This window comes from Serratia marcescens, from assembly GCF_001902635.1.
Lineage (GTDB): Bacteria > Pseudomonadota > Gammaproteobacteria > Enterobacterales > Enterobacteriaceae > Serratia > Serratia marcescens_F.
In genome coordinates, this window is record NZ_MJAO01000004.1 from 1 (window position 1) to 55,572 (window position 55,572).

The 55,572-nt window shown below is 62.4% G+C and carries 54 protein-coding genes, 1 other RNA gene and 1 riboswitch (1 of these 56 only partly in view); of the genes, 33 read left to right on the forward strand and 22 right to left on the reverse strand.

Going from position 1 to position 55,572, the window contains the following annotated elements; genetic code table 11:
- Positions 1–26: 26 nt before the first annotated feature.
- The 3 genes from BHU62_RS04485 (at position 27) to pnuC (ending at position 2,280) form a co-directional block, all read left to right on the forward strand.
- Positions 27–151, forward strand: a non-coding RNA gene (locus BHU62_RS04485) — RtT sRNA.
- A 321-nt stretch (positions 152–472) separates the two neighbouring features.
- Positions 473–1,534 carry a quinolinate synthase NadA gene (gene nadA / locus BHU62_RS04490; protein WP_073529346.1) on the forward strand — a complete coding sequence of 354 codons (1,062 nt, stop codon included), beginning with the start codon at positions 473–475 and terminating at the stop codon, positions 1,532–1,534.
- Between the two features lie 20 nt (positions 1,535–1,554).
- A complete protein-coding gene (pnuC, locus tag BHU62_RS04495) occupies positions 1,555–2,280 on the forward strand; it encodes a nicotinamide riboside transporter PnuC (protein ID WP_073529347.1) in 726 nt (241 codons plus the stop codon).
- A gap of 35 nt (positions 2,281–2,315) precedes the next feature.
- Here the strand turns inward: pnuC and zitB are convergent, their stop codons facing one another.
- Genes zitB through BHU62_RS04510 form a run of 3 tightly spaced genes read right to left on the reverse strand, consistent with a single transcriptional unit; the run spans position 2,316 to position 7,080 of the window.
- A complete protein-coding gene (gene zitB, locus BHU62_RS04500; protein WP_073529348.1) occupies positions 2,316–3,278 on the reverse strand; it encodes a CDF family zinc transporter ZitB in 963 nt (320 codons plus the stop codon).
- Positions 3,278–6,478 (reverse strand): ATP-binding protein, encoded by a 3,201-nt coding sequence (locus BHU62_RS04505; RefSeq protein WP_073529349.1) that lies wholly within the window; start codon positions 6,476–6,478, stop codon positions 3,278–3,280. The genes zitB and BHU62_RS04505 overlap by 1 nt, the downstream gene beginning before the upstream one ends.
- Positions 6,475–7,080 carry a response regulator transcription factor gene (locus BHU62_RS04510; RefSeq protein WP_073529350.1) on the reverse strand — a complete coding sequence of 202 codons (606 nt, stop codon included), beginning with the start codon at positions 7,078–7,080 and terminating at the stop codon, positions 6,475–6,477. The genes BHU62_RS04505 and BHU62_RS04510 overlap by 4 nt, the downstream gene beginning before the upstream one ends.
- Before the next feature lie 212 nt (positions 7,081–7,292).
- On the opposite strand from BHU62_RS04510, the gene aroG reads away from it, so the two are divergent.
- From aroG to BHU62_RS04525, 3 genes are all read left to right on the forward strand, one after another.
- Positions 7,293–8,345, forward strand: a complete 1,053-nt coding sequence (aroG, locus tag BHU62_RS04515; RefSeq protein ID WP_073529351.1) for a 3-deoxy-7-phosphoheptulonate synthase AroG — start codon at positions 7,293–7,295, stop codon at positions 8,343–8,345.
- 271 nt (positions 8,346–8,616) lie between these two features.
- Positions 8,617–9,813 carry a YjgN family protein gene (locus BHU62_RS04520; RefSeq protein ID WP_073529649.1) on the forward strand — a complete coding sequence of 399 codons (1,197 nt, stop codon included), beginning with the start codon at positions 8,617–8,619 and terminating at the stop codon, positions 9,811–9,813.
- A gap of 7 nt (positions 9,814–9,820) precedes the next feature.
- On the forward strand, positions 9,821–10,864 hold the full coding sequence (locus tag BHU62_RS04525) for a M48 family metallopeptidase (protein WP_073529352.1): 1,044 nt from the start codon (positions 9,821–9,823) through the stop codon (positions 10,862–10,864).
- A gap of 49 nt (positions 10,865–10,913) precedes the next feature.
- On the opposite strand, the gene gpmA is transcribed toward BHU62_RS04525, so the two are convergent.
- The 9 genes from gpmA to modE all read right to left on the reverse strand — a co-directional run bounded on the left by gpmA (position 10,914) and on the right by modE (position 19,971).
- Positions 10,914–11,666 carry a 2,3-diphosphoglycerate-dependent phosphoglycerate mutase gene (gene gpmA, locus BHU62_RS04530; protein WP_073529353.1) on the reverse strand — a complete coding sequence of 251 codons (753 nt, stop codon included), beginning with the start codon at positions 11,664–11,666 and terminating at the stop codon, positions 10,914–10,916.
- 216 nt (positions 11,667–11,882) lie between these two features.
- Complete coding sequence (locus BHU62_RS04535; protein ID WP_073529354.1) at positions 11,883–12,230, reverse strand: PsiF family protein; 348 nt, start codon at positions 12,228–12,230, stop codon at positions 11,883–11,885.
- A gap of 197 nt (positions 12,231–12,427) precedes the next feature.
- Positions 12,428–13,471 carry a galactose-1-epimerase gene (galM, locus tag BHU62_RS04540; RefSeq protein ID WP_073529355.1) on the reverse strand — a complete coding sequence of 348 codons (1,044 nt, stop codon included), beginning with the start codon at positions 13,469–13,471 and terminating at the stop codon, positions 12,428–12,430.
- Complete coding sequence (galK, locus tag BHU62_RS04545) at positions 13,465–14,616, reverse strand: galactokinase (RefSeq protein ID WP_073529357.1); 1,152 nt, start codon at positions 14,614–14,616, stop codon at positions 13,465–13,467. Before galK ends, galM begins: the two co-directional genes overlap by 7 nt.
- Entirely contained in the window at positions 14,613–15,665 is a 1,053-nt protein-coding gene (galT, locus tag BHU62_RS04550) for a galactose-1-phosphate uridylyltransferase (protein ID WP_073529358.1), read from the reverse strand. The genes galK and galT overlap by 4 nt, the downstream gene beginning before the upstream one ends.
- Positions 15,666–15,947: 282 nt before the next feature.
- Complete coding sequence (locus BHU62_RS04555) at positions 15,948–16,766, reverse strand: CPBP family intramembrane glutamic endopeptidase (RefSeq protein ID WP_073529364.1); 819 nt, start codon at positions 16,764–16,766, stop codon at positions 15,948–15,950.
- A gap of 166 nt (positions 16,767–16,932) precedes the next feature.
- Positions 16,933–17,505, reverse strand: coding sequence for a cysteine hydrolase family protein (locus tag BHU62_RS04560; RefSeq protein WP_073529387.1), 573 nt, complete (start codon positions 17,503–17,505; stop codon positions 16,933–16,935).
- Positions 17,506–17,601: 96 nt separating this feature from the next.
- A complete protein-coding gene (gene modF / locus BHU62_RS04565; RefSeq protein WP_073529650.1) occupies positions 17,602–19,089 on the reverse strand; it encodes a molybdate ABC transporter ATP-binding protein ModF in 1,488 nt (495 codons plus the stop codon).
- A 90-nt stretch (positions 19,090–19,179) separates the two neighbouring features.
- Positions 19,180–19,971: a molybdenum-dependent transcriptional regulator gene (gene modE, locus BHU62_RS04570; protein WP_073529390.1), complete on the reverse strand. Its 792-nt coding sequence runs from the start codon at positions 19,969–19,971 to the stop codon at positions 19,180–19,182.
- 188 nt (positions 19,972–20,159) lie between these two features.
- On the opposite strand from modE, the gene BHU62_RS04575 reads away from it, so the two are divergent.
- The 9 genes from BHU62_RS04575 to modC all read left to right on the forward strand — a co-directional run bounded on the left by BHU62_RS04575 (position 20,160) and on the right by modC (position 28,880).
- The gene (locus tag BHU62_RS04575) at positions 20,160–22,319 is read left to right on the forward strand and encodes a TonB-dependent receptor (RefSeq protein ID WP_073529391.1); all 2,160 of its coding nucleotides are present in this window, start codon (positions 20,160–20,162) and stop codon (positions 22,317–22,319) included.
- A gap of 4 nt (positions 22,320–22,323) precedes the next feature.
- Positions 22,324–23,319, forward strand: coding sequence for an ABC transporter substrate-binding protein (locus tag BHU62_RS04580; RefSeq protein ID WP_236720635.1), 996 nt, complete (start codon positions 22,324–22,326; stop codon positions 23,317–23,319).
- 1 nt (position 23,320) lies between these two features.
- Positions 23,321–24,076, forward strand: a complete 756-nt coding sequence (locus BHU62_RS04585) for a class I SAM-dependent methyltransferase (RefSeq protein ID WP_073529393.1) — start codon at positions 23,321–23,323, stop codon at positions 24,074–24,076.
- A gap of 1 nt (position 24,077) precedes the next feature.
- A complete protein-coding gene (locus BHU62_RS04590; protein WP_073529395.1) occupies positions 24,078–25,103 on the forward strand; it encodes a FecCD family ABC transporter permease in 1,026 nt (341 codons plus the stop codon).
- On the forward strand, positions 25,100–25,888 hold the full coding sequence (locus BHU62_RS04595) for an ABC transporter ATP-binding protein (protein WP_073529397.1): 789 nt from the start codon (positions 25,100–25,102) through the stop codon (positions 25,886–25,888). Before BHU62_RS04590 ends, BHU62_RS04595 begins: the two co-directional genes overlap by 4 nt.
- 156 nt (positions 25,889–26,044) lie before the next feature.
- Entirely contained in the window at positions 26,045–26,194 is a 150-nt protein-coding gene (locus BHU62_RS04600) for an AcrZ family multidrug efflux pump-associated protein (protein WP_073529399.1), read from the forward strand.
- 158 nt (positions 26,195–26,352) lie between these two features.
- On the forward strand, positions 26,353–27,126 hold the full coding sequence (modA, locus tag BHU62_RS04605) for a molybdate ABC transporter substrate-binding protein (RefSeq protein WP_073529401.1): 774 nt from the start codon (positions 26,353–26,355) through the stop codon (positions 27,124–27,126).
- Positions 27,123–27,812: a molybdate ABC transporter permease subunit gene (gene modB, locus BHU62_RS04610; RefSeq protein WP_073529404.1), complete on the forward strand. Its 690-nt coding sequence runs from the start codon at positions 27,123–27,125 to the stop codon at positions 27,810–27,812. The genes modA and modB overlap by 4 nt, the downstream gene beginning before the upstream one ends.
- Positions 27,813–28,880: a molybdenum ABC transporter ATP-binding protein ModC gene (modC, locus tag BHU62_RS04615; RefSeq protein ID WP_073529407.1), complete on the forward strand. Its 1,068-nt coding sequence runs from the start codon at positions 27,813–27,815 to the stop codon at positions 28,878–28,880.
- Positions 28,881–28,911: 31 nt separating this feature from the next.
- Here modC and BHU62_RS04620 read toward each other — a convergent pair whose 3' ends face one another.
- Entirely contained in the window at positions 28,912–29,730 is an 819-nt protein-coding gene (locus BHU62_RS04620; RefSeq protein ID WP_073529408.1) for a pyridoxal phosphatase, read from the reverse strand.
- Positions 29,731–29,908: 178 nt separating this feature from the next.
- Here BHU62_RS04620 and pgl point away from each other — a divergent pair, with 178 nt between their 5' ends.
- On the forward strand, positions 29,909–30,904 hold the full coding sequence (gene pgl, locus BHU62_RS04625) for a 6-phosphogluconolactonase (protein WP_073529409.1): 996 nt from the start codon (positions 29,909–29,911) through the stop codon (positions 30,902–30,904).
- A gap of 65 nt (positions 30,905–30,969) precedes the next feature.
- Here pgl and BHU62_RS04630 read toward each other — a convergent pair whose 3' ends face one another.
- Complete coding sequence (locus BHU62_RS04630; RefSeq protein WP_073529410.1) at positions 30,970–31,452, reverse strand: kinase inhibitor; 483 nt, start codon at positions 31,450–31,452, stop codon at positions 30,970–30,972.
- 157 nt (positions 31,453–31,609) lie between these two features.
- On the opposite strand from BHU62_RS04630, the gene BHU62_RS04635 reads away from it, so the two are divergent.
- Complete coding sequence (locus tag BHU62_RS04635) at positions 31,610–32,011, forward strand: YkvA family protein (protein WP_073529411.1); 402 nt, start codon at positions 31,610–31,612, stop codon at positions 32,009–32,011.
- Between the two features lie 3 nt (positions 32,012–32,014).
- Here the strand turns inward: BHU62_RS04635 and bioA are convergent, their stop codons facing one another.
- Positions 32,015–33,289 carry an adenosylmethionine--8-amino-7-oxononanoate transaminase gene (gene bioA / locus BHU62_RS04640; RefSeq protein WP_073529412.1) on the reverse strand — a complete coding sequence of 425 codons (1,275 nt, stop codon included), beginning with the start codon at positions 33,287–33,289 and terminating at the stop codon, positions 32,015–32,017.
- An 88-nt stretch (positions 33,290–33,377) separates the two neighbouring features.
- On the opposite strand from bioA, the gene bioB reads away from it, so the two are divergent.
- From bioB to bioD, 4 genes are read left to right on the forward strand one after another with little or no spacing between them, the layout of a single operon-like run.
- Positions 33,378–34,415 (forward strand): biotin synthase BioB, encoded by a 1,038-nt coding sequence (gene bioB, locus BHU62_RS04645; RefSeq protein WP_073529651.1) that lies wholly within the window; start codon positions 33,378–33,380, stop codon positions 34,413–34,415.
- Positions 34,415–35,566 carry an 8-amino-7-oxononanoate synthase gene (bioF, locus tag BHU62_RS04650; protein ID WP_073529413.1) on the forward strand — a complete coding sequence of 384 codons (1,152 nt, stop codon included), beginning with the start codon at positions 34,415–34,417 and terminating at the stop codon, positions 35,564–35,566. Before bioB ends, bioF begins: the two co-directional genes overlap by 1 nt.
- Positions 35,550–36,317, forward strand: a complete 768-nt coding sequence (gene bioC / locus BHU62_RS04655; protein ID WP_073529414.1) for a malonyl-ACP O-methyltransferase BioC — start codon at positions 35,550–35,552, stop codon at positions 36,315–36,317. The genes bioF and bioC overlap by 17 nt, the downstream gene beginning before the upstream one ends.
- The gene (gene bioD, locus BHU62_RS04660) at positions 36,310–36,984 is read left to right on the forward strand and encodes a dethiobiotin synthase (RefSeq protein WP_073529415.1); all 675 of its coding nucleotides are present in this window, start codon (positions 36,310–36,312) and stop codon (positions 36,982–36,984) included. The genes bioC and bioD overlap by 8 nt, the downstream gene beginning before the upstream one ends.
- 17 nt (positions 36,985–37,001) lie before the next feature.
- Here the strand turns inward: bioD and BHU62_RS04665 are convergent, their stop codons facing one another.
- Positions 37,002–37,730: an ATP-binding cassette domain-containing protein gene (locus BHU62_RS04665; RefSeq protein ID WP_073529416.1), complete on the reverse strand. Its 729-nt coding sequence runs from the start codon at positions 37,728–37,730 to the stop codon at positions 37,002–37,004.
- A gap of 439 nt (positions 37,731–38,169) precedes the next feature.
- On the opposite strand from BHU62_RS04665, the gene BHU62_RS25505 reads away from it, so the two are divergent.
- The 3 genes from BHU62_RS25505 to BHU62_RS04675 all read left to right on the forward strand — a co-directional run bounded on the left by BHU62_RS25505 (position 38,170) and on the right by BHU62_RS04675 (position 41,214).
- A complete protein-coding gene (locus tag BHU62_RS25505; protein WP_265341096.1) occupies positions 38,170–38,304 on the forward strand; it encodes a hypothetical protein in 135 nt (44 codons plus the stop codon).
- A 530-nt stretch (positions 38,305–38,834) separates the two neighbouring features.
- Positions 38,835–40,847 (forward strand): excinuclease ABC subunit UvrB, encoded by a 2,013-nt coding sequence (gene uvrB / locus BHU62_RS04670; RefSeq protein ID WP_073529417.1) that lies wholly within the window; start codon positions 38,835–38,837, stop codon positions 40,845–40,847.
- A gap of 100 nt (positions 40,848–40,947) precedes the next feature.
- Positions 40,948–41,214 carry a VF530 family DNA-binding protein gene (locus BHU62_RS04675; RefSeq protein ID WP_004939783.1) on the forward strand — a complete coding sequence of 89 codons (267 nt, stop codon included), beginning with the start codon at positions 40,948–40,950 and terminating at the stop codon, positions 41,212–41,214.
- A 6-nt stretch (positions 41,215–41,220) separates the two neighbouring features.
- On the opposite strand, the gene BHU62_RS04680 is transcribed toward BHU62_RS04675, so the two are convergent.
- A complete protein-coding gene (locus BHU62_RS04680; protein WP_073529418.1) occupies positions 41,221–42,138 on the reverse strand; it encodes a gluconeogenesis factor YvcK family protein in 918 nt (305 codons plus the stop codon).
- A 407-nt stretch (positions 42,139–42,545) separates the two neighbouring features.
- Positions 42,546–42,690, forward strand: a riboswitch (molybdenum cofactor riboswitch).
- Between BHU62_RS04680 and moaA the strand changes: the two genes are divergently transcribed.
- From moaA to BHU62_RS04715, 6 genes are all read left to right on the forward strand, one after another.
- Positions 42,677–43,663: a GTP 3',8-cyclase MoaA gene (gene moaA, locus BHU62_RS04690; RefSeq protein WP_004939778.1), complete on the forward strand. Its 987-nt coding sequence runs from the start codon at positions 42,677–42,679 to the stop codon at positions 43,661–43,663. Its footprint overlaps the riboswitch before it by 14 nt.
- Positions 43,664–43,743: 80 nt before the next feature.
- Positions 43,744–44,262: a molybdenum cofactor biosynthesis protein B gene (moaB, locus tag BHU62_RS04695; protein WP_073529435.1), complete on the forward strand. Its 519-nt coding sequence runs from the start codon at positions 43,744–43,746 to the stop codon at positions 44,260–44,262.
- A complete protein-coding gene (moaC, locus tag BHU62_RS04700; RefSeq protein ID WP_073529437.1) occupies positions 44,262–44,741 on the forward strand; it encodes a cyclic pyranopterin monophosphate synthase MoaC in 480 nt (159 codons plus the stop codon). The genes moaB and moaC overlap by 1 nt, the downstream gene beginning before the upstream one ends.
- Positions 44,738–44,983, forward strand: a complete 246-nt coding sequence (gene moaD, locus BHU62_RS04705) for a molybdopterin synthase sulfur carrier subunit (RefSeq protein ID WP_019453985.1) — start codon at positions 44,738–44,740, stop codon at positions 44,981–44,983. The genes moaC and moaD overlap by 4 nt, the downstream gene beginning before the upstream one ends.
- A 2-nt stretch (positions 44,984–44,985) precedes the next feature.
- Positions 44,986–45,453: a molybdopterin synthase catalytic subunit MoaE gene (gene moaE / locus BHU62_RS04710; protein WP_073529439.1), complete on the forward strand. Its 468-nt coding sequence runs from the start codon at positions 44,986–44,988 to the stop codon at positions 45,451–45,453.
- 130 nt (positions 45,454–45,583) lie between these two features.
- Positions 45,584–46,294: a Bax inhibitor-1 family protein gene (locus tag BHU62_RS04715; protein WP_073529440.1), complete on the forward strand. Its 711-nt coding sequence runs from the start codon at positions 45,584–45,586 to the stop codon at positions 46,292–46,294.
- Positions 46,295–46,340: 46 nt separating this feature from the next.
- On the opposite strand, the gene BHU62_RS04720 is transcribed toward BHU62_RS04715, so the two are convergent.
- The 5 genes from BHU62_RS04720 to cecR form a co-directional block, all read right to left on the reverse strand.
- A complete protein-coding gene (locus BHU62_RS04720; RefSeq protein ID WP_073529443.1) occupies positions 46,341–47,447 on the reverse strand; it encodes an ABC transporter permease in 1,107 nt (368 codons plus the stop codon).
- A gap of 12 nt (positions 47,448–47,459) precedes the next feature.
- The gene (locus BHU62_RS04725; RefSeq protein ID WP_073529444.1) at positions 47,460–48,614 is read right to left on the reverse strand and encodes an ABC transporter permease; all 1,155 of its coding nucleotides are present in this window, start codon (positions 48,612–48,614) and stop codon (positions 47,460–47,462) included.
- Positions 48,611–50,347: an ATP-binding cassette domain-containing protein gene (locus BHU62_RS04730; RefSeq protein ID WP_073529445.1), complete on the reverse strand. Its 1,737-nt coding sequence runs from the start codon at positions 50,345–50,347 to the stop codon at positions 48,611–48,613. Before BHU62_RS04730 ends, BHU62_RS04725 begins: the two co-directional genes overlap by 4 nt.
- 8 nt (positions 50,348–50,355) lie before the next feature.
- The gene (gene hlyD / locus BHU62_RS04735) at positions 50,356–51,342 is read right to left on the reverse strand and encodes a secretion protein HlyD (protein ID WP_073529446.1); all 987 of its coding nucleotides are present in this window, start codon (positions 51,340–51,342) and stop codon (positions 50,356–50,358) included.
- Between the two features lie 101 nt (positions 51,343–51,443).
- The gene (gene cecR, locus BHU62_RS04740; protein WP_073529447.1) at positions 51,444–52,142 is read right to left on the reverse strand and encodes a transcriptional regulator CecR; all 699 of its coding nucleotides are present in this window, start codon (positions 52,140–52,142) and stop codon (positions 51,444–51,446) included.
- Positions 52,143–52,439: 297 nt separating this feature from the next.
- On the opposite strand from cecR, the gene rhlE reads away from it, so the two are divergent.
- The 3 genes from rhlE to dusC form a co-directional block, all read left to right on the forward strand.
- A complete protein-coding gene (gene rhlE / locus BHU62_RS04745) occupies positions 52,440–53,831 on the forward strand; it encodes an ATP-dependent RNA helicase RhlE (RefSeq protein ID WP_073529448.1) in 1,392 nt (463 codons plus the stop codon).
- 114 nt (positions 53,832–53,945) lie between these two features.
- The gene (locus BHU62_RS04750; RefSeq protein WP_073529449.1) at positions 53,946–54,905 is read left to right on the forward strand and encodes a D-2-hydroxyacid dehydrogenase family protein; all 960 of its coding nucleotides are present in this window, start codon (positions 53,946–53,948) and stop codon (positions 54,903–54,905) included.
- A gap of 84 nt (positions 54,906–54,989) precedes the next feature.
- Positions 54,990–55,572, forward strand: partial view of a tRNA dihydrouridine(16) synthase DusC gene (dusC, locus tag BHU62_RS04755; protein WP_073529450.1) — the 5' portion only. The gene runs 350 nt beyond the window's last position; 583 of the gene's 933 nt are visible here — the first part of the coding sequence; its start codon is at positions 54,990–54,992; its stop codon lies beyond the right edge, outside the window.

Here is a 55,572-nt window from a genome sequence, read left to right on the forward strand (position 1 = left end):
GGCCCTGCTTTATTCTCTTGCTAGCAGAGTTCACCGAGTCGTGCGGGTGAGATCCTGCGCTCAGGTTCGAGCATCGCGCAGCGATACGACAACGCGCAGCGTTGCCCGTAGGGTGAGGCCAAAGGCCGAATCAATCCTGCACGACCCACCAATTCAGAAAAAAGCGCCTTTGGGCGCTTTTTTCGTTTCTGAGTCACCGCAACCTAAACCACCGCTTTCTCGTTTCAACACCGCATCGACCAGCATCCCACTCTTCTCTGAACGCGATAGGCTTTCGCCAGGCCATTATCCGCTGCGATCTGCGCGGTCATTTTCTGTGTTTTTAATCCATTAAACACCAAGTGCGCAAATGTGAAAATATCAGCGGACTTTTCGCGCAATTTTAGGTATTTTGTTTAGTATATAAAACGAGGGGCGTTAAGGCAGGCGATATTCACGCGGCAGGCGCCCAGCCTAGCATGAGATTGCAGCGATGAGTGAAATGTTTGATGTCAACGCGGCGGTGTATCCCTTCCCGCCCAAACCGGTGCCGCTGGACGTAGCGGAAAAAGCCTTTTATCGCGAGAAGATCAAAGCCCTGCTCAAGCAGCGTAATGCGGTGATGGTTGCCCATTATTATACCGATCCGGAAATCCAGGCGCTGGCGGAAGAAACCGGCGGCTGCGTGGCGGACTCGCTGGAAATGGCGCGTTTCGGCAGCGCCCATCCAGCCTCCACGCTGTTGGTGGCCGGCGTGCGTTTCATGGGGGAAACCGCCAAGATCCTCAGCCCGGAAAAGCAGGTGCTGATGCCGACGCTGTTTGCCGAATGTTCGCTGGATCTGGGTTGCCCGGAAGAAGAGTTCCATGCGTTTTGCGACAGCCACCCCAATCGCACCGTGGTGGTCTATGCGAACACCTCGGCGGCGGTTAAAGCGCGCGCCGACTGGGTGGTCACTTCCAGCATCGCCGTCGAACTGATCGAACACCTGGATAGCCTGGGCGAGAAGATCATCTGGGCACCGGATCGCCATCTCGGTAGCTACGTGCAGAAGCAGACCGGTGCCGACGTGCTGTGCTGGCAAGGCGCTTGCATTGTCCATGACGAGTTCAAGACTCAGGCGCTGCGGCGCATGAAGGCGCTTTATCCGCAGGCGGCCATTTTGGTGCACCCCGAATCGCCTCAGGCGGTGGTCGAGCTGGCGGATGCGGTGGGCTCGACCAGCCAACTGATTCAGGCGGCGAAAACATTGCCGCATCAACAGCTGATTGTCGCCACCGATCGCGGTATCTTTTACAAGATGCAGCAGGCCTGTCCGGACAAGGCGCTGTTCGAGGCGCCGACCGCCGGAGAAGGGGCGACCTGCCGCAGCTGCGCGCATTGCCCGTGGATGGCGATGAACGGCCTGAAAGCGATTGCAGAAGGGCTGGAGCAGGGGGGCGCACAGCATGAGATCCACGTGGACGCCGCGCTGCGTGAAAAGGCGCTGGTGCCGCTGAACCGCATGCTGGATTTTGCCGCTCAGCTTAAGATGCAGGTTAAAGGCAACGCTTAACCGTTTAAAAGGATGACTTCATGAGCTTCTTCAGTACCAGCAATATTCTGGTGCATATTCCGCTTGGCGCGGGCGGTTACGATCTGTCGTGGATCGAAGCCATCGGCACGCTGTTCGGGTTGCTGTGCATCTGGTACGCCAGCAAGGAAAAAATCATCAACTACCTGTTCGGCCTGATCAACGTCACGCTGTTCGCGGTGATTTTCTTCCAGATCCAGCTGTATGCCAGCCTGCTGCTGCAGCTGTTCTTCTTCGGCGCCAACATTTACGGTTGGTACGCCTGGAGCCGCCAGACGCAGGATAATCAGGCTGAGCTGCAGATCCGCTGGCTATCGCTGCCGAAAGCGCTGGCCTGGGCGGCGGTCTGCGTTATCGGCATCGGTCTGATGACCTTCAATATCGATCGCGTGTTCGCCTGGCTGACGCAGATCGCGGTGGCGGTGATGCAAGGGCTGGGGCTGAACGTACAGATGCCGGCGCTGCAGCCGGATGCTTTCCCGTTCTGGGATTCGGCGATGATGGTGCTGTCCATCGTGGCGATGATCCTGATGACGCGCAAATATGTGGAAAACTGGCTGCTGTGGGTGGTGATCGATGTCATCAGCGTGGCGATTTTCGCCTATCAGGGCGTGTACGCGATGGCGTTGGAGTATGTCATCCTGACGCTGATCGCCCTGAACGGTTCCTGGCTGTGGATCAAAAGCGCCGGGCGCAATCACTCCAACCCGCTCTCTTCCGCACCATAACAACGCAGAGGGCGCCGTAATGGCGCCCTCTTGGCTTAGTGGCGATGTCCCAGATGGGAGTGCGCTTCGGCATGTGAGTGTTCACTCGGTTCCGGTGCCCGGTTGATGCCGCAGTCCGGCGTCTCGCAGTGCTGGTATTCCATCTGAATGGTCACGTGGCCAATCTTGTAGTGTTCCAACAGATAAGCCTGGATGCGTTGCAACAGCCCGTCATGGTCATGCGGCGGGACCACCTGCGCATGCAGCGTCATCAGCTTCTGTTCGCCGATCTGCCAGACGTGTACATGGTGGATGTTGCGCACTTCCGGGATGTTCAGGCACAGGTCTTTTTGCAGCTTGGCGATATCCACCTCCTGCGGCGTGCCTTCCAGCAGTTCGTGGAAGCTCTCCTTCAATAACCGCCAGGCGCTGCGCAGCACCAGACAGGAGACCAGCACCGAGAGAATCGGGTCAATCGGCGTCCAGCCGGTGACCAGAATGACGATGGCGGCGCCGATGGCGCCCACCGAGCCGAGCAGGTCACCCAGCACATGCAGCGCGGCGGCGCGTACGTTGATATTCTTCTCTTCGCTGCCGCGATGCAGCAGCCAGAAGGCGAACAGGTTCGCCAGCAGCCCCGCCACGGCGATAATCAGCATCGGGGTACCCATCACCGGCTGCGGTTCGAAGAAACGCCGTATCGCCTCCCACAGGATGAATACTACGATCACCAGCAGCGCCGCGGCGTTGAGGAAGGCCGCCAGGGTGGTCAGGCGCAGATAGCCGAAGGTGTGGCGCGCGTTGGGTTTGCGCTGGGAGAAGTGTACCGCCATCAGCGCTACCAGCAGCGCGGCGGCATCGGTCAGCATATGGCCGGCGTCGGCCAACAGCGCCAGCGAGCCGGACAACAGGCCGCCGACCACTTCAGCCACCATGAAGACGGCGGTGACTAAAAAAGCGGTCAGTAGGCGTTTACTATTACTGTCTTTCGGCAGGTGTACGTGTGGCGTGTTCGACATTATTCATCCTTATGCGTAGCGAAAGAGGGGGCGGCGGCGAGCAGAGCGTCCAGCTCCGGCAATATCTGCGCCACTAACGCGTTTAATTTAGTATAAGCCGCGGCGGCAAGCTCGCCCCGATGTGCGGTTTCCACCAGCTGTTGGCACAGCTGCGCGGCTTCCGGCCGCTGCAGCATCAGCAGGCTGCCCTTGATGCGATGGGCCGCTTGCTCCAGGCGCGGCCAGTCGTTCACGGCGGCGGCGTCTGCGAGCCGCTGCCGGTCTTGCCGCAGCGTTTCGCTGAGCGTCTGCGCCAGCCGCTGTATCATGGGGCTATCGCCGCCCGCCATCTCAGCCAGCGTTTGCCGCAGGTCAGTAAGGACTGACTTTTCTTCCTGCGCCTGCGGTTGCTGAGCCAATACCTGGCCGATCGCCGCCAGTGCGATCGGTTTGGTCAGGAAATGGTCGATCGCCACCAGCCCCGGCGGGATGCGGGTAAACTCTTGTACGTCTGCCGAACAGAGCACGATGCGGCAAGGCGGGCGCTGCAGCCGTTGTTCGTCGCGCCGGATCAGCCTGGCCAGCGTCAGGCCGTCCGGGCGTGGCATGTTATAGTCGATAAACAGCAGATCGAACGGCTGCCGGCGCTGGGCCTTCAACAGCGCATAGCCTTGTTCAAAGCGGGCGGGCTGCAGCCCGAAGTGGCGCAGCTGGCGTTCCATCAACAACAGATTGGTGGGGTGATCGTCGATCAGCGCGGTACGCAAGGCGGAAGGCGGCAAGGCGAGGGTATGTTCCTCCAGGGCGACCGCTGGCGCTGCGCCGCTCAGCACGACCGGTATCGCCACCTCGACGCGGGTGCCGACGCCCGGCTGCGATTGCAGCTCGATGCGGCCACCCATCTGTTCGACGATCTCTTTGCAGATCGACAACCCCAGACCGGTGCCCTGCACCGAGACGCGTTGCGCGCCGCGCGCACGGTAAAACGGTTGGAACAGCTTGCTTATCTCATCGGCGGCGATGCCACAGCCGCTGTCGTCCACCGTCAGATGCAATTCACCCTGCCGCTCATCCTGTGCGCGCCAGCCGACGTCGACTTGAATAGCGCCGCGCGCCGTGAATTTTATCGCGTTGTTTATCAAGTTGTTAGCCACCTGAAGTAAACGCTCACCATCAATGATCACCGTCTCCGGCAGCGCCGGGTCCGCTACGATGCTCAGCGTCAGCGGCCGCGCGCCGATCAGCGGTCGGTAGAGCGCATCGATGCGCGCCACCCAGGGGCGCAGCGCCACCGGTTTCGGCGCCAGCGTCAGCGAACCGGTTTCCAACCGGGCGTGATCCTGCAGGTCGTTGAGCAGGTTGAGCAGCGAAGAGGCCGAGCTGTAAATCACCGGCAGGCCTTCCGGCGCAGGCTGGCGTTTGAGCTCCAGCTCCAGCAGGCCGAGGATGGCGTGCATCGGCGTGCGCAGTTCGTGGCTGACGGTGGCGAGGAATTTGCTCTTCATGCGGTTTTCCGCTTCGGCGCGGCGGCGCGCGTGCTCGAGCTCTTCGCGTTCGCGTTTTTCACGGCGCTGCAGCATGAAACGGCGCAGCGTCAGCGCCAACAGCAGCACGGTGGCGGCGGCCAGCAGCGCCAGCAGCCAGGTGGTCTGCGGCGGCATGCGGTTATCGTTCACCGCGTCGATCAGGTTGCTGCGATCGACGATCCACTCGTCGCGCAGCGATTGCAGGGTGTCCGCCGGGATCTGCATCAGGTTCTTATCGAGGATCGCCAACAGAAGAGGTTGATCGCGGCGCACGCCGAAGGCCACCGGATAGGGAATGTTATTGGCGGCGAAGGCCAGCTTGATGGCGCCGGAATAGCGCGACAGCGCCAAAAAGTTGGCGGAGATGACGTTATCCACCAACGCATCCAGTTGGCCGTTGGCCAGCGCGTCATACAGGGATTTGCTGTCGGCGAAGCTGACGGTCTGTTCTTGCTCCGGCACCAGTCCCTGGGCCAAATCGCCCTGTAGCACGCCGATGCGCTTACCGGCCAGATCGCTCCAGGTTGAGATGCCGTTGGCGTACTGGCCGACGTAAACGCCCCACAGCGAACGGTGGATCGGCATGCTGGCGCCATAGCGCGCCTTGACGCCGCGCGCCAGCGGCAGGGCGGCGCGGAAGCTGGCCTGGCCGGATTGCACCAGCTGATCCGCCTGCTCGGCGTTGCGTGCCCACAGCGGCGCGAAGCGCAGCCCGGTGTTTTGCGCGATGATGTTGAGAATGTCGATGGCGTAGCCGCGCGGCTGGCCGTCGGAACCGCGATAGGCGAACGGGAAGTTGTTCTCGATGGCGGCGTAGTAAACCACGCGGTGGCTCGCCACCCAGTTCTTCTCCATCGTCGTCAGATCGGCATTGCCGGTGTCGAGGTAGCTGGGGATCTTCTTGCTCCAACGGCTCTGCAGGGCGTTCATCAGCTCCATCGGCGTGTCGGCGATGGCGGTGTCCAGCGTGTCGATCAGCCGTGAGTCGGCGGCGGCGAACACGAAGGACAGGTTACCCAGATTTTCGTTGCTCTCGATCTGATAGAGCTGGCCGAGCTGCAGCTGGTCGATGATAAAGCTGGCGCTGGCCTCGTCGGCGATAAAGTAGTCGCTGCTGCCGTTGAGCAGCGAGTAGACCGCCTGCAGGTTGTTGTCGTAGCGCTGAACCTGCGACGCGACCGCCTGCAGAGCACCGCCGGATTGCATGTCGGTCAGGGCGCCGATCGCGACGCGGGCGTTGGGGGAATTGATCATCACCGGCCGATCGTTGCTGCGATCGCGCAACACGCGCAGGTTGCTGACATAGTAAGGCTGCGAGACCTTTAGCCCATGCAGCGCTTCACTCTGCGGGATGCCGTACAGCAGATCGATCTTGCCGTCGTGTAGCGCCTGCTCCAGCTGCGCCAGGTCGGCGAAGCCGTAAATGGCGAAGCGGATGCCGGTCACCTGCTGGATATAGCCGAGGTAGTCGGCGTTCAGTCCGTACAGATCGTCATCCACGATGATGTTGTACGGGCTGGTGTTTTCACTGATGATGCCGACGCGCAGCGTGTGGTCGCGCCAGGGATTTTTCTCGCCGACGATCAGCATGTTTTCTGGGGTATTCAGGTTGCTGACCAACTGATAACGCACCGGCTCCGCCGCCTGCGCCAGACCGCACCACAGGATGAGCAGCAGCAGGGCGCGTCGCATCATGGCGCCAGCTCTTTAAACACCGCCACCAGCTCCAGCAGGTTGCCGGCGCCGGTTTTGCGCTGGATGTTTTTCTTGTGGGTGCTGACGGTCTTGTTGCTGATATGCAGCAGGTCGGCGATCTGCAGGTTGGACAGCCCCTGGCTCAGCAAGCCCAGCACCTCGAGCTCTTTGGCGGTGAGCAGCGCACCGTCCGCCGACGGCACCTCTTCGGCCAGCGCGGCGGCGGGGAAGCTCACTTCGCCGTCGAGCACCCGTTCGATCGCCTGCACCAGTTGTTCCAGCGAACTGCCTTTATGAACGAAGCCGTTGGCACCGGCGGCATGCGCCATGCGTGCATAGACATCGGCCTCCTGCGCGGTATAGATCAGGATCGGCTGTTGCGGGTAGCGGCGGCGGATTTTTTTCAGCAGCTGCAACCCGTCGACCTGCGGCAGGCCGATATCCAGGATCACCAGGCCGAAAGCGGCCTCGGCCAACAGGGCCAGTGCCTGAAGGTCGTCCTGCGCCGCCTGCAGGCGGTAGGAACGGGAAGACTTCATTAGCGCCGCTTCCAGTGCGACATGAACCACCGGGTGGTCATCAACTAATAACAGAGAGGGCATGTTCAACTCGGGTCACTTTATATTCTGAACGCTAGCATAGCGAAAAAGGAGGCTCTGCGCTCCCCTGATGAAACAGCACAATCTGCTGTTAATTTGGCGGTTCCAGCGGTGGGGGGCAAAGGTGATTTACAGCGCCATTCCCACAGGCTAGATTGTTTGGATCTACACCGTTACGCACTGCGAAATACCCCACGATACCGAATGGAAAAGCTATGAATTACCAAAACGACGATTTACGCATTAATGATATTAAGGAACTCCTGCCGCCGGTGGCTTTGCTGGAGAAATTCCCGGCCACTGAACGCGCAGCAAAGACGGTGTCCCAGGCCCGCAGCGCAATTCACAATATCCTTCGCGGCAGCGACGATCGCCTGCTGGTGGTGATTGGCCCTTGTTCTATCCACGATACCAAAGCCGCCAAAGAGTACGCGGGGCGCCTGCTGGCGCTGCGTGATGAACTGAGCGGCGAGCTGGAAGTGGTGATGCGCGTTTACTTCGAAAAACCGCGCACCACCGTGGGCTGGAAAGGCCTGATCAACGATCCGCAGATGGACAACAGCTTCAACATCAACGACGGCCTGCGCCTGGCGCGCAAGCTGCTGGTGGAGATCAACGACAGCGGTTTGCCGGCCGCCGGCGAATTCCTCGACATGATTACGCCGCAGTATCTGGCGGATCTGATGAGCTGGGGCGCTATCGGCGCGCGCACCACGGAATCGCAAGTGCACCGCGAGCTGGCCTCCGGCCTCTCTTGTCCGGTCGGTTTCAAGAACGGCACCGACGGCACCATCAAGGTGGCGATCGACGCCATTAACGCCGCCGGCGCGCCGCACTGCTTCCTGTCGGTGACCAAGTGGGGCCACTCGGCGATCGTCAACACCAGCGGCAACGGCGACTGCCACATTATTCTGCGTGGCGGCAAAGAGCCGAACTACAGCGCGGCGCACGTGAAGGAAGTGAAAGCCGGCCTGAGCAAAGCCGGGTTGCCGGCCCAGGTGATGATCGACTTCAGCCATGCCAACAGCAGCAAGCAGTTCAAGAAACAGATGGACGTGAGCGCTGACGTCTGCGGGCAGATTGGCGGCGGTGAAAAAGCGATTATCGGTGTGATGATCGAAAGCCACCTGGTGGAAGGTAACCAAAACCTCGAAAGCGGCGAACCGCTGGTTTACGGCAAGAGCGTGACCGACGGCTGCATCGGCTGGCAGGACACCGAAACCGTGCTGCGCGATCTGGCGGCGGCGGTGAAAGCGCGCCGTGGCTAATCGCGACGATACTGATAAGGGGCCCGGTAGCGGGCCCTTGTTTTTATACTCGACATTCCCATTCTATATCTCTTGTTAATTTAAGGCTTACAACTAATAGGTTTATTAAATCATTAAACGACCGTCGCCACATTATTTCCCATTTTAAAAAAGAATAATTGTCACTGCTCGCGGCATTGTGCTTATATAAGACGCTTTTTTATTCCACAAACCCCGCATGACTAAATAAGTGGGGGGTGGTATGACCTATTACTTTCAGGACGAAAGAATTATGACAAGCAATACCGATACCTCGCAGTCGCTGGGGCTGCATAGAATTAAATTCCATGGGAAAGGTGGCGAATACTTCGCTATTTGGTTAGTCAATGCACTATTGACCATTGTGACTTTAGGCATCTATTCCGCCTGGGCGACGGTGCGTCGTCGTCGCTATTTTTACGGCAACACGGAGTTGGACGGCGATCGTTTCGATTACCATGCGCAACCGTTGCAAATTTTGAAGGGACGGCTGCTGGTGATCGGCGGCATCATCGTGTTTTATATTCTGCTGGCGGTGGCGCCGCTGCTGGGGCTGCTGGCCTTATTGGCGTTGCTGGCCCTGCTGCCGTGGGTCGTTATCCGCAGCTGGCGCTACAATGCGATTATGTCGAGCTACCGCGGCGTGCGCTTTAATTATGTCTGCCGCACCGGTCGCGCCTATTGGGCGTTACTGTTCTGCCCGCTATTACTGATTATCGGACTGTATGTCGCCTTAATCATTTTGCTCAGTATTGGCAGCGGCTTTGGCAGCATCAGCGCCATCAGCCTTATGCTGGTGCTGACGATGATGTTGGCCGTGCCGGCATTCGCCGCCGTCAACGGTATTATTAGCGCACTGCAGCACGATCTGTACGTCAATAATCTGTTCTTCGGCCGTACGCCGTTTATTGCCGAGCTGAAAAAGTCAGCCTTTATCAAATTTTCCTTGATCGGCCTGCTCATTTTCCTGCCGTTCATGTTGGCTGCGCTGGTGTGTATGGGGTCGTTTATCCTGTCACTGTACCAAATGGTATTGATGGGCATGCTGACGGATGAAACCGCGGATTTGCTGGTGCTGGAGAATATCGGCAGTTTACTGCTGATGATGGTGATATTGCTGATTGGTGCCTTGATTGCCGGCAGCTATCAGATCGTTGCCCAACGCAACTATCTGTTTAACCAAGCGACGCTGAACGGCAACATCAAACTGCGCTCTTCGATGCAAACGCTGCCGTATATGGGGCTGTTGATCACCAATACACTGATCACGCTGTTCTCGCTCGGCTTTGCTGCGCCGGTGGCGGAAGTGCGTCACGCCCGTTATCTGGCAGAAAGCACGGCGGTCGAAGGCGACCTGGCGTTGCTGGACATTGCGGCGCATCAGGAAACCGCCAACAGCGCGGTGGCCGAAGAAGCGGTGCAGGCGCTGGATCTGGGCGGCAGCTTCTAAGGCGCCAATGATCCTCGAAGGTGCTTACCAGTTGCCGGGGCGGGCCGCACGTGAGGCGGCTCGCCTGCTGGTGAACGAAAGCGGCGAGGGCGTGACGCTGCAGCGGCAGGATGAGCAACGTTACATCCCGCTGGCGGACATCACCGTTTCTGCGGCGTTGGGCAATATTCCGCTGACGCTGACCTTCAGCGACGGCGCGCGCTTCGTGCCGCATGACGACGCGGCCTTCCGCCGTTGGTTCTATCAGCGCCGCTCGCCGGGTTGGGTGCATCGTCTCGAACGTCATAAACGTGGCGTCGCTCTAGCGTTGCTGATGACGCTGCTGGCGGTGGTGGCTTATGTTTATGTGGTACTGCCCTGGGCGAGCAGCGAGATCTCCATGCGCATTCCCACGTCGGTGGAACAGACGCTGGGCGAACATACACAGACGTTTTTGAGCCAGAGCGGTTTCAAGCCTTCTGCTCTGCCGGCCGAACGGCAACAGGCGTTGCAGCAGCTGTTTCGGCAGGTGATGCCGACTGATATGCGCCAGGAGCGCACGCCACTGTCGCTGAAGTTGATGGCGGTGCCCGGTGCACCGAACGCCTTTATGTTGTCGGACGGCACGCTGGTGCTCAGCGATGGGCTGGTCGCCTTGTCGAAAAACGACGATGGGTTGGCGGCGGTGATGCTGCACGAGATGGGGCATCACGCTCATCGCCATCCGATGCGCATGCTGGTGCGCTCGTCACTGGTGGCGTTGACGCTGATGTGGATGACCGGCGACGTGAGCGGCATTGGCGACACGCTGCTGCAGTCTGCGTCCTTCGTGAATGAAATGCAGTTTTCCCGCGGTATGGAACGTGAGGCGGATGCGTTTGCCATCGCGGAAATGCGGCGCCAGGGGCGTTCGCTGGCGGAAATGGCGGCGATCTATCGCGCGTTAGCGCAGGCACCTGAGCGGGATACGGCTGATGGCTGGGCGCTGCCGGCCTGGCTCAGCACCCATCCGGCGATGCAGGAACGGCTGGAGGCGGTGAACAAGGCGATGGCGCAACCGCCGCGACAGTAATAAAAAAGCCCCCGGTTTTCACCGGGGGCTTTTTCGTTAACGGGCGAAATTACTTCGCTTTACCTTGGTTGGCTACGGCAGCCGCTTTTGCAGCGATCTCGTCGGCATTGCCCAGGTAGTAACGTTTGGTTGGCTTGAAGTTCTCGTCGAACTCATACACCAATGGCACGCCGGTTGGGATGTTCAGCTCGAGGATTTCGTCTTCGCTCAGGTTATCCAGGTATTTCACCAGCGCGCGCAGGGAGTTGCCGTGCGCCGCAACGATCACGCGCTCGCCGCTCTTGATGCGTGGCAGGATCTCTTCGTCCCAGTAAGGGATAACGCGCTCGATGGTCAGCGCCAGGCTTTCGGTCAGCGGCAGCTCTTGCTCGGTCAGCGCGGAGTAACGCGGATCGTGGCCAGGGTAACGCTCGTCTTCTTTGGTCAGCTCCGGTGGGGTCACCGCGAAGCCGCGACGCCACTGTTTCACCTGCTCGTCGCCGTATTTCTCGGCGGTTTCCGCTTTGTTCAGACCCTGCAGCGCGCCGTAGTGACGTTCGTTCAGCTTCCAGGATTTTTCGGTCGGCAACCAGGCCTGATCCAGCTCGTCGAGGATGTTCCACAGGGTGTGGATCGCGCGCTTCAGTACGGAGGTGTAAGCGAAGTCGAAAGCGAAACCTTCATCTTTCAACAGCTTGCCTGCTGCTTTCGCTTCGGTGCGGCCCTTGTCGGACAGATCAACATCATACCAACCGGTGAAGCGGTTTTCTTGGTTCCACTGGCTTTCGCCGTGACGCACCAGAACCAGCTTAGTTACAGCCATAGCTTAACTCCTTAATAATCTGACATTTCAATGATAACGAAAATCATTATATTGCCGCGGGCCGGGGCTCGGCAATCGATAGTGTCTAACCATAGCCAATTTCTTGCCGCAAAGTAAGGGCTGTCGAAAGGAAAAAGCTGAATCGTTCAGGCTGGCGCTACGGCGGGAGAAACGGCGCGCTGGAATCGCTCCGTGCGCGCCGTGGCGTGGGGAAAATCAGGCCGATTTTTTCAGGCAGTTGCTCATAAAGGTTTTACGTGCGTCGCCCTTCAGATTCTTGGTCTTGGCGTCGGCATTGCAGGTTTTCATTTTCTGCTGCTGCGGCGTCAGGGTTTTGCCCGTCGCGGCGGTGCCTTCGGATTTCAGACAGGTGCTCATGAAGGTGGAGCGATCCGCGCCTTTCAGCGACTTGGTGGAAGCCTGCTGGTTGCAATCGGTCATGCGTTTCTGTTGGGCCGTCTGCGCCGGGGAAGGCGTTTTTGTCGCCGTCGTCGTATCGGCCGCCATCAGATTGGTGCTCAGCATTAAGCCCGCCAGCAATGGAAGTGCAGTAATCAGACGCATAGGTGTTCCTTCAGCTATTGACTGGCCGCCATCGGCCAAAAATTGTGACGTTGCACAAGGCGTTGTGCTTATCACGGTAGCCTGAGTGTAGTGCGCGCTTTGGAATAAGGAAAGGTGAGCGCCGGTAGGGGGATAGCGCTAAAAGGTAAGCATTTATAACAAATCGCCCCCGGCCGCACGGCGAGGGGCGTGGCGGGTTAGATAGGATAAAACTGATAATGCGTGGCGCTGCGGTAGCGGTTCCCCGGCTGCAGCCAGCAGTCCGGCTGTGGCCACTCCGGGTGATGCGGGCTGTCCGGCAAAAATTCGCTCTCCAGCGCCACGCCGGCATGGTTGGCGTAGCTGCCGCCATCGCGCGCCGGCGTGCCGGCCAGATAGTTGCCGCTGTAGAGTTGCAGCGCGGGCGCGTCGGTGAATACGCTCATCTGCACTTGCCCATCGGCGGACCACAAATGGGCCGCCGGGCTCTCCAGCGCGCCGCAGGCGCGGTGCAGCAGAAAAGCATGATCGTAGCCTTTAACCCGCTGCTGGTCACGATCGCGCAGGAAATCCTGCAGCAGCGTTTTTGGCTGGCGGAAATCCATGCCGCTGTCGTCCACCGGCGTCAGTTCGGCGCAGGGAATGCCTTCGGCGTCGACGGGCAGATAGCGATCGGCAAACAGCTGCAGCCGCTGGGCGCGGGCGTCGGTACCGGCGCCGTCCAGGTTGAAATAGGCGTGGTTGGTGAGATTGACCGGGCAGGGGCGATCGACCTGCGCCAGATAGCTGATTTCCAGGCGATTATCATGGGTCAGGTAATAGCAAACCTGCACGTCGAGATTGCCGGGAAAACCCTGATCGCCATCCGCCGAGTGCAGCGCGTAGCAGACCTGCTGCTCGTCGTGCCGTACCCGGCGCCAGCGGCGAGCGTGAAAGCCGTCGGGGCCGCCGTGCAGCTGGTGGGCGCCCTGATTGGCGATCAGCGCATGGGATTTCCCGTCGATGGGCAGACTGGCGTTGGCGATGCGGTTGGCGTAACGGCCGACGGTGGCACCCAGATAGGCGCTCTGGCGTTGATAATCCGCCGCGCTGCGGCATCCGAGCAGCAGCTCGCGCCGCTCACCGGATTTGAGCGGCAAGACGGCGGACAGCCAGGTGGCGCCCCAGTCCATCAGGGTGACGGTCATGCCGGCGGCGTTTTGCAGCTGCGTCAGTTGGTAAGGCTGCCCGTCGGGCGCCGCCGCCGTGGTAGCCGTCAGCATGCGCCGGCTCCCTGCGAGGCCTGGCAGACATAAAACGTTTCCCGCAGCCCACCGGTTTGCAGCGGATATTCGCGCGCCACGGCGGCGCGCACCGTTTCCACGAGATCCTGCGGCATCAGCGCGACGATACAGCCGCCGAAACCGCCGCCGGTCATGCGCACGCCGCCGTGCGGGCCGATCGTCGCTTTGACGATCTCGACCAGCCGATCGATCGGCGGCACGGTGATTTCAAAGTCGTCGCGCATCGAGGCGTGCGATTCAGCCATCAGTCGGCCCATGCGTTGCAGATCGCCGGCCGCCAGCGCCTCGGCCGCCGCCAGGGTGCGGGCGTTCTCGCTGATGACGTGGCGCGCGCGTTTGGCCACCCGCGGGTCCAGCAGGTGTTGGCGCGCCCCAAACTGTTCCGGGCTGACGTCGCGCAGCGCCTTGACGCCGAAGAAGCGTGCCGCTTCTTCGCACTGTTTGCGACGGGTGTTGTATTCGCTGTCCACCAGCCCGCGTTGCACGTTGGAGTTGATGATCACCACCGCGACGTTGTCCGGCATCGGTACCGCGCGGGTCTCCAATGAGCGACAGTCGATCAGCAGGGCGTTGCCGCGCCGGCCGAGCGCAGAGATCAACTGATCCATGATGCCGCAGTTGCAGCCGACGAACTGGTTCTCCGCCTCCTGGCCGTTCAGCGCCAGCGCTACGCCGTCCAGCGGCAGGTGATAGAGCGCCTGCAGCGCCTGGCCCACCGCCACTTCCAGCGCTGCGGAGGAGCTGAGCCCCGCGCCCTGCGGCACATTACCGGCGATCACCAGGTCCGCGCCGCCGAAATCGGCGTTGCGGCGCTGAAGATGCTTCACCACGCCACGCACATAGTCGGACCAGCGCTGATCGGGATGGTTGACGATCGGATCGTCGAGCGAGAATTGATCCTGCTGGTTTTGATAATCGGCGGCGAGCACGCGGATCTGACGGTCGTCACGCTTGGCGCAGGCGATGACGGTTTGGTAATCGATGGCGCAGGGCAGCACGAAGCCGTCGTTGTAATCGGTATGTTCGCCGATCAGGTTCACCCGCCCCGGCGCCTGAATGGTCAGCGCCGGCGCGTAGCCGAAGTGTTCGGTAAACAGAGAATGGGTAAGCTGTTTCAGGCTCATGCTTGGGCTCCGGCTTCACGGTAATGAATATCGCTGACGGCGCGCAGACGTTCTGCGGCCTGTTCGGCGGTCAGGTCGCGCTGGGTTTCCGCCAACATCTCGTAACCGACCATAAATTTGCGCACGCTGGCGGAACGCAGCAGCGGCGGATAGAAATGAGCGTGCAGCTGCCAGTGCCGGTTGTCGGCGCCGTTGAACGGCGCACCGTGCCACCCCATCGAGTAGGGGAAAGAGCACTGGAACAGGTTGTCGTAGCGACTGGTCAGCTTTTTCAGCGCCAGCGCCAGATCGTGGCTTTGCGCCGCGCTGAGATCGGTGATGCGCTGTATCGCGGCTTTCGGCAGCAGCAGCGTTTCAAACGGCCAGGCGGCCCAGTAGGGCACCACCGCCAGCCAGTGTTCGGTGTTCACCACGATGCGCTCGCCTGCGGCCAGTTCGCGCTGCGCATAGTCCAGCAGCAGCGGGGAGGCGTGTTCGCAGAAATACGCCTGTTGCAGGCGATCTTCGCGCTCGGCCTCGTTCGGCAGAAAACTGTTGGCCCAGACCTGCCCATGTGGGTGCGGGTTGGAACAGCCCATCGCTGCGCCTTTGTTTTCGAACAGCTGCACCCAGGGGTAGTGTTTGCCCAGCTCATCGGTTTGCGCCTGCCAGGCAGCGACCACCTGCTCCAGCGCCGGCAGCGTCAATTCGGGCAGGGTCTTGCTGTGATCGGGAGAGAAGCAGATCACCCGGCTGACGCCGCGCGCGCTCTGGCTGCGCATCAGCGGATCCCGGCTGTCGGGCGCCGGCGGCGTATCGCTCATCAGCGCGGCGAAATCGTTGGTAAAGACGTAGGTGCCGCGGTAATCCGGATTGCGATCGCCGGTTACGCGCGCGTTGCCGGGGCACAGGAAACAGTCGGGATCGTGTGCCGGCAGCATTTCCGCGGGCACGGCTTCCTGTTGGCCCTGCCAGGGGCGCTTGGCGCGGTGCGGCGAGACCAGCACCCATTGGTCGCTCAGCGGGTTGTAGCGGCGGTGCGGATGGTCGATAGGGTTAAATTCCGTCATACGGTTCCTTTCATGGCGCTGCGGTGGTGTAATCGCTTTCAATCACCGTTTTAACGCGCCCTTTGCTGGACAGGGAGAGGTTATTGCGCAAAAAGATAGCACGACCGCGGCGGTAAAAAGGTGATCTAACGCGAAAAATGGAATCGTTTACACTTTGATGGCACGACCAGACAGGCGGAGGGATGCTGGTTGTAAGGTAAGGCGTGGTGTAGGGGTGAGGTACTTGTGATAGCGTTTTCACCCGGCCAGCCGGCAGAGAGCGCTCTCTGCCGGCGTCAGCCGTTAAGGGTGCTGATACAACGGGTAGGTGAAGAACAGCAGATGGGTCAGGTTAAGCCCGAAATGGAACAGGATCGGCACCCACAGGCGGCCGCTCCACATCCATGCCAGGCCATAGATCAACCCGGCCAGGGTGGCGAAGATCACCATCAGCAGGCCGCCGGCCAGATGCGCGGCGCCGAACACGGCGGCGGCGATGATCAGCGCCGGCCAGGCGCCCAGCCACTGGCTGAGCCGCTGTTGCAGGTAGCCACGAAACAGCGCTTCTTCGGCCATGCAGACGAAGAACAGGTTTGCCATCACGAAAGGCAGGATCCAGGCGGGTGCATGTGGCTCGACTTTCAATCCACCTAGCGCCACGGCCAGCAGCAGCAGCGCCGGTACGGCGGCCAGCAGTGCAATCCAGCTCGCTTTGCCGGCGCTGCCGCCGCGATCGGCGGAAAACAGCGTGGGCAAGCAGGCGAACAGCAGGAAGGGCACCATTGCCTTATCGAAGTTGTAGTACATGGTGAACGGCGCGCTGAGCGGGCCGGCTTTTTCGCCGTCGATCATCAGTTGATTGTGGATGCCTGGCACCCAGTGCAAGAACAGCGCCACGCAGCCGGCGACCACCAACCCTTCCAGCGCGATCGCCAGATTGCGCTGCTCGCGGAAGCGGTGGCGCAGCCCCGCCAGCGCCACAATCGCTAACAGATAACTCAGGCTGAGTGGCGTCAGCACCCCATGATAAAGCCCCATGCCCGCCGAGGCAGCCAGGATCGCCCAGGCTATCAGCCGGTTAAACGGCAAGAAAAATAACGAAGCAGCCAGTACGCCCCACATAATATGTCCCTTTAAAATATGTACACGGCGCTCAGCGCTTTTGCGGCGTGCGAGTATGGCGAAATTGAGCGCTAGAGCGGATAGTAGCACACCAGGATGACGCGAAAGGTCGGGGCAGTGACGGATTCGTGCATTATGCCGGCCCACACGACCGGCGGTGATGAGGTCAGCCTTTCATCCATGCCTGCGAACGGGTGATTTCCGCCAGGTTTTGCAGAATATCGAGGCTCTGCTGGTGGATCTCCTGCGTCGGTGCTGCGCACAGATCGTGCAGCACGGTCACCTGGAAGCCGGCGTCGTGCGCCTGACGTGCGGTGCTCTCGATCGCCAGCGGCGTGCTGACGCCCGCCAGCAGCAGATGGTGACACCGATGCTGCCGCAGCCAGGCTAACAAATTGTTACCGGAGAAGGCGCAAACCGCTGTTTTTTCAAACTGCAGATCGGTCTCTTCCTGCTGCAACTCGGGCACCCAACGGCAGCCCGGGCTGTTTAACCGCAGCGCGCCGATCTGTTTCAGATGGTTGAACAGCGGCGAGTGGGGCGGGATGTCATGATAATCGTCGGCGAACCCCACCCGCACCCAAATCACCGGAATTTTCCGCACCCGAGCGTAGGCCGCGGCGGCATTGACGTTGGCGAGCAGGTTGCTCGCCACCACCTGTTCGCGGCAGTGGTTGGCGCGTCCTTTAGGCCCGATCAGATCCTCGATCAGGTCAATGATAATCAACGCAGCGGACATGGCGTCTCCAGAGAATGGCCTTCTTTCTTTCTATGATAAAAGGCCAAATGTGATGTGCTGCGGTGAAGTGTTGCCGGATATGTTTGCGCCGTGTATTCAGGCGGAGGCCGCTTCCAGCCGCTGATGTTGGTAGCCGTAGCCGCCCTCGCCGTCAGGCACAAAGCTGAGGCGGTGGGTGATGCATTGCGGCGCGTCTTCGGCATGGTGCGACACGAACAGCAGCTGGGTGGCGCCCTGGCCGATCAGCACGTCGATGAAGCGGCGCACCAGCTGGCGATTGAGCGGATCCAACCCCTGTAACGGCTCGTCGAGGATCAGTAGCGCCGGGTGCTTCACCAGCGCACGGGCGATCAGCGCCAGCCGCTGTTGGCCCCAGGAAAGGCTGTGGAACGGGGCATCGCCACGCGCGCCGTCGAGCCCGAGCAGCGCCAGCCATTGCTCGGCCAGCTGCCGCTGACGATCCGAAACCGCCTGATAGATGCCGATCGAGTCGAAGAACCCCGACAGCACCACGTTGCGCACGCTGGTGTTGACGCGATAATCCAGATGCAGGCTGCTGCTGACGTAGCCGATATGGCGTTTGATTTCCCAGATGGTTTCCCCACTGCCGCGGCGGCGGCCGAACAGCGTCAGATCGTTGCTGTAGCCCTGTGGATGATCGCCGGTGATCAAGCTGAGCAGGGTGGATTTGCCGGCGCCGTTCGGGCCGACGATCTGCCAGTGTTCACCGGGGTTAACCTGCCAGTCGAGGTGGTTGAGGATCGGTCGATCGTTATAGCTGACCACGCCGTCGCGCAAAACGATCAGCGGCCGATCCGCCGGCAGCGTCACCTTTTGCGTCGGATCCTCGATCTCCGGCAGCGCCAGCCCGCTGAGATTTTCGCTGTGCGCCAGCTGCGCCACCAGCGCATCCGCCATCACCTGACTACGCGGCCCGCGGCTGGTCAGGGTGCAGTCCGCCAGCACGCCCACCTGCCGGACAAAATCCGGTATTTCATCGAAACGGTTGAGCACCAGCACCACGGTCTGGCCTTGGGCGGAAAGTGCGCTCAGCAGCGTGGCGAGCTGCGCGCGCGAGTGAACGTCCAGCCCGTCGAAGGGCTCGTCGAGGATCAGCAGGTCAGGCTCGGGCATCAGCGCCCGGCACAGCAGGGTTTTACGCGTTTCGCCGGTGGAGAGGTATTTGAAGCGGCGCGTCAGCAGGGCGGTGATGCCGAACTGCGCGGCCAGCCGTTCACAGCGCGCGGCGTCTTTCACCTCTTCCTGAATGATTTCCGCCGCGGTGCGGCCGGTGTCGTCCTCGTCCGCGCTGAGCAGATCGGTGTTGTTGCGTTGCCACTCGTCGCTGACCATTTTTTGCAGCTGTTCGAAGGAGATGCGCACCGCGTGCTGAAAATCGCTGCGGCGTTCACCGCTCAGCAGAACCAGTTCGTCCGCCAGCGCGCGCGCCAGGGCGGATTTGCCGCTGCCGTTGGCGCCGACGAAGGCCCAGCTGTCGCCGGCCTGGATTTCCAGCGCGTCCAGCGTCAGGGTGCGAGTATCGCTTAAGCGGAATGAACCTTGCGAAATGTGCAACGACGACATCACCTGTTCCTTTTTTTGCAATTATTTGCCTTAGAATTAGGCGCATTGCACGGTGATGTCAATCAACAAAAACGCAACGTCACGTTGCGCTTAACACAACGTGGCGACAATCACGTGATCGGCGTTGAACAGGGCGTGTACGGCAGTGCCGACGCTTAATTGCAGACGCTGCAACTCCGCCGTCGTCAGGGTGGCACACAGGGTTTCGCCGCCCGCCAGCGTCACCAGCACCTCGCTGTGTTCGGCGCCCGGCTGAATGCCGGCCACCACGCCCGCTAGCGCGTTATCTGCGCCGGCGTTATCCGCCGCATCGACACTTAACCGCACCCAGGGCGCTTTGATCAGCGCCAGTACCTCTTTGCCGGGCGTCAGCTGCAGCCGGTCGGCGCTTTGCTGGGTGATGGCCGCCGTCAGGCGAGTACCGCCGTCGTTCAACAAGATCGCCAGATGCTGTTGCACCTGCTGATGATCGCGTTCGATCACGGTGCCGAAAAACTGATTGCGGGCGCTGGTTTGCAGCGAGAAGCGCGAGATGGCCGCCAGCAGGCTGTCGAGCGGCAGGTCGTCTTGCTGCAATACGTCGAAGGCCTTTTGCTGCACCTGGCCCAGCAGGTCATACAGCTGTATCAACCGCTGGCCATAGTGCGTCAGCTGCGCACCGCCGCCGCCTTTACCGCCGGTGGCGCGTTCCACCACCGTTTGTTCCGCCAGCTGGTTCATTTCATTGATGGCGTCCCAGGCGCTTTTATAGCTGATGCCCGCCAGTTTGGCGCCCTGGCTGATGGAGCCGGTGTGCTGTACCTGTTTCAGCAGTGCGATGCGGCGCGGATCGGCGAACAGCTTTTGCTGGAGTTTAAGAGTCAGAAGAATTTCGGCCTGCATAGCACATCCTGTCGGCGGCAAAAATCTTATTGTCGCCGATTTGGCGGCAAAGCGCCAAACGCAGTGCGGTGGAAAGCGTGGGTAATAAAGACTGGCACTGTATTATTGTTATAATATAACATAACATAAAAACGATAAGCTTTACGCCGGTTGCGGCCGATTTTTATTTCACCACAGGGATGCTCCACATGAGTACGACACGCCGGCGTCTTCGCACGCCCAGACAATCTTTATGCCTTGCCGCCTGGGTCGGCGGCGCACTGACGGCGCCGCTGGCCATCGCTGCCGACTGCGATAAAGCCCGCAATGCCACGGGGTGCGAAGAACAGCTCACCGTGGAGGCGGCGGCCCCCGCCGGGCGCTACGATGCGTTGAGCGCCGTGAGCCGCAGCGCTTCGCAGCTCGGGCTGACCGCTCGGGAGACGCCGCGCAGCGTCGATATCATCAGCGCAAGAGCGATCCAACAGCGGGGCGATCGCTCGCTGGCCGCCGCCGTTGAGCGCGCCACCGGTCTGTCCGGCGTCGCTTCGCCAACGTTGTCCAACAACTTTTCCGCGCGCGGTTTCCGGCCGATCGCCTGGCTGTACAACGGCGTGGAGATGCCCGGCAGCACGCTGCAGCTGGGCGATCCTTCTCATTACGACAGCGTCGAGGTGCTGCGCGGGCCGGGATCGGCATTGAACGGGCTGAGCGCCGCGGGTGGCAGCGTCAACCTGATCTCGCGGCGGCCGACCTTCAGCCGCCAGCCGTTCGAGCTCGATTATGGCTTCGGCAGCTACCGCAGCCAGCGCCTGCATCTGGGGGCCGGCGGCGCGCTGGTGGATGACGCGGTGGCGTACCGGTTGGACGTCAGCGGCAACGACAGCGGCAGCAACGTGCAGTATGAACGCGATCGGCAGAAGCGGGTTTCCGGCTCGCTGCTGTTTAAACTGACGGACGATGCGCTGCTGACGCTGAGCCTGGATCGCATGCTCAACCGCACCAACAACCCTTACTATGGCACGCCGCTGCTGGACGGGCGCATTGCCGGCGAGCTGCGCGACATCAATTACAATAACCTCACCGACAGCCGCATCCAGAGCAACGCCACGGCATTTCAGGCCAGTCTGGACTGGTTTATGACGCCCGACGTGGAGTGGCATAACCAATTCTATTACTACAGCGGCTTTCGCGAATGGCGCAACGTCGAGCGTTTCCGCGTCACGGCGGCGGCCCGGCCCGGCGACGTCAACCGCGACTCCTTCGGCGCCTTGGCACACGACGACGATCTGATCGGCAACCGCAGTTCGCTGGTGTTCGACCGCGCCGTCGCCGGGTTCGATAACCGGTTGCTGGTCGGCCTCGATTTGAGCAAGCGGCATTTTCAGTATTACTCCAACGGTTTCCCCGGCTCCGAAGACGTGCCGCTCGGGGCGCCGCCCAGAGAGCCGTTCGCCCAGGGCACCGACCGCCAGCGTGCGCCGGTACGCCACGTCACCCAGAACCAGTACGCCGCCTTTCTCGAAGATCGTTTCAGCCTGACCGAGCGTTTAGCGTTGCTGGGCCAGCTGCGCTACAACCACATGAATATGGACTGGCGCTTCCAGGGGCCGCAGGCAGAGAGCCGCGCGCGCACCTACGTTTTCAGCACCTGGAGCCTGGGCCCCAGCTATGCGCTGACCGACGACCTCACGATCTACGCCAACTACACCACCGGCCAGGAGCCGGGCAACGATTTGTTCTTCCTCAGCCCAACGCAGACCGATCTGCCGCTGACGCGAGCGCGCCAGTGGGAGGCCGGCGCCAAAGGGCAGTTCTGGGAGGATAAAGGCGAGGTGACGCTGGCGCTGTACGAACTGCGCAAAGACAACCTGTTTGTGCCCGACGCGCAGCGGCCGGATGCGTTGAGTGCGGTAGGCAGGCAGACGTCGCGCGGCATCGAGCTTGGCGTGGTGCTGCGTCCCGACGAGCGCTGGGAGCTGGCCGGCAACGCCGCCTACACGCATGCCCGCTACGACGACTATCGCGGCGGCAGCCCGCTGCGCAGCTACAACGGCAATCGCCCGGCCTATATCCCGGACTGGGCCGCCAACCTCAGCGTGCATTATCAGGCGACGGAGCGCCTGGGGCTGGTTTCTTCGCTGCGTTACGTCGGCAGCAGTTACAACGACGACGCCAACCGCCGCAAGATGCGCGCGTACACCACGCTCGATCTGGCGGCGGACTATCAGCTGACGCCGATCGTCGATGTCGGTTTTCGCATTCGCAACGCCACCAACCAGCTGTACGCCTATCAGCGCACCTACCCGGACCAGGCGCTGATCGCGCCGCCGCGCAGCTATGAAACCTTCGTGTCGGTCAGGTTCTGACGGCGTGAAACGCTGGCTTGGCCTGCTGTTGTGCGCCCTGGGATTGGGCGGAGGCGTGCCGCTGCGTGCCGATGCCGTCAGCCTGCAAAATTGCGGGGTAACGCGCGATTACCCGCAGCCGCCGCAGCGGGTGCTGGTTTACGCCAATCCGGCATTGGAAAACCTGTTGGCGCTGGGGCTGGCCGGCCGCGCGATCGGCGTGGTCGGGTATGACCGCGCGCGCGATCCCGCGCCGACGGCGCCGGCCGATGCGCTGCGGGTACCGACCAGCCCAGCGCCACCCTCGGCGGAAGCGTTGCTGCTGATGCGGCCGGATTTTGTCTATTCGGCCAGCTATTACTGGCTGCACAGCCCGGAAACGCCCGATCAGGCGCGGCTGGCGGCATGGGGCATCGGCAGCTACCTCTCTCCCGGCGCCTGCAGCGGCCAGCAAAGCGCGATCGCCGCCGCGCTGACGTTCGAAGACATTTTCACCGAGCTGCGGGAGCTGGCGCGTATTTTCAACGTCGGCCGCGCCGGTGAAGTGCTGGTCGAACGGTTGCGCGGGCAGCTGAGGGCGCTTGAGGCGCAGCGCGCGCCGCTGCCGCATTGGCGTCTGCTGTGGTGGTATGCCGGTACGCAGACGCCTTATGTGGCGGGCTGCTGCGGCGCCCCGGGCTTGCTGAGCCGCAGCGTCGGCAGCGCGAACCTGTTCGGCGATCGGCCCGAGCTGTGGCCGACGGTGTCCTGGGAAACCATCGCCGCCCGCGATCCGGATGCGATCGTGCTCGGCGATCTGCCGCGCGGCGGCCTCGGCGACAGCGCGGCGGACAAGATCGCCTTTCTGGAACATCACCCGCTGACCGCGACGCTGCGCGCCGTGCGTCAGCGGCGCTACGTGATCCTCCCCGGTTATGACATGGACCCTTCCGCCCGCACCGTGGCGGCGCTGGGCCGTTTGATTCGGGGCCTGCAGGATTTGCCGCCGCAGGCTCCGACTTTTTCCAACAAGGAACCTTGATATGACTGCCGTTTCATTCTCTTCGCTGCTGGACTCCTGGGATCGCCAGCAGGCGGCCTACATCGCCGAGCGGGAAGCGCGTTTTAACGCCCAGCTGGAGGTGCTGGCGCTCGCCGCCGGCCAGGATTTTCACGTGGTGGATCTGGCCTGTGGCCCAGGTTCGCTGAGCCTGCGCATTTTGCAGCGCTTTCCGCAGGCCAGGGTGACCGCCATCGATCTCGATCCGCTGCTGCTGGCGGTGGCGCGCGGCGCGCTGGCGGAGTACGGCGATCGGATCCGCATTCTGCAGGCCGATCTGGCTGATCCCGCCTGTTTTTCCGCGCTGTCGGGCCCCGCGCCGCAGGCGGCGGTCTCCAGCACGGCGCTGCACTGGTTGATGCCGGAGCAGCAGCTGGCGCTGTACCGCAACGTCGCCAGGCTGTTGGCCGATGGTGGCGTGTTCCTGAACGCCGATCATCAGCGTTATGACCACCGCCAGCCGCGGTTGAAAGCGTTGGCCGAGCGGCACGACGAGCAAACCCAGCAGCGCGCCTGGGCAAACGGCGTCGAGGATTGGGATCGCTGGTTCGCGGGCGCGCTGCAATCGCCGGCGCTGGCCGCTTATCAGGCCGAGCGTGAAGCGCTGTTCGCCGGCCGCTCGGTGCCGCCGCCGACGCCGCTGGATTTCCAGCTCGCGGCCCTCAGACAGGCCGGTTTCAGCGAGGCGGGGACGGTGTGGCAGCTGTTGGACGACTATGTGATCGCAGGCTGGAAATAGCATGAACCGGCGGTTACTGCCCGACCGTGAGGCCGGCTGGCTGCTGTTGCTGGCGGCGGCGCTGCCGCTGGCCCTGCTGGCGGCCACTCTGTCGGGGCCTGCGCCGATCGCGTGGCATGAAGCCTGGCGCATCGTATTTGGCGTCAGCGGCGGCGAAGCGCCCGATGCCGAGGTATATCAGCGCATCATCTGGTCGCTGCGCATACCGCGCGCGTTGCTGGCGGCACTGGCCGGCGCCGGGCTGGCGCTGGCGGGCACCGTGCTGCAGTCGCTGACCCGCAACCCGCTGGCCGATCCCTGGGTGCTGGGGATCTCCTCCGGCGCCGGCGTGGGGGCGGTAACGGTGTTGGTACTGGGGCTGGGCGGCGGTCTGCTGTCGGTGTCCGGCGGGGCATTTCTCGGCGCGCTGGGGGCGTTTGCGTTGGTGATGCTGCTGGCCGGGCGTTCGCTGCAGGGGGAGTCCACGCTGTTTATTCTGGCCGGGGTGGCGGTGACGCAGCTGCTCTCTGCGCTGACTTCGCTGATCACCCTGTGGCAGGCGGACGCCAACGTTACGCGCGGCGTGATGTTCTGGCTGCTGGGTTCGTTCAGCGACGCGCGCTGGCCGCAGGTCTGGCTGTGCGGGTTGGCGCTGGCGGCGGTGCTGCTGCTTTGCTGGCTGCGGGCGGGTGAGCTGGACGCGCTGGCGTTCGGCGGTGTGACCGCCGCTTCGCTGGGGGTGGCGGTGGCTCCGCTGAAGCTGTTGCTGTATGTGGCGACCACCGCGCTGACGGCGGCGATCGTCGCGTTCAGCGGCGCGGTGGGATTTATCGGGCTGACGGTGCCGCACGTCGCCCGGCGGCTGGTCGGCTCGCGGCATCGGCTGCTGTTGCCGGCCAGCGCGCTGTGCGGCGCCCTGTTCGCCGTGGCGGCGGACACGCTGGCCAGAACGCTGTTTGCCCCGCGCGAGCTGCCGGTAGGCGTGTTGACCGCATTGTTGGGTGTGCCGGTATTCCTGCTGTTGCTGTATCGGAAGGTCAATGCATGACGGTTGAAAAAACGCGATCCGGCTTGTGCGCCGAGGCGGTGAGCTGGCAGGCGGGAGCGCGCACGGTGCTGGAAAATCTCAGTATCTGTGCCTTGCCCGGCGAGATCACCGGCGTGCTCGGCGTCAACGGCAGCGGCAAATCCACGTTGCTCAAGCTGCTGGCCGGGCTGCAGCCCGCTGACGGCGGCCGCGTATGGTTGGAAGGGCGCGAGATCGCCGCATTTTCCGGGCGGGAGCGCGCCAGGCGCATCGCCTTTCTCGAACAATCCGCCCCCGGCGCCTTCGCGCTGCCGGTAAAGGAGGCGGTGTTGCTGGGGCGCCTGGCCCATGTCGGCCGTTGGCGCGGATTCGCTGCCGAGGATCGCCGCATCGCCGGGCAGGCGATGGAGCAAGTGGGCATCAGCCACCTGGCCGATCGCGATTGGCAGCGGCTGTCCGGCGGCGAACAGCAGCGGGTGCATCTGGCGCGCGCGCTGGCGCAGCAAACGCCGTGGCTGCTGCTGGACGAGCCCGCCAATCATCTGGATATCGCCCATCAGCAGCAGTTTATGGCCTTGCTGCGGCGGCTGAAACTCAGCGTGGTGGTGACACTGCACGATCTGAATCTGGCGGCCTGTTATTGCGATCGGGTGGCGCTGTTGCAGCGGGGCGCGGTTTATGCGACGGGGGCGCCGCGGCAGGCGCTGACGCCGGAGAACATTCGCGCGGTGTACGGGCTGGAGGCCAGGCTGGCTGCGCCCGCCGGCTATGCGCCGCCGCTGATTTACTATCCCGTTCAGGATTAAGGCCAGCGAGCCGGGGCATCAAAGGGCACGTTTGGCCGAATACAAATTCGCCCCGCTGACTAAAATAACCCCGGTTTTACCCGTTCTTTTGGGTTAGAATAACCCTTATGCGGTGAAAGGCATTTGCCGCTCATTGGGCAGTTAAGCGAGGCTATCATGTTGGAATTATTGAAAAGTCTGTTGTTTGCCGTGGTGATGGTGCCGATCGTTATGGCGATCATTCTCGGTCTGATTTACGGTTTTGGCGAAATATTCAACGTTTTCTCCAAAGTGGGTCGTTCGAAAGAAAATCGTACTCAGCACTAACCGTTCCCCATCCCGATACCCGTCGGCATCGCCCGGCGGGCATTCCTCAAGTTATCTCACGCTTTGCCGATAAACCGCATGACAAGCTTTCGCGCAACGTTATATTATTTTTTATATAACGAAGAGTGATAATGCACGTTAACTTGCGGAGAAAAACAATGAAACAGCAATGGACCAAATGGGTTGGCGGGATCGTGTTGGCGTCGGGTCTGGTGGCTCAGGCCTCGGCGGCGGAGAAGATCACCGTGTTTGCCGCCGCGTCGCTGACCAACGCGCTGCAGGACATCGCCACCCAGTATCAAAAAGGCAAGGACGTGCAGGTGGTGTCCTCCTTCGCATCGTCCTCGACGTTGGCGCGCCAAATTGAGCAGGGCGCCCCGGCCGATCTGTTTATCTCCGCCGATCAACAGTGGATGGATTACGCCATCGACAAGCAGCAGATGGTAAAAGATACCCGCTACACGCTGTTGGGCAACGAACTGGTGCTGATCGCCGCCAAGAGCGATAAGCAAGATAAGATCGCCATCGACAAACAGACCGACTGGGCCAAACTGCTGAACGGCGGCCGCCTGGCGGTGGGCGATCCGGATCACGTGCCGGCCGGCATCTACGCCAAAGAAGCGCTGGAGCACCTGGGTGCCTGGAGCGCGCTGGAACCGAAACTGGCGCGCGCCAACAACGTGCGCAGCGCCATGGCGTTGGTGGAGCGTGGTGAAGCGCCGCTCGGCATCGTCTACGGCTCCGATGCGGTCGCCAGCGACAAGGTGAAAGTGGTGGGCGTATTCCCGGAAGACAGCCACAAACCGGTTGAATATCCGATGGCAATTGTGAAAGATCGCCAAAATCCGACGGTCAGCGCTTTCTATACCTATCTGAAGGGCCCGGAAGCGGCCGCTATTTTCGAACATTATGGATTCACCCCGCGTAAATGATTCTGAGTGAGTACGAGTGGCAGGCGGTTGAGCTGAGCCTGAAAGTATCCGGTTTGGCGGTGGCTTGCAGTCTGCCGTTCGGCATTCTGATGGCTTGGGTGCTGGTGCGTTGTCGCTTTCCCGGCAAGGCGCTGCTGGACGGCATTATCCACCTGCCGCTGGTGCTGCCGCCGGTGGTGGTCGGCTATTTGCTGCTGATCGCTATGGGGCGGCGCGGCGCGATCGGCGAGTGGCTGTACGACTGGTTCGGGTTCAGCTTCAGCTTTAGCTGGCGCGGTGCCGCGCTGGCATCGGCGGTGGTGGCGTTTCCGCTGATGGTGCGCGCCATTCGGCTGGCGCTGGAGGCGGTGGATACCCGACTGGAGCAGGCGGCGCGCACGCTGGGCGCTAACCCGTGGCGGGTGTTTTTCACCATTACGCTGCCGCTGTCGCTGCCCGGCGTCATTGTCGGCGTGGTGCTGGCCTTCGCCCGCTCGCTGGGGGAGTTCGGCGCCACCATCACCTTCGTCTCCAACATTCCCGGTGAAACCCGCACCATTCCGCTGGCGATGTATACGCTGATCGAAACGCCGGGGGCGGAAGCCGCCGCCGCGCGCCTGTGCGCGATCGCCATCGTGCTGTCGCTGGCTTCGCTGATGATGTCCGAATGGCTGGCCCGCTGGGGCCGCAAACGGATGGGGGTGTAAATGCTGGAGCTGGATTTCTCGCAGCAGCTGGGCGATCTCAATCTCAACGTCCGCGCCGATTTGCCGGCGCAGGGCATCACCGCGATTTTCGGCCTGTCCGGCGCGGGCAAAACCTCCCTGATCAACGCCATCGGCGGTCTGACTCACCTGCAGCAAGGGCGCATCGCGCTCAACGGCCGCCCGCTGGTGGATACCGCCACCGGCCTGTGCCTGCCGCCGGAAAAGCGTCGCATCGGCTATGTGTTCCAGGATGCGCGCCTGTTCCCGCACTATCGGGTGCGCGGCAACCTGCAGTACGGCATGGCGGCCGGCATGCGCGCGCAGTTCAACACCATCGTCGAGCTGCTGGGCATCGGGCCGCTGCTCAATCGGCTGCCGTTGACGCTGTCCGGCGGTGAAAAACAGCGGGTGGCGATCGGCCGCGCGCTGTTGACTGCGCCGGAACTGTTGCTGATGGACGAACCGCTGGCCTCGCTCGATCTGCCGCGCAAGCGCGAGCTGCTGCCGTATCTGGAGCGGCTGGCGCAGGACGTTAACATCCCCATTCTCTACGTCAGCCACAGCCTGGACGAGATCCTGCGCCTGGCCGAACAGGTGATGGTGCTGGATCGCGGCGAGGTGCGCGCTTTCGGCGGGTTGGAGGACGTTTGGGCCAGCAGCGCACTGCGGCCGTGGCTGCAACGTGAAGATCAGAGCAGCGTGCTGCGCGTCAGCGTGATCGAGCATCATCAACGTTATGCCATGACCGCGCTGGCGCTCGGCGATCAGCGGTTGTGGGTCAGCGGCATCGACGCCGAACTGGGCACACAACTGCGTATTCGCATCAACGCCGCCGACGTCTCGCTGGTGCTGCAGCCACCGGTCAACAGCAGCATTCGCAACGTGTTGCCGGCCAAGGTGAGCGAGTGTCTGGAGGTGGACGGGCAGGTGGAAGTGAAGCTGGCGGTCGGGGAACACGTGCTGTGGGCGCGGATTACGCCCTGGGCGCGCGACGAATTGGCGATCCGCCCCGGGCAGTGGCTATACGCACAGGTGAAAAGCGTGTCGATCAGCCGCGAGAGCCGCTAAGGCAGGCCCTCCCGACGGGAGGGCGAAAAGACTACAGCACGCGGGTGCGGATCACCTCGGCGATGCCCGGCTGCAGGTTATCGGCGATCACCAGATCGGCGCGTTCCTTGATCGCGTCATCGGCGTTGCCCATCGCCACCCCCAGCCCGACCGCTTCCAGCATGCTGATGTCGTTGTAGTTGTCGCCGAACGCCACCACCTGATCCATGCTCAGCCCCTGCGACTCCACCCATTGGCGCAGGCGTTTGCCTTTGCTGTTGCCGCCTTTGGCGATATCCACCTGATCGTGCCAGGACCATTCGCACGCCAACCCCAGCTCTTTCTCCACCGTGTCGGCAAACTCGCGCAGCATCGGAGTATCGGCGTGCGAGGTGGCGAATTTCCAGATCGCCTGCGCGTCGTCGGCCGCCTGCGCCAGGCTGCCGACCTGCAGCAGCGTCGGGCGCTGCGCCGCCGGCAGGGTTTCGGCCCAGGCCAGCGAGCGGGTCACGTGGCCGCTCGGCTCCTGATATAGCATGGCGTCGTCGACGTACATCAGCCCGTGAATGTCGGTCTGTTTGAGCATCTGCAGCACCTGCTTGGCCTGATCTTTTGCCAGCGGATCGGCGGCCAGCACCTTTTTCTGCTGAAAATCATACAGGTAGGTGCCATTGCAGCAGATGGCCGGGGTGTCTATTTGCAATGCCTGGTAGAACGGATGGATGGCGACGTGGTGACGGCCGGTGACCACCACCACCTGGATGCCGGCGGCGCGCGCCTGGGCCAGCGCTTCCAGCGACTGCGGTAAGATGCGTTTTTGGTTGTCCAGCAGGGTGCCGTCAAGATCGAGGGCGATGACGCGGTAGCTCATAGGGTTCTCGTTATCGTTAGCCATAAAATTAATCCGATGGTACACCGGATAGCCAATGGAGAAAACCGCGTGAGCTTCCGGTGCTAAGCAGGGTTGCCATGCGACGGATGTGCGGTAAGCTAGGGATAATCGAACGGCCTGAAACCGGTTCCTCTTTTACCCTTTGCAAGGAGAACACATGAAGCAAATCGTTTATGTCGCCAGCCCGGAGAGCCAGCAGATCCACGTCTGGCAGTTGAGCGACGCCGGCGCGCTGGCGCTGCTGCAAACCGTTGACGTACCGGGCCAGGTGCAGCCGATGACCCTTCATCCGGACAAGACCCACCTGTACGTCGGTGTGCGTCCGGCGTTCGGCGTCGTCAGCTACCGCATCGAGGCGGACGGCACGTTGCAGCAGGCAGGCATGGCGCCGCTGCCGGGTAGCCCGACCCATATCTCCACCGACTTGCAGGGGCGTTACCTGTTCTGCGCCTCCTACAGCGGCAACTGCGCCAGCGTCAGCCCGATCGGCCACGACGGCGTAGTGACGGCGCCTATTCAGCAGATCGACGGCCTGACCGCGCCGCACTCGGCGAACATCGATCCGACCAACCAGCTGGTGTTGGTGCCGTGCCTGAAAGAAGACCGCATCCGCCTGTTCAACCTGAGCCTGGCCGGCCAGTTGACGCCGCACGCGCAGGACGCGGTGGCGACCGCCGCCGGCGCCGGCCCGCGTCATATGGCGTTCCACCACAACCACAAGTTCGCCTACTGCGTCAATGAACTGGACGGCACGGTGGACGTGCTGGCCATCTCGGAAAACGGCGGCAAGTACACCGTGACGCAGACGCTGGACATCATGCCGGCCGACTTCGACGGCACCCGCTGGGCGGCGGACATTCATATCACGCCGAACGGCCGCTTCCTGTACACCAGCGATCGCACCGCCAGCATTCTGACCATCTTCAGCGTTTCCGAAGACGGCGGCACGCTGAGCGTGGTCGGCCATCACCCGACCGAAGCGCAGCCGCGCGGTTTCAACATCGATCACAGCGGCCGCTTCGTGATTTCGTCCGGCCAGAAATCCGATCACATCGCGGTGCATGAGATTGACCAGCGCAGCGGCGAGTTGACCACGCTGGCGCGTTATCCGGTGGGCAAAGGCCCGATGTGGGTGAGCGTCTTGGCGAAGTAATTCGGCAGCCTGGCAAATAGGGGAAGCGCGGTTCGGTTGAGCCGCGCTTTTTATTGGTGGGGGAATCAGTTGAACGTCACCGTCAGCGTGGCGCTGCCGAGGCTGTGGAAATGGACGTTAAAGCCCACCAGCGCGCCGCTGGAACCCTCGTCCACCTCGATGCTTTCCACGTCCAGCGCATGTACGGTGAACTGGTAGCGGTGGCTTTCGCCCTGCGGCGGCGCCGCACCGCCGTAGCCGGCCGAGCCGAAGTCGGTGCGGGTCTGCAGCGCGCCGGCGGGCAGTGGGGCTTTGCCGGAGCCTGCGCCCTGCGGCAGCTCGCGCACATCGGCGGGAATATTGGCCACGATCCAGTGCCACCAGCCGGAGCCGGTCGGGGCATCGGGATCGTAAACGGCGATCACGAAGCTCTTGGTGCCGGCCGGCACGCCGTCCCAGGCCAGGTGGGGCGAGAGGTTATCGCCGTGGTAGCCCATGCCGTTGAAGACCTGCTGCTGCGGCAGCTTGCCGCCGTCCTGCAGACTGTTGCTGTACAAACGAAAAGCCATAGTGACTCCCAGTTGTCGGTAAATGCTGAACCCTTAAGCTAGATCTTTTTGGCGGGGTAATACAAGCGGCATTGCCATTCGCCAACGGCGGCGCGGATCGGTTACCATGGCGGCATCTTCCTCCCTACAGACTGCCGGATAGCCAAACGACGCCACCATGATTTCACTGAAAAAACGCACGCCGTGGTTCGGCTGGCTGCGCCGTTGGGCCAAAAGCATCAAGCGCGATATTTACGCGCTGTGGCTGGCCGCCCGCGATCGGCGCACCCCGTGGTACGCCAAACTGATCGCGCTGCTGGTGGCCGGCTATGCGATCTCGCCGATCGATCTGATCCCTGACTTCATTCCGGTGCTGGGCTATCTGGACGACGTGATCATCGTGCCGCTGGGCATCATGCTGGCGGTGCGCCTGATCCCCAAACCGCTGATGGCCGAGCTGCGCGAGGAGGCGCAAAAGCGCGTCGACAACCCCACCGGCCGCATGGCGGCGGTGACGATCATTGTGCTGTGGCTGCTGTGTCTGGGGCTGCTGGCCCGTTATCTGGACCAGCATTGGTAAGGTTCAGCGCGCGGCGGCGGCCACGGCGGCCGTCAGGCGGCTGAGCTGCTCAGCTTCGATGATGTAAGGCGGCATCAGGTAAATCAGTTTGCCAAACGGCCGGATCCACACCCCGCGCTCGACAAACCCGCGCTGCAGCTCGGCGACATCCACCGGCTCGCGCATCTCCACCACCCCAATCGCACCCAGCACCCGCACGTCCGCCACCTTCGGCAGCGCCGCCAACGGCAGCAGTTCCCGCTTCAGCTGAGCTTCGATGGCGCTCACCTGCGCCTGCCAGCGGTTTTCCGCCAGCAGCGCCAGGCTGGCGTCCGCCACCGCGCAGGCCAGCGGGTTGCCCATAAAGGTCGGCCCGTGCATAAAGCAGCCGGCCGCGCCGTTGCTGATGGTCTCCGCCACGTGGCGGGTGGTCAGGGTGGCGGAAAGGGTCATGTAACCGCCGGTCAGCGCTTTGCCCAGGCAGAGAATGTCCGGCACCACCTGCGCGTGCTCGCAGGCGAATAGTTTGCCGGTACGGCCGAAGCCGGTGGCGATCTCGTCGGCGATCAACAGCACCTGATGGCGATCGCACAGCTCGCGCACCCGCTTGAGGTAGGTCGGGTGGTAGATGCGCATGCCGCCGGCGCCTTGCACCACCGGCTCCAGGATCACCGCCGCCACGTCACCGGCGTGCTGTTCCAGCAGCACGGCGAATGGCGCGATGTCCTCTTCGCGCCATTCGTCGTCGAAGCGGCACTGCGGCGCGGTGGCGAACAGGTGCGGCGCCAGATAGCCCTGATAGAGGCTGTGCATCGAGTTGTCCGGATCGCAGACCGACATCGCGCCGAAGGTATCGCCGTGATAGCCGTGGCGCAGCGTCAGGATGCGCTGCCGCCGCTCGCCGCGCGCCTGCCAGTACTGCAGCGCCATCTTCAGCGACACTTCCACCGCCACCGAACCGGAATCCGCCAGGAACACGCACTGCAGCGCTTCCGGCGTCATCTCCACTAACCGACGGCACAGCGAGATGGCGGCCGGATGGGTGATGCCGCCGAACATCACGTGCGACATCTTCTCCAATTGCCGGCTGGCAGCCTGATTCAGGTGCGGGTGGTTGTAACCGTGAATCGCTGCCCACCAGGAGGACATGCCGTCCACCAAACGCCGGCCATCCGCCAGCTGCAGCTCGACGCCGCTGGCCGACGCGATCGGGTAACAGGGTAACGGGCGGCTCATGGAGGTGTAGGGGTGCCAGATATGACGTTGGTCAAATGCCAGGTCGGAAGCGGTGACAGACATGCTTGTAAACCAAATTGAATTAAGATTGGTTGACAGTATATCCACAATATTTAAACTGGCGACACTTTTTCGTTTTGGAGACGCCATGATGGCCGACCGCATTCACTGGACAGTAGGGCAAGCCCAGGCCCTGTTTGATAAACCGTTGCTTGAACTGCTGTTCGAAGCGCAAACCGTACACCGCCAGCACTTCGACCCGCGTCAGGTGCAGGTCAGCACGCTGCTGTCGATCAAGACCGGCGCCTGCCCGGAAGACTGCAAATACTGCCCGCAAAGTTCGCGCTACAAGACCGGTCTGGAGTCGGAGCGGTTGATGCAGGTCGAGCAGGTGCTGGAATCGGCGCGCAAGGCCAAGGCGAACGGCTCGACCCGTTTTTGCATGGGCGCGGCGTGGAAGAACCCGCACGAGCGCGATATGCCTTATCTGCAGCAGATGGTGCAGGGCGTGAAAGCGATGGGCATGGAAACCTGCATGACGCTGGGCACGCTGGACGGCACTCAGGCCGAGCGGCTGGCGGAGGCCGGGCTGGATTACTACAACCATAACCTCGACACCTCGCCGGAATTCTACGGCAACATCATCACCACCCGCAGCTATCAGGAGCGCCTGGATACGCTCGATAAAGTGCGCGATGCCGGCATCAAAGTGTGCTCCGGCGGCATCGTCGGGCTGGGGGAAACGGTGCGCGACCGCGCCGGGCTGCTGGTGCAGCTGGCCAATCTGCCGAAGCCGCCGGAGAGCGTGCCGATCAACATGCTGGTGAAGGTGAAAGGCACGCCGCTGGCGGATAACGACGATGTCGAACCGTTCGATTTTATCCGCACCATCGCGGTAGCGCGCATCATGATGCCGTCCTCTTATGTCCGTCTCTCCGCCGGCCGTGAACAGATGAACGAACAGACCCAGGCGATGTGCTTTATGGCCGGTGCCAATTCAATCTTCTACGGCTGCAAGCTGCTGACCACGCCGAACCCGGAAGAAGACAAAGACCTGCAGCTGTTCCGCAAGCTGGGGCTGAACCCGCAGCAGACCGCCACCGAACACGGCGACAACCAGCAACAGCAGGTGCTGGCTAAGCAGCTGCTGAACGCCGATACCGCCGAGTTTTACAACGCGGCGCTGTGATGAGCTGGCCACAACGCATCGAGCAGGCGCTGGCAGAGCGGCGCCTGAACGCCGCCTACCGTCGGCGGCAAACCACCGAGGGCGGCAATGGCCGCCAGATTCGGCTCGACGATCGTCTTTACCTGAACTTCTCCGGCAACGACTACCTGGGGTTGAGCCAGGATGCGCGGGTGATCGCCGCCTGGCAGCAGGGCGCGCAGCGTTACGGCGTCGGCAGCGGCGGTTCGGGCCACGTCACCGGTTTTTGCGCAGCGCATCAGGCGCTGGAGGAGCAATTGGCGGCGTGGCTCGGCTACCCGCGCGCGCTGCTGTTCATCTCCGGTTACGCCGCCAACCAGGCGGTACTGGCGGCACTGATGCAGAAGGGCGACCGTATTTTGGCCGATCGCCTCAGCCACGCCTCGCTGCTGGAGGCGGCGGCGCAATCGCCGGCCGAGCTGCGCCGCTTCCAGCACAATCAGCCGCAGGCGCTGGCGGATCTGCTGGCCAAACCTTGCGATGGGCAGCGGCTGGCGGTGACCGAAGGGGTATTCAGCATGGACGGCGACAGCGCGCCGCTGGCGGAGCTGCACCGTTTAACCCGTGCGGCGGGTGCCTGGCTGATGGTGGACGATGCCCACGGCGTCGGCGTGCGCGGTGAGCAAGGCCGCGGCAGCTGCTGGCAGCAGGGCGTGCGCCCTGAACTGCTGGTGGCGACCTTCGGCAAGGCGTTCGGCGTCAGCGGCGCGGCGGTATTGTGCGATGACGCGACCGCCGAGTACCTGCTGCAGTTCGCCCGCCATCTGATTTACAGCACCGCGATGCCGCCGGCGCAGGCCTGCGCGCTGCAGGCGGCGCTGGCCTGCATTCGAGAGGGCGATGAACTGCGCAGCCGGCTGCAGGACAACATCCGCCGTTTCCGCCAGGGCGCGGCGCCGCTGGCGCTGACTCTGACGGACTCCGACACCGCCATCCAGCCGCTGCTGGTGGGTGACAATCAACGCGCGCTCGATCTGGCGGCCAGCCTGCGAGAGCGCGGGCTGTGGGTGAGTGCCATCCGCCCACCGACGGTACCGCCGGGCGGTGCGCGGCTGCGCATCACCCTGACGGCGGCGCATCAGCCGCAGGACATCGATCGCCTGCTGGAGGTATTGCATGACGTTAGCCAATGACACGGTGAACAAACAGGCGGTCGCCTCGGCCTTCAGCCGTGCCGCCGGCAGCTACGATGCCGCTGCCGAGTTGCAGCGTGACGTTGGCGAGCGCTTACTGGAGATGGGAAGTGCCCAGCCGGGCGAACGGCTGCTGGACGCCGGCTGCGGCACCGGCTATTTCAGCCGCCTGTGGCGGGAGCGCGGCATGCAGGTAACCGCGCTCGATCTGGCGCCGGGTATGCTGGACGTCGCCCGCCAACGCCAGGCGGCACATCATTATTTGCTGGGTGATATTGAACAGGTACCGCTGCCCGATGCGGCGATGGACATCTGTTTCAGCAGCCTGGTGGTGCAGTGGTGCAGCGATCTGCCCGCCGCGCTGGCGGAGCTGTACCGCGTGACCCGCCCCGGCGGCGTGATCCTGTTTTCCACGCTGGCGGCGGGATCGCTGCAGGAATTGGGGGACGCCTGGCAGCAGGTGGATGGCGAGCGCCACGTGAACGCTTTCCTGCCGCTGGCGCAGATCCGCGCCGCCTGTGCTGACTATCGACACGCGCTGGTCACGGAGTTGCGTACCCTGAACTACCCGGACGTGATGACGCTGATGCGTTCGCTCAAAGGCATCGGGGCCACGCATCTGCATCAGGGGCGCGAGGGCGGCCTGATGTCGCGCGGCCGTCTCGCCGCGTTGCAAGCGGCTTACCCGTGCCGGCAGGGGCAGTTCCCGCTCAGCTATCATCTGGCTTATGGAGTGATTTATCGTGATTAAACGTTGGTTCGTGACCGGCACCGACACCGAAGTGGGGAAAACCGTCGCCAGCAGCGCCCTGCTGCAGGCCGCCAACCGGGCGGGCTACCGCAGCGCCGGTTATAAGCCGGTGGCTTCCGGCAGCGAAATGACCGCCGAGGGGCTGCGCAACGGCGACGCGCTGGCGCTGCAGGCCAACAGCGGCGTGGCGCTGCGTTACGACGAAGTGAACCCTTACGTTTTTGCCGAACCGACCTCGCCGCATATCGTCAGCGCCGATGAAGGCCGGCCGATCGACGCGGCGCGGCTGTCCGATGGCCTGCGCAGGCTGGAGCAGCGCGCCGACTGGGTGTTGGTCGAGGGCGCCGGCGGGTGGTTTACCCCACTATCGGCACAGTACACCTTCGCCGACTGGGTGCAGCAGGAGCAGTTGCCGGTGATCCTGGTGGTAGGCATCAAACTGGGCTGCATCAACCACGCGGTGCTGACGGCGCAGGCGGTAAAACAGGCGGGGCTGACGTTGGCCGGTTGGATCGCCAACGACGTGGTGGCTCCGGGGCGGCGGCATCAGGAATACCTGGCCACGCTGCGCCGCATGTTGCCGGCGCCGCTGCTGGGTGAAATTCCGCACCTGCCGCAGGCCGAGCAGGCGCCGTTGGGGCAGTATCTGGATATCAGCCTGCTGTAAACTCTCAATGAGGGGGCTCACCCCTCATCTTCCTTCTGTCCCACCAGCCCGGCGCCGATCAGCGCCTCATCCAGCTGCGCCAGCGCGCCGTGCGCCACAGTGCGCCCGCTATCCAACAGGCAGAAGCGGTCCGCCACCCGGCGCACGAACGCTAACTGATGCTCCACCAGTAAAATGGTCATGCCCAGCTCGCGGTTGAGCCGGCGGATCACATTGCCGATGTCGGCGGCAATCGAGGGCGGCACGCCCGCCGTCGGTTCGTCGAGGATCAGCAGCGTCGGTTCCTGCGCCAGCGCCCGACCGATCGCCAACTGGCGTTGGGCGCCCACGCACAGATCGCCGGCGCGGCGCGCGCGCATCTGGCGCAGATGGGGAAACAGGCTGTAGATCAGCGGCGGAATGCGGCGAGGGGCGCCGCGCCCGGCCATTTGCGCCACCTGCAGATTTTCCTCCACGCTCAGCTGCGAGAAGAGTTGCCACCCCTGGGGCACGTGGCTGATGCCCAGCGCGGCGCGGCGCTCCATCGGCTGCAACAGCAGGTTTTGCGGCGGCCGATCCACCGGCTGCCAGGTCATGCTGCCGCTCACGACCGGCACATGCCCCATGATGCAGTTGACCAGCGTGGTTTTGCCCACACCGTTGCGCCCAAGCAGCACGGTGCACTGGCCGCGCGGCAGCTCCAGGTTGATGTCCCACAGGGTGTGGTTCTGCCCGTAAAATTGATTGACCGATCTCAGGCTCAGCATTTGGCATTCTCCTCATAGACGTCCGTGCCACTCGTTGGCGGGGGACTGCAAAGGCCGCGTTGGCGGTTGATTTCCCGAGTGTGGCAATGTCTGGAATAAAATGCCGTCTGTCCGATAAACCTGGGCAAGATCTGCGGTGGACGGAATGACGGTCAATATGTCGTTAAAAACGACGCTTATGACGACTTGGTGTCGTTCTTGCGCTTTTGCGAACGATAGCGCGGCGGCCGTTGACCGCTGCGAGGCAGCGCATGATGCCGCCGCGCTTCGTTTACGCGCAGGAAGATAAAGCAACTCCCAGGCCAGGTTTACCGCCAGGCGAAAACGGGGCTTGTTATCGCCGTGTTAACCGGCCGTCAGGCCTGACGCATTCTGCCGCGGCGGCCCGAAAATACGCGGGGAGGTTAACCAGGACGTTTTTTGCACTCTTGTGGTGCTCTTGGGCAAGGTACTGGTGCAAGGCGTTGCGCCGCCGTCAAGGGCGATCCGCGTTAAAGGGGGCAATGCGATTTTGGCAATGGGGATTTTTAGTATTAATCGGCATAAACAAAGCGATATTTTTATGAAAAAATAACTAAAAAAGACGTTTTGGCGAGTGTAAAGGGCGAAAAGCTTTCTTTCTGTAACTCCCGCCACGGGCGGGGCGGTGAGAGTTATCCACTATTCCTGTGGATAACCTTGTGTATTAGATTTAGAAAAACGCCGTAAAGCGAGAGCGGACGCGGGTTCTGTTCGCTTTGTCCGCATTCTCGTCTTTTTATTAAAGTTAATAATTATCAATAGTTTAATTAAAATCAAGACGCAAGGGCATTGTTCAGGTCTCTATGTATGATTTTTCGCCGCGGTGCTATCAATAAGTTAATTCGCGGCAAGTTCTGGGGATAAATCTGTTATTGACAATAAAAATGTCACCCGGCTGTAACGGCACGGTGCAACGGCGCCGCCGTGGCGCAGGGCGCGGCGACGAATCCGCTTGAAGCTGGTTTTATATCCAGTATCATGAGCACTGGCGCAAATCGCCGACACTTTCCATAATGAGGGGCCATGTCCGGCGCGAGCCGAATGGCCGCCTGAGCGCGCGCATCTCCACAGGGTAGCCGAGCAATGAGTAAACTTTTCAAACTGCATTCAGAGTTCAAACCGGCCGGCGATCAGCCGGAAGCCATCCGCAAGCTGGAAGAGGGGCTGGAAGACGGCCTGGCGCACCAGACGCTGCTGGGGGTGACCGGTTCGGGCAAGACGTTCACCATCGCCAACGTGATAGCCGATCTGAATCGGCCGACCATGGTGCTGGCGCCGAACAAAACGTTGGCGGCGCAGCTGTATGGCGAGATGAAAGAGTTCTTTCCGGAGAATGCGGTGGAGTACTTCGTTTCTTACTACGATTACTACCAGCCGGAAGCCTATGTGCCCAGCTCCGACACTTTCATTGAAAAAGACGCCTCGGTGAACGAACACATCGAGCAGATGCGCCTTTCCGCCACCAAGGCGTTGCTGGAACGGCGCGACGTGGTGGTGGTGGCGTCGGTGTCGGCGATCTACGGCCTGGGCGATCCGGACCTTTACCTGAAGATGATGCTGCACCTGACCCAGGGGATGATCATCGATCAGCGTTCTATTTTGCGCCGGCTGGCGGAGCTGCAGTATTCCCGCAACGATCAGGCCTTCCAGCGCGCCACCTTCCGCGTGCGCGGCGAGGTGATCGACATCTTCCCGGCGGAGTCGGACGAGCTGGCGCTGCGCGTCGAGCTGTTCGACGACGAAGTGGAGCGGCTGTCGCTGTTCGATCCGCTGACCGGGCAGATCGAGCAGGTGGTGCCGCGCTTTACCATCTACCCGAAATCGCACTATGTGACGCCGCGCGAGCGGATCATGCAGGCGATGGAGGAGATCAAGGTCGATCTGGCGGACCGCCGCAAGGTGCTGTTGGCCAACAGCAAACTGCTGGAAGAGCAGCGCCTGACGCAGCGCACCCAGTTCGATCTGGAGATGATGAACGAGCTGGGTTACTGCTCGGGCATCGAAAACTACTCGCGCTACCTGTCCGGGCGCGCCGAGGGCGAGCCGCCGCCGACGCTGTTCGATTACCTGCCGGCGGACGGCCTGCTGGTGGTGGACGAATCCCACGTCACCATTCCGCAGATCGGCGCGATGTTCAAGGGCGACCGCGCGCGCAAGGAAACGCTGGTGGAGTACGGCTTCCGCCTGCCGTCGGCGCTGGACAACCGCCCCTTGCGCTTCGAAGAGTTCGAGGCGCTGGCGCCGCAGACCATCTATGTCTCCGCGACGCCGGGCAAATATGAGCTGGAGAAATCCGGCGGCGATCTGGTCGATCAGGTGGTGCGCCCGACCGGGTTGCTGGATCCGATCGTGGAGGTGCGGCCGGTCGCCACCCAGGTGGACGATCTGCTCTCCGAGATCCGCAAACGTGCGGCGATCAACGAGCGCGTGCTGGTGACCACCCTGACCAAACGCATGGCGGAAGATCTGACCGAATACCTGGAAGAGCATGGCGAACGCGTGCGCTACCTGCACTCGGACATCGATACCGTGGAACGGGTCGAAATCATCCGTGACCTGCGTCTGGGCGAGTTCGACGTGCTGGTGGGCATCAACCTGCTGCGTGAGGGGCTCGACATGCCTGAGGTCTCGCTGGTGGCGATTCTGGACGCCGATAAGGAAGGCTTCCTGCGTTCCGAGCGTTCGCTGATCCAGACCATTGGCCGCGCGGCGCGTAACCTGAACGGCAAGGCGATCCTGTACGGCGATCGCATCACCGATTCGATGGCCAAGGCGATCGGCGAAACCGAGCGGCGCCGCGCCAAGCAGCAGGCGTACAACGAAGCCAACGGCATCGTGCCGCAGGGGCTGAACAAGAAGATCGGCGATATTTTGCAAATCGGCCAGCCGGTCAACCGCGCCAAGAGCAAAGGCAAGGGCAAGGCGGTGGACAGCGGCGCTCAGCTTCAGAACCTTACGCCGAAAGCGCTGGATCAGAAAATCCGCGATCTGGAGGCACAGATGTACACCCATGCGCAGAACCTGGAATTTGAGCAGGCGGCTGCGCTGCGCGACGAGATCCACCAGCTGCGCGAGCAGTTCATCGCGATTTCCTGACCGTTGGATGGCGCCTGCGTTGCGGGCGTCGAAATTCCTTGTCGGCCGCGCCAAAGCTGTTAAGGTGTGCGGCCCGATCTGACCACGAAGAGTACCGAACATGAGCCAACACCAGTCCAAAGACCCGCTGCACGGCGTGACGCTGGAGCAACTGCTGAATAAACTGGTGGATCACTACGGTTGGTCCGAGCTGGGCGCGCGCATTCGCATCAACTGCTTCCGCAGCGATCCGAGCATTAAGTCCAGCCTGAAGTTTTTGCGTCGCACGCCCTGGGCGCGCAAAGAGGTGGAAGATCTGTATATCGATATGGTCAGCCATCCCGCCCCAGCCAGCGATAATCCTTGGCTGCGTGGGCGAGACGGCTAAATTCGATCAGCGGCGGGCGGCCAGCTCCACCAGCGCGCTATCCAGCGCCTGACGCAGCAGTTGGCGATCGTGGCGGTAGGGGATGTCGGTTGCTTCCAGCGGCTGCTGAATCACCACCCGATCCTGCACCTCGCTGGCGTCCACCGCCGGGCCGACGATCAGCGCATCGATCATCGGGCGGCCGATCTTCTCTTCCATCAGCGTCAGTTTATCCCTTAACGACAGCGCCGCGGCGGCTACGCTCAGCTCGCGGCCAAGGTTGCCGATATAGATCATGTTGGCACTGCTGCGGCGCAGCGCCTGGGTGAGATCGTCCAGCAGCAGCAGCGGCATCAGGCTGGTGAGGAAACTGCCCGGCCCGATCAGGATCACATCGGCCTGCGCGATGGCGTCCAGCGCCTCGCGCGTGGCGCTGACCGGCGGCGACAGCATCAGCTCCTGCGGCATATGGGCCAGTTGATCGACATTCACTTCACCGTAAACGTGATTGCCTTCGTGATCGTGCGCCATTAAATCCACCGGCTGCTCCGACATCGGGATCAGCGCTGCGTCCACCTTCAGCAGGCTGCGCACCAGGTTGATCGCTTCCAGTGGGCGCACGCTCAGGTGATCCAGCGCTTTCAGCATCAGGTTGCCGAGGTTGTGGCCGGCCAGTTCGCCATTGCCGCTGAAGCGGTATTCGAACATCGCCGAGGCGACGCTCGGTTCGGTGATCAGCTGGTTGAGGCAGTTGCGGGTATCGCCCCAGGCAATGCCGCCTTCTGAGCGGCGGATGCGGCCGGTGGAACCGCCGTTGTCGGTGGTGGTGACGATGCCGGTCAGGCGGGAACCTAGGGATGACAGGGCCGACATCACACGGCCCAGACCGTGTCCGCCGCCTAACGCCACCACGCGGTCGAGATCGGCCAGGGTACGATTACGCATAAATTTCCTTACAAAGGGGCTGAACTGCCCGCATAAGGTAGCGGATCCGGCGCAAAAACGCGATATACCCGTTTGCTGTTGCGCTGGCCGTGCAGTGCTCGGTTGATCCGTGGACTTCACCCCTTCGGGGCCGCTGCAAGCAGCGTTTCAATTCGCTTCCGGTCTATTTTTCTCATGGTTACCGGCGGAGGCAACGCCGGTGATTTAGGGGATAAGAGTGTCATTTACGTGATTCTGGTCAATTCGTCCACGCAAGCGATGTTTATCATGGTTTACCAGATCACGCGGCGTCTAAAAACGCTGTATAGACAAATATATAGCGAATTTGCGCGTTGGCTATCGCTGCCGATTAGCGCTAGAATTCTGCTGAAAACCACGGTTTCGTTCCGGCTACTCAGGTAGCGGGAAGAGAAATCAAACTCCTAGCCCCTGCGCCTACGTTGTTCATCAGGAACGATATGGCGCCTGGGCCGTGGCGAAGTCAGCCACCAGGGTGCAGAGGGGAAACGCTCGCATCTCCCGACTTTGGAAAGGTGTTATGGTGCCGCAACTCATTGATGCTTATGAGCGCAAGTTCTATTACCTGCGCTTGTCGATCACCGACGTGTGCAACTTTCGTTGCACCTATTGTCTGCCCGACGGCTACAAGCCGAGCGGCAGCCCGAAAAGCTTCCTGTCGCTGGATGAAATCCGCCGCGTCAGCCGCGCGTTCGCCGAACTGGGCACCGAAAAGGTGCGTCTGACCGGTGGCGAGCCCTCGCTGCGCCGCGATTTTACCGAGATCATCGCCGCCGTGCGGGAAAACCCGGCCATCCGTACCCTGGCGGTCACCACCAACGGCTACCGTCTGGCGCGCGACGTCGCCGCCTGGCGTGACGCCGGCCTGACGGCGATTAACGTCAGCGTCGACAGCCTGGATCCCCGCCAGTTTCACGCCATCACCGGTCAGGACAAGTTCCGCCAGGTGATGGACGGCATCGACGCCGCCTTCAGCGCCGGTTTCAGCAAGGTTAAGGTCAACGCGGTGCTGATGCGCGACGTTAACCACCAGCAGCTCGGTGCCTTTCTCGCCTGGATTAAAGACCGGCCGATCCAGCTGCGCTTTATCGAACTGATGGAAACCGGCGAGGGCGGCGAGCTGTTTCGCAAACACCATGTCTCCGGTGAGGTGATTCGCCGGCAGCTGGAGCAGCAGGGGTGGCAGCGCCAGGCGCGCGGCCGCAGCGACGGCCCGGCGCAGGTGTTCAGCCACCCGGACTACCAGGGCGAGGTGGGTCTTATCATGCCGTACGAAAAAGACTTCTGCGCCAGCTGCAACCGGCTGCGCGTTTCTTCCATCGGCAATTTGCATCTGTGTCTGTTCGGCGAGCAGGGGGTGCCCCTGCGCGATCTGCTGGCGGACGACGGCCAGCTCGATGCGCTGAAGGCGCGCATCCAGAGCGGGCTGTTGAGCAAAAAGCAGACCCATTTCCTGCATCAGGGTAACAGCGGGATTACCCAGAACCTGTCGTTTATCGGCGGTTGATACCCACATATTTCAAGCCGCAGCGTTGTTGGCTGCAACTTGAAATCTGTTGGGATCTCAGAATAGGAGCCTATTGAACCATGAGCCATGCGAGCAGCGAGTTTATTCCGGCGCATATCGCCATCCTGACCGTGTCCGACAGTCGCGGCGCGGCGGAAGACACCTCCGGCCAATATCTGCAGGAAGCGGCGCAGGAAGCCGGCCATCAGGTGGTGGATCGCGCCATCGTCAAAGATGATATTTACCAGATCCGCGCGCGGGTTTCCGCCTGGATCGCTGATGACAACGTGCAGGCGGTGTTGATCACCGGCGGCACCGGTTTTACCGCGCGCGACAATACGCCGGAAGCGCTGTTGCCGCTGTTCGACAGAGAGGTGGAAGGGTTCGGCGAACTGTTCCGCATGGTGTCGTACGAAGAGATCGGTACCGCAACGATCCAGTCGCGCGCGCTGGCCGGCCTGGCCAATCGGACGGTGATTTTCGCCATGCCGGGTTCCACCCGCGCCTGCCGTACCGCCTGGGAGCGGATTATCGAAGAGCAGTTGGACGCGCGTCATCGCCCGTGCAACTTCCAGCCCCATTTGAAGAAGCCTGAGTGATGACACAGCTAACCCACATTAACGCCGCCGGCGAAGCCCATATGGTCGACGTTTCCGCTAAGGCCGAGACGGTGCGCGAGGCGCGTGCCGAAGCCTTTGTCGAGATGTTGCCCGCCACGCTGGCGATGATCGTCGACGGCAGCCATCACAAGGGCGACGTGTTCGCCACGGCGCGCATCGCCGGCATTCAGGCGGCCAAACGCACCTGGGAGCTGATCCCGCTGTGCCACCCGCTGATGCTGAGCAAGGTCGAAGTGCAGTTGGAGGCGCAGACGGAACACAACCGGGTGCGCATTGAAACCTGCTGCCGGCTGACCGGCAAAACCGGCGTCGAGATGGAGGCGCTGACCGCCGCCTCGGTGGCGGCATTGACCATCTATGACATGTGCAAAGCGGTACAGAAAGACATGGTGATCGGCCCGGTGCGCCTGCTGGCGAAAAGCGGCGGCAAATCCGGCGATTTTAAGGTGAATGCATGATCGATATTCTTTTCTTCGCGCAGGTGCGCGAACTGGTGGGTACCGGCGGCCTGTCGATGCCGGCGGATTACCCGACCGTCGAGGCGTTGCGCCAGGCGCTGTGTGCGCGCGGCGATCGCTGGGCGCTGGCGCTGGAATCCGGCAAGCTGCTGGCGGCGGTCAATCAGTCGCTGGTGGCGGCGGATCATCCGTTGCGCGCCGGCGATGAAGTGGCCTTCTTCCCACCGGTTACCGGGGGGTAAGCATGGAAAACACCCGCATTCGCGTGGGCGAAGCGCCGTTCAACGTCGGCGACGAATACCAGTGGCTGGCGCAGTGCGACGCCGACGGCGCGGTGGTGACCTTCACCGGCAAGGTGCGCAACCATAACCTGGGGGACGACGTCAGCGCGCTGACGCTGGAACACTACCCCGGCATGACCGAGAAGGCGCTGGCGGAGATCGTGGCCGAGGCGCGCAGCCGTTGGCCGCTGCAGCGCGTGACGGTGATCCACCGCGTCGGCGCGCTGTATCCCGGCGACGAGATCGTGTTCGTCGGCGTAACCGGCGCGCACCGCAGCATGGCGTTCGCCGCCAGCGAGTTCATCATGGACTACCTGAAGACCCGTGCGCCGTTCTGGAAGCGCGAAGCGACCGGCCAGGGCGATCGCTGGGTGGACGCCCGCGACAGCGATCGTCAGGCGGCGCAGCGCTGGCAAAACGCGGCTAAATAACGCGTCAACAGCGGAAACAAATCAAGACCTTTGCCGCTTTCGCGCGGCATATTCTGTGGTACGCTTATAGCAGGCGAAGCCCCGCTCAAGGGGCTTCGGAATCTTGTTTACTACGCAAAAGGTAACCGTCATGGACCGATATCCACGCTCTAATGGTTCAATCGTCGAACGTGCCAACAGCGGCATTCAGGCCTACATGGCGCAGGTTTACGGCTGGATGACCTGCGGTCTGCTGCTGACGGCGTTCGTTTCCTGGTATGCGGCCAACACGCCCGCCATCCTCAACTTCATCTTCTCCAGCCAGATCACCTTCTTCGGTCTGATCATCGCCCAGCTGGCGCTGGTGTTCGTGATTTCCGGCATGGTCAACCGCCTGAGCGGCGCGGTGGCCACCTCGCTGTTCATGCTGTATTCGGCGCTGACCGGGTTGACGCTGTCGAGCATCTTCATCGCTTACACCTACAGCTCGATCGCCAGCACCTTCGTGGTCACCGCCGGCATGTTCGGCGCCATGAGCCTGTACGGCTATACCACCAAGCGCGATCTGAGCGGCTTTGGCAGCATGTTGTTCATGGCGCTGATCGGCATCGTGCTGGCCTCGCTGGTGAACATCTGGCTGAAAAGCTCCGCGCTGATGTGGGCGATCACCTACATCGGGGTGGTGGTGTTCGTCGGCCTGACCGCGTACGACACGCAAAAACTCAAGGCGATGGGCGAGCAGCTGAACGCCGATGACAAAGACGGCTTCCGCAAGTACGCCATCGTCGGCGCGCTGACGCTGTATCTCGACTTCATCAACCTGTTCCTGATGTTGTTGCGTATCTTCGGCAACCGCCGCTAAATCCGTAGGATTTACCAGGCTCTGCATGTTACATGCAGAGCTTTTTTTATGCGATTTTGCGGCGGAACAGCGCATAGGCGGCGCTGCCGGTGGTGGCGGTGATCACCAGCAGCGGCCACAGGCTGTGCCAGATGATGTCGAAGCTGGCGTCCTTCAGGTAGATCTGCTTGGTGATGTCGGTAAAGTGGCGTATCGGGTTAACCCAGGTCAGATCCTGCAGCCACACCGGCATGTTCTCCACCGGTGAGACATAGCCGGAGAGCAGGATCGCCGGCATCATGAACACGAACACACCGATAAACGCCTGCTGCTGCGTGGCGCACAGCGACGAGATCAGCAGGCCGAAGCCCACCAGCGACAGCCCATAGATCAGCATGGTGGCGTAGAACAGCGGCAGCGATCCGGCGAACGGGATCTGATACATAAAGATGCCGATCAGCAACACGACGGTGGCGTGGAAGCTGGCGACGATCAGCGCCGGCACCGCCTTGCCGATAAAGATCTGCCAGGTAAGCAGCGGCGAAACCAGCAGCTGTTCCAGCGTGCCCTGCTCACGTTCACGCGCCACCGACAGCGAGGTGACGATCAGCACGCCGATGGTGGTGATCATGGCGATCAGCGAAGGCACCACGAACCATTTGTAGTCCAGATTCGGGTTATACCAGTTGCGCACCATCAGTTCGCTGTTGTTGGGTTTAGCGCGACCGCCGAGCAGCTCGTTCTGATATTCCTGCACGATTTGCTGTAGGTAGTTGGCGGCGATCTGCGCGCTGTTGGAGTTGCGCCCGTCGAGCAACAGCTGCAGCGGTGCGGTGTTGCCGGTGGCGATATCGCGCGAGAACTGCGCCGGGAAGCGGATCAGCAGCAGCGCACGTTGATTGTCGATAATGGGCTTAATCTCCTGCGGGCTGCGCAACAGCAGCACATGGGAGAAAGCCTTGGCTTTGGCGAAGCGCTGGGTCAACTCCACCGAAGCCTGGCCGTTGTCCTCGCTGTAAACCGCGATGGTGGCGTTGGTCACCTCCAGCGTCGCGGCGAACGGAAACAGCAGCACCTGCAGGATCACCGGCATGATCAGGATGGCGCGGGTTTGCGGATCGCGCAGTAGCGCCTGCATTTCCTTAATGATGAGCGTCAACAGACGATGAAACATCGTTCTTTCTCCTCAATCCAGCCGGCGCTGGGTTTTCCAGGCCGTCAGGCCGATGAACAGCACGGCGGAAGCGATCAGGAACAGCAGATTGATCAGCAGCACGGTACTGACATTGCCTGCCAGGAACAGCGTTTGCAGCGTGCTGACGAAGTAGCGCGCCGGAATGATGTAGGTCACCGCGCGCACGATGGCCGGCATGCTGTCGATCTGGAAGATGAAGCCGGACAGCATGATCGACGGCAAGAAGGCGGCGTTTAGCGCCACCATCGCCGCATTGAACTGATTGCGGGTGAGGGTGGAGATCAACAAGCCCATGCCGAGGGTGCTGGCAAGGAACAGGCTGCTGATCAAAAGCAGGATCAGCAGCGAACCGCGATAGGGCACGCCGAGCACCCAGACCGCCACCGCCATGCACAGCGCCATGGCGGCCATGCCGAGGAAGTAATAAGGGATCAGCTTGGAGAGCAGCAGCTCGCTGCGCGTCACTTGGGTGGAAAGCAGGGCCTCCATGGTGCCGCGCTCCCATTCGCGGGCGATCACCAGCGAGGTGAGGATGGCACCGATCACCGTCATGATGATGGTGATGGCGCCGGGAATGATGTAGTGCCGGCTGATGGCCGCCGGGTTGAACCAGTAGCGCATCTGCACGTCAATCAGCGGCTTGTCGCTGTTCCCCCGATCGGCGGCGCGTTGCTGTTGCCACACTTGCCATACCCCCTGGGCGTAGCCCTGCACGAAGTTGGCGGTGTTCGGCTCGCTGCCGTCGGTGATCACCTGAATCGGCGCGTTGTCGTGCGGGCGCGCCATGCGCTGGTCGAAATCCACCGGGATCACCACCAGGCCGCGGATCGTGCCGGCCTGCATCTGCTGGATCAGCTGCCGGCGATTGTCGCTGATAGTCGGTTCGATATAGGGCGAACCGGCGAAGGCATGGGCCAGATCGCGCGCGTCTTCGCTCTGCTGCTCCATCAGGATGCCCAGATGCAGCTTGCTGGAGTCTAGGTTGATGCCGTAGCCGAAGATAAACAGCAGCATCAGTGGGATGACGAAGGCGATCAGGCCGCTGCTGGGATCGCGCAGAATTTGCCGCGTTTCTTTCAGGCACAGCGCGCGCAGCCGGCGCCAGGAGAAGCCGCTGTTGTCGATTGGGGGTCGATTGCCGCTCACCGCTGTTCCTCCTCGTCGTAGCCCTGCACCAGCTCGATAAACGCCTGTTCCATCGAGGGGGTGGGATTGTCGTCGCGCGCCACCTGTTGTTTGAGATCGTCCGGCGTACCGGCGGCGATGATCTTGCCGCGATACACCAGGCCGATACGATCGCAGTACTCCGCCTCGTCCATAAAGTGAGTGGTTACCATCACCGTGACGCCCTTATCGACCATACCGTTGATGTGCAACCAGAACTCGCGCCGCGTCAGCGGATCGACGCCGGAAGTCGGTTCGTCGAGAAACAGGATATCCGGCTCGTGCATCAGCGCGCAGGCCAGCGCCAGGCGCTGTTTGAAGCCGAGCGGCAGCGCGTCCGGCGTCTGGTCGAGGATCGGCGCGAAGTTGAAGGCGCGGGACATTTCGCCGATCTTTTCGCGCTGCGCCTTGCCGCTCAGGCCATAGACGCCGGAGAAGAACTTCAGGTTCTGCGCCACCGTCAGGTTGCCGTACAGCGAGAATTTCTGCGCCATATAGCCGAGGCGTTGGCGCGCCTTGCCGGAGCTGGTCTTCAGATCCATCCCCAGCACCAGCGCTTTACCGCTGGACGGCACCAGCAGGCCGCACATCATTTTGAAGGTGGTGGACTTGCCGGCGCCGTTCGGGCCGAGCAGGCCGAAAATCTCGCCGCGCCGCACCTGGAAATCGACATGATCGGTGGCGGCGAAGTCGCCGAATTTTTTGGTCAGCTGCACCGCTTCGATCACCGTTTCGCTGCTTTCACCGTTGACGGTCGGCATGATCTCCGCCAGCGCTGAGCGGTGGCTGGGGCCGCCGCCGAGCAGATCGATAAACGCATCTTCGAAGCGCGGATCCGCTTCGTTCAGCTCGGCGTCCGGTAGATCCAGCGCCTGCAACAGCTGCCGATGATCCTCGCCTTCCTTCAGGATCAGGCGCAGATACTTGCCCTGGATCACGCCGTCGGTGACCGCCGGCAGGCAGATCGCCCGTTGCAGCAACGCTCGATGGCTGCCGGGGGGCGCGGCGATCAACACCGTGCGGCCGGCCATGCGCCGGGTCAGCTCCTGCGGCGCACCGCTGAACAGCAGCTCGCCCTCGTTGAGCAGCAGCACTTCGCGGCACTGCTCGGCTTCGTCGAGGTAGGAGGTGCTCCACAGGATCAACATGCCGTCATTGGCCAGCTCGTGCACCATGCGCCACAGCTCGCGGCGCGAGATCGGATCGACGCCGACGCCCGGTTCATCCAGCAACAGCACCTGGGGTTCGCCCACCAGCGTGCAGGCCAGGCCGAGCTTCTGCTTCATGCCACCGGACAGCTTGCCCGCCAGCCGTTCGGTGAAGCGGGTCAGATCGGTGAATTTCAACAGCCGTTCGAAGGTCTGGCGGCGAAGATCGCCGGTGACGCCGCGCAGATCGGCGTACAGCGTCAGGTTTTCCATCACCGTCAGATCTTCATACAGGCCGAATTTTTGCGGCATATAGCCGAGGATCGCGTGCAGTTGACGATCCTGCGCGATCGGATCCAGCCCGGCGACCCGCAATTTGCCGTTGCTGGGCTGCAGCAGGCCGGCCAGCATGCGCAGCAGGGTGGTTTTGCCGGCGCCGTCCGGGCCGACCAGCCCGATGACCGCGCCGCTGCGCAGGGTGGTGGTCAGGCTGGCGACCGCCGGTTTCGCAAGCCGCGGGAAGCGTTTCTCCAACCCTTCCAGCTCAATGGTGTGCGCCTGTTCCATGGCCGGCCTCAGGGTTTGGCGAAGCGCAGAGTGACCGGCATGCCCTGGCGCAGCGCATCGTCGGCGTCGGTGACGATCACCCGCAGGCGGTACACCAGATCGGTGCGCAGGTCCGGCGTTTCGACGCTTTTCGGCGTGAATTCCGCGGTCGGCGAGACGAAGCCGATCTTGCCGTGGTAAGGCTTGCCAGGCCGGCCGTCGGTGTAGATCGCCAGTTCGGTGCCGGGCACCGCCTGGGCCAAACTGGTTTCATTGACGTAGGCGCGCACCCATACCGGGCGAGTCAGCGACAGGGTGAACACCGTGCCGCCGGCACCGAGCATGGTGCCCGGTTCCACCGCGCGGGTCAGCACCGTACCGGCGGAAGGGGAGATCAGCGTGGCGTCTTGCAGGTTCAGCTGCGCCTGCGCCAGCGCCGCTTCGCTTTGCGCCATATCGGCCTTGGCCTGTTCGATCTCTTGCGGACGGTTGCCGCTGCGGTATTGCGCCAGCTTGTCCTTCGCCGCCTGCAGGTTGGCCTGCGCCTGATTGCGGGCGGTGAGTGCATCGTCCAGCGCGTCGGCGGACGTGGCGTTTTTCGCCCACAGCCCCTGCTGGCGCTTCAGGAAGCTATCGGCGTAAGTGAAGGCGGACTGGCGCTGCGCCATTTCCGACCGCACCTGGGCTATCTCTTCGGTGCGATAGCCGGCCTGCAGCAGCGACAGCCTGGCGCGCGCGCTGCCGACGTTGGCCTCGGCCTGCTGCAGCGCGTTGCGGTAGGGGGCATCGTCCAGTTTGCCGAGCAGTTGGCCCGGTTGCACGGCGTCGCCTTCATCCACCGTCAGCGACGCCAGGCGGCCGTCGACGCGAAAGCCGAGGTTGACCGTGCGGATATCGACGTTGCCGTACAGCGTCAACGGCCGATCCTGCTGCCGTTGGTAATGCCATACCCCGTAAGCGGCGGCCGCGATCAGCAGAATCAACAACACGATCAAGGCACTGCGTTTTTTGTTCATAACACTCCCTGCCTGTGAATATTAAACCTTACGCCTGTCGAGCTACGGCCAGGCGGCCAGCTCGTGCAGCCACCAACGCCGTAACGTGAAAGGCGACGGGTTCACGCGCCATGACGTTGGCGCAGCCCAACAACCAAAATCTCGATATGTTCGCTCAACACGGCGCCGATTTGCGCCGCTTCGCGCTCGCCAATCTCTTGCCAGCCGGCCTGACGGCGGATGGTTTCTTGCGCCACGCGGAACGACAGCACCTCGCCGACCAGCGCATGGGTATGCAGCACGATGCGGGTCGAGTTTTCATCGAGTCCGGTCGCAGCCGACAGCAGGCGGCACAGCCGTTCGTGCATCGGTGCGATCACCTGGCGGTGGATCAGCGGGTAGGCGTCGGTGGGGGCAAGCTGTTCGCGCGACATGATTTTGCTCAGGTTCAGCGTGTGCGGCTGGGTCATCAGTTCGCTGAAGGCCAGTAGGCCACGCTGCAGCAGGCGCAGCGCCGCGTCGGGCGATCGCCGTTCTGCCGGTAAGCGCCGAAAGCGATCGACTTCTGCGGCCAGCGGGGCGAACACCTGCTGGATGAAATCGGCGAGCGACTGCGCAACCGCCAGATACAACCCCTCTTTCGAGCTGAAATAGTAGGTGATGGCGGCGATGTTCTGGCCGGCGCGCTGGGCGATGTCGCGGGTGGTGGCGCCCTGCAGGCCGTATTCGCCGAACAGTTCGATCGCTGCGGCGAGCAGCTGCCGACGCGTCTGTTCGCCGCGCGCCCGGCCGGCGGCCTGATGATGTACGGAAGCTGACATCGGTCACGCTCGAAGTTAATCAATCATATGATTAACTTTATGTCAGATCGTTTAAAACGCAACCGCTAACCATAATGAGTTATGTGATCGGCTTCAGACAATGCTGAATTTACGGCAGATTGTGCTCTCTACGCGTAAAAGTGCTTTTTATTGCGCGACTTCTGTTACAATCGCCGCCTGGTGCACTGCAGTTTGTGCCAATCCCTCGTGGTCATGCTTAATGCCCCGTCTGATCATCCTCCCAGGAAACTGCACCGAACACCGTTAGGTTAGGGGGGATCTGGAGTTTTTCTCTTTATGTCATTTGAAACCCTCGGCTTAAGTGCTGAAATTGTGCGCGCTGTTGAAGAACAGGGCTATCGCGAACCGACGCCAATTCAGCGTCAGGCTATCCCTGTCGTGCTGGAAGGTCGTGACCTGATGGCCAGCGCCCAGACCGGCACCGGTAAAACCGCCGGTTTTACCCTGCCGCTGTTGCAGCTGCTGAGCAAGCATGACCATCCGGTCAAAGGCCGCCGCCCGGTGCGCGCACTGATCCTGACGCCAACTCGTGAGCTGGCGGCGCAGATCGGCGAGAACGTCGATGCCTACAGCAAACACCTGCGCCTGCGTTCGCTGGTGGTGTTTGGCGGCGTGAGCATCAACCCGCAGATGATGAAACTGCGCGGTGGCGTCGATATCCTGGTGGCGACGCCGGGCCGTCTGCTGGATCTGGAACACCAGAACGCGGTTGACCTGTCCAAAATCGAAATTCTGGTGCTGGACGAAGCGGACCGCATGCTGGACATGGGCTTTATCCACGACATCCGTCGTGTGCTGGCCAAGCTGCCGGCCAAGCGTCAGAACCTGCTGTTCTCCGCCACCTTCTCCGACGACATCAAGGCGCTGGCCAACAAGCTGCTGCACAACCCGGCTTCGGTAGAAGTGGCGCGCCGCAACACCGCGTCCGAGCAGATCGAGCAGAGCGTGCACTTCGTCGACAAGAAGCGTAAGCGGGAACTGCTGTCGCAGATGATCGGCGAAGGCGACTGGAAACAGGTGCTGGTGTTTACCCGCACCAAGCACGGCGCCAACCACCTGGCGGAGCAGCTGAACAAAGACGGCATCACCGCTGCGGCGATCCACGGCAACAAGAGCCAGGGCGCCCGTACCCGTGCGCTGGCCGACTTCAAAGACGGCCGCATCCGCGTGCTGGTAGCGACCGACATCGCGGCGCGCGGTCTGGATATCGACCAGCTGCCGCACGTGGTGAACTACGAGCTGCCTAACGTGCCGGAAGACTACGTGCACCGCATCGGCCGTACCGGCCGCGCGGAACGCACCGGCGAGGCTATCTCGCTGGTGTGCGTGGATGAGCACAAGCTGCTGCGCGACATCGAGCGTCTGCTGAAGCGTGAAATTCCGCGCATTGCGCTGCCGGGCTACGACCCGGATCCGACCATCAAGGCCGAGCCGATCATCAACGGTCGCCAGGGTGGCGGACGCGGTGCGCCGCGCGGCAACGGCGGTGGCCAACGTTCCGGTAACGGCGGCGGTCAGCGCAACGGCAACGGCAACGGCAACGGCAACGGCGGCCAGCGTGAAAATCGCGGCAACGGCAACGGTAACGCCCGCCCGCAGGGTGACGGCCAACGCCGTTCCGGCGCACCGGCTTCGCGTCGCCCGCGCAACCGCAAACCAGCAGAATAAGCCTGATTGCTCAAAGAGTAAGCCGCCGATACGGGCGGCTTTTTTTTTGCCTGGCGGAACGGCATTTTCGTACTAGGCTGGACGGTGGTTAACCTTACATTCCAGGAGACGGAGATGAAATTGAAGTGCGCAATTCTCGATGATTACCAGCAGGTAGCGCTCAAGATGGCGGATTGGTCGGTGTTGGCCGATCGGGTGGAGGTGTCCGCCATCAGCGCGCACTTTACCGATGAGGCGGAGCTGGCGGTGCATCTGCAGGAGTGCGACATTCTGGTCATCATGCGCGAGCGCACGCCGATGACCGCCTCGCTGCTGGCACGGCTGCCGAAGCTGAAGCTGCTGATCACCTCCGGCATGCGCAACGCCGCTATCGATTTGGCCGCCGCCGCCGAGCGCGGCGTGGTGGTGTGCGGCACCAGCAGCGGGTCGGCGGCGCCGATGGAGCTGACCTGGGCACTGCTGCTCGGGTTGGCGAAGCATATCGTGCCGGAAAGTGTCGGGCTGCGGAACAACGGCCCGTGGCAGCTGGGCTTAGGCGTCACGCTGCAGGGGAAAACGTTGGGCCTGCTGGGGCTGGGCAAGATCGGCGGCCAGATGGCCAAGGTGGCGCAGGCGTTCGGCATGCGGGTGCTGGCCTGGAGCCAGAACCTGACGGCGGAACGGGCGGCGCAGGAAGGCGTTGAGCTGGCGCCGTCCAAACGGGCGCTGTTCGAGCAGAGCGATTTTGTTTCCATCCACCTGGTGCTGAGCGATCGCAGCCGCGGGCTGGTGGGGCGGGATGAACTGGCGGCGATGAAGCCTACGGCTTACCTGATCAACACCTCGCGGGCCGGGATCGTCGATCAGGCGGCGTTGGCGGACGCCCTGCAGCAAAGGCAGATCGCCGGCGCCGGGCTGGACGTGTTCGAGACGGAGCCGCTGCCGGCCGACGATGCGTTCCGCCGCCTGCCCAACGTGCTGGCGACGCCGCACGTAGGTTATGTGGCGGACGATAACTATCGCGCCTACTTCACCGAGGCGGTTGAGGACATTGTTGCGTTTCTCGCCGACCAGCCGATCCGCCGGCTGGGCTGACGGCGTTTTTAATGCCCGCAGAGGCTTGTCTGGCGCGGGCATTCACCCGTATCATTGCGGGTCTTTTTTTAGCTGGGATTGGTCATGCGCGTATTATTGGCTCCGATGGAGGGCGTTCTCGATTCTTTGGTGCGTGAGTTGCTCACCGAGGTGAACGACTACGATCTGTGCATCACCGAATTTTTGCGCGTGGTCGATCAGCTGTTGCCGGCCAAGTCGTTCTACCGGCTGTGCCCGGAACTGCGTCACGCCAGCCGCACGCCGTCGGGCACGCTGGTGCGGGTACAGCTGCTGGGGCAGTACCCGCAGTGGCTGGCGGAGAACGCCGCCCGCGCGGTGGAGCTGGGTTCTTACGGCGTCGATCTCAACTGCGGTTGCCCGTCCAAGCTGGTGAACGGCAGCGGCGGCGGGGCGACGCTGCTCAAAGATCCTGAATTGATCTACCAGGGCGCCAAGGCGATGCGTGCGGCGGTGCCGGCCCATCTGCCGGTCACGGTGAAGGTACGCCTGGGCTGGGACTCCTCCAACCGCAGTTTTGAAATCGCCGACGCGGTGCAGCAGGCGGGCGCCAGCGAGCTGACGGTGCATGGCCGCACCAAAGAGGACGGCTACAAGGCGGATCGTATCAACTGGGCGGCGATCGGCGAGATCCGTCAACGGCTGAGCA

Excerpts from the sequence above, each read along its gene's own strand:
- moaD (WP_019453985.1), top strand. The coding sequence starts at position 44,738 with ATGATCGATATTCTTTTCTTCGCGCAGGTGCGCGAACTGGTGGGTACC.
- BHU62_RS04750 (WP_073529449.1), top strand. The coding sequence starts at position 53,946 with ATGAAATTGAAGTGCGCAATTCTCGATGATTACCAGCAGGTAGCGCTC.
- cecR (WP_073529447.1), bottom strand. The coding sequence starts at position 52,142 with ATGTCAGCTTCCGTACATCATCAGGCCGCCGGCCGGGCGCGCGGCGAA.
- bioC (WP_073529414.1), top strand. The coding sequence starts at position 35,550 with ATGACGTTAGCCAATGACACGGTGAACAAACAGGCGGTCGCCTCGGCC.
- bioF (WP_073529413.1), top strand. The coding sequence starts at position 34,415 with ATGAGCTGGCCACAACGCATCGAGCAGGCGCTGGCAGAGCGGCGCCTG.
- BHU62_RS04595 (WP_073529397.1), top strand. The coding sequence starts at position 25,100 with ATGACGGTTGAAAAAACGCGATCCGGCTTGTGCGCCGAGGCGGTGAGC.
- BHU62_RS04560 (WP_073529387.1), bottom strand. The coding sequence starts at position 17,505 with ATGTCCGCTGCGTTGATTATCATTGACCTGATCGAGGATCTGATCGGG.
- hlyD (WP_073529446.1), bottom strand. The coding sequence starts at position 51,342 with ATGAACAAAAAACGCAGTGCCTTGATCGTGTTGTTGATTCTGCTGATC.
- galT (WP_073529358.1), bottom strand. The coding sequence starts at position 15,665 with ATGACGGAATTTAACCCTATCGACCATCCGCACCGCCGCTACAACCCG.
- BHU62_RS04575 (WP_073529391.1), top strand. The coding sequence starts at position 20,160 with ATGAGTACGACACGCCGGCGTCTTCGCACGCCCAGACAATCTTTATGC.
- BHU62_RS04510 (WP_073529350.1), bottom strand. The coding sequence starts at position 7,080 with ATGCCCTCTCTGTTATTAGTTGATGACCACCCGGTGGTTCATGTCGCA.
- zitB (WP_073529348.1), bottom strand. The coding sequence starts at position 3,278 with ATGTCGAACACGCCACACGTACACCTGCCGAAAGACAGTAATAGTAAA.
- gpmA (WP_073529353.1), bottom strand. The coding sequence starts at position 11,666 with ATGGCTGTAACTAAGCTGGTTCTGGTGCGTCACGGCGAAAGCCAGTGG.
- galM (WP_073529355.1), bottom strand. The coding sequence starts at position 13,471 with ATGCTGACGGCTACCACGGCGGCGGCGCCCGACGGGCAGCCTTACCAA.
- BHU62_RS04630 (WP_073529410.1), bottom strand. The coding sequence starts at position 31,452 with ATGGCTTTTCGTTTGTACAGCAACAGTCTGCAGGACGGCGGCAAGCTG.
- BHU62_RS04715 (WP_073529440.1), top strand. The coding sequence starts at position 45,584 with ATGGACCGATATCCACGCTCTAATGGTTCAATCGTCGAACGTGCCAAC.
- BHU62_RS04675 (WP_004939783.1), top strand. The coding sequence starts at position 40,948 with ATGAGCCAACACCAGTCCAAAGACCCGCTGCACGGCGTGACGCTGGAG.
- BHU62_RS04505 (WP_073529349.1), bottom strand. The coding sequence starts at position 6,478 with ATGATGCGACGCGCCCTGCTGCTGCTCATCCTGTGGTGCGGTCTGGCG.
- BHU62_RS04520 (WP_073529649.1), top strand. The coding sequence starts at position 8,617 with ATGACAAGCAATACCGATACCTCGCAGTCGCTGGGGCTGCATAGAATT.
- BHU62_RS04730 (WP_073529445.1), bottom strand. The coding sequence starts at position 50,347 with ATGGAACAGGCGCACACCATTGAGCTGGAAGGGTTGGAGAAACGCTTC.
- BHU62_RS04535 (WP_073529354.1), bottom strand. The coding sequence starts at position 12,230 with ATGCGTCTGATTACTGCACTTCCATTGCTGGCGGGCTTAATGCTGAGC.
- uvrB (WP_073529417.1), top strand. The coding sequence starts at position 38,835 with ATGAGTAAACTTTTCAAACTGCATTCAGAGTTCAAACCGGCCGGCGAT.
- pgl (WP_073529409.1), top strand. The coding sequence starts at position 29,909 with ATGAAGCAAATCGTTTATGTCGCCAGCCCGGAGAGCCAGCAGATCCAC.
- BHU62_RS04600 (WP_073529399.1), top strand. The coding sequence starts at position 26,045 with ATGTTGGAATTATTGAAAAGTCTGTTGTTTGCCGTGGTGATGGTGCCG.
- modB (WP_073529404.1), top strand. The coding sequence starts at position 27,123 with ATGATTCTGAGTGAGTACGAGTGGCAGGCGGTTGAGCTGAGCCTGAAA.
- BHU62_RS04525 (WP_073529352.1), top strand. The coding sequence starts at position 9,821 with ATGATCCTCGAAGGTGCTTACCAGTTGCCGGGGCGGGCCGCACGTGAG.
- BHU62_RS04590 (WP_073529395.1), top strand. The coding sequence starts at position 24,078 with ATGAACCGGCGGTTACTGCCCGACCGTGAGGCCGGCTGGCTGCTGTTG.
- nadA (WP_073529346.1), top strand. The coding sequence starts at position 473 with ATGAGTGAAATGTTTGATGTCAACGCGGCGGTGTATCCCTTCCCGCCC.
- modC (WP_073529407.1), top strand. The coding sequence starts at position 27,813 with ATGCTGGAGCTGGATTTCTCGCAGCAGCTGGGCGATCTCAATCTCAAC.
- modA (WP_073529401.1), top strand. The coding sequence starts at position 26,353 with ATGAAACAGCAATGGACCAAATGGGTTGGCGGGATCGTGTTGGCGTCG.
- rhlE (WP_073529448.1), top strand. The coding sequence starts at position 52,440 with ATGTCATTTGAAACCCTCGGCTTAAGTGCTGAAATTGTGCGCGCTGTT.
- modE (WP_073529390.1), bottom strand. The coding sequence starts at position 19,971 with ATGCAGGCCGAAATTCTTCTGACTCTTAAACTCCAGCAAAAGCTGTTC.
- bioA (WP_073529412.1), bottom strand. The coding sequence starts at position 33,289 with ATGTCTGTCACCGCTTCCGACCTGGCATTTGACCAACGTCATATCTGG.
- BHU62_RS04680 (WP_073529418.1), bottom strand. The coding sequence starts at position 42,138 with ATGCGTAATCGTACCCTGGCCGATCTCGACCGCGTGGTGGCGTTAGGC.
- BHU62_RS04635 (WP_073529411.1), top strand. The coding sequence starts at position 31,610 with ATGATTTCACTGAAAAAACGCACGCCGTGGTTCGGCTGGCTGCGCCGT.
- moaE (WP_073529439.1), top strand. The coding sequence starts at position 44,986 with ATGGAAAACACCCGCATTCGCGTGGGCGAAGCGCCGTTCAACGTCGGC.
- BHU62_RS04665 (WP_073529416.1), bottom strand. The coding sequence starts at position 37,730 with ATGCTGAGCCTGAGATCGGTCAATCAATTTTACGGGCAGAACCACACC.
- modF (WP_073529650.1), bottom strand. The coding sequence starts at position 19,089 with ATGTCGTCGTTGCACATTTCGCAAGGTTCATTCCGCTTAAGCGATACT.
- moaA (WP_004939778.1), top strand. The coding sequence starts at position 42,677 with ATGGTGCCGCAACTCATTGATGCTTATGAGCGCAAGTTCTATTACCTG.
- aroG (WP_073529351.1), top strand. The coding sequence starts at position 7,293 with ATGAATTACCAAAACGACGATTTACGCATTAATGATATTAAGGAACTC.
- BHU62_RS04585 (WP_073529393.1), top strand. The coding sequence starts at position 23,321 with ATGACTGCCGTTTCATTCTCTTCGCTGCTGGACTCCTGGGATCGCCAG.
- moaC (WP_073529437.1), top strand. The coding sequence starts at position 44,262 with ATGACACAGCTAACCCACATTAACGCCGCCGGCGAAGCCCATATGGTC.
- bioB (WP_073529651.1), top strand. The coding sequence starts at position 33,378 with ATGGCCGACCGCATTCACTGGACAGTAGGGCAAGCCCAGGCCCTGTTT.
- pnuC (WP_073529347.1), top strand. The coding sequence starts at position 1,555 with ATGAGCTTCTTCAGTACCAGCAATATTCTGGTGCATATTCCGCTTGGC.
- moaB (WP_073529435.1), top strand. The coding sequence starts at position 43,744 with ATGAGCCATGCGAGCAGCGAGTTTATTCCGGCGCATATCGCCATCCTG.
- galK (WP_073529357.1), bottom strand. The coding sequence starts at position 14,616 with ATGAGCCTGAAACAGCTTACCCATTCTCTGTTTACCGAACACTTCGGC.
- BHU62_RS04555 (WP_073529364.1), bottom strand. The coding sequence starts at position 16,766 with ATGTGGGGCGTACTGGCTGCTTCGTTATTTTTCTTGCCGTTTAACCGG.
- BHU62_RS04720 (WP_073529443.1), bottom strand. The coding sequence starts at position 47,447 with ATGTTTCATCGTCTGTTGACGCTCATCATTAAGGAAATGCAGGCGCTA.
- BHU62_RS04620 (WP_073529408.1), bottom strand. The coding sequence starts at position 29,730 with ATGAGCTACCGCGTCATCGCCCTCGATCTTGACGGCACCCTGCTGGAC.